The following is a 52,332-nucleotide window of genomic DNA, read 5'->3' on the forward strand; positions in this document are numbered from 1 at the left end:
CATCTGGACTCAATGAGAATGGCTGATGCGAATTGCCAAGGGGTCGATCTTGAATTTGATAAACGCGCCGGTAATCCTGGGTTCTCCAGATCGTATACACCCCCTCTTCACTACCAGCAATCAGAAATTTGCCATCGGGCGTCATTTGAGCATCCACCAAAGGTTCATTGACCCCCAGTTTGTGGGTGCGCTCTTTTTTTGAAACCGACCAAATTTCCAGGCTACGGTCCAAGACACGGATCAGTTGATCCCCTTGTGGGCTGAAACGGGCATAACCCGACAATCCTTGCCAATTGACATATTCGTTCGCCCAAGCTTGAGCTGTCTGCCCCCAAAGAAGACAGCAGAAAAGACAGCTTGCAAGTTTTTTTCTCATGGGGTACACAAGGAAAGCATTTCAGGTAAAAGTTCAGGTTTTAAGATTTTAATGCCTCCCCCTTTTAATTGCAATAATTTTTTTTGCTGTAAATTTTCCAAAACTATTTCAACAGCTTCAACACTGCTGCCTGTCAACTCAGCCAATTCACGCGGGCTACAGGCCGAAACAGTCTGGGGATCCCCCTGATAATCAGGGTGTGAAAAAGTATGATAAAGCATGCGCAGAATGCGCTGTCGGCTTTGAATGGCAATTTCTCGATGGTAGGTATCAAAATGGTGCCCCAAATAGGCTTTTAAAAAATTGACCAGGCGCGAACCCATCGCAGGATAAAATTTAATCAATTTTTCAAAGGCGGGTTTTCGCAATACCAAGAGCTGCACAGGTGTTTCTGTTGAAATTTGTGCCCGTTTAAACCCTTGGTCGACCAATTCAAGACTGCCAAAAATATCTCCTTTTCTCAAGGTTGCACACCGACGCGTACTGCCCGCAGAAGTAATCTGAATAAATCTCAAACTGCCCTGTCGCACGGTATAGATCACATCGCCAGGAACATTCGCTGAAAAAACCGTGCGGTTGGCCTCATAATGAGAAGTGTGCATCAATTGAAACAAACGGCTCACATCTTCATCAGGCAAAGCATTTAAAAGAGGTTCTGATGAAAGATACCAGACCTTACTCATATTTCATTTCCTCCAAAACGGGTAAATTGGAATGATTTTGTTCACTCCGCATTTCTTGAACCAAATAAATAAAAAGCAAAAACAAAGCCAGCCCCGTACAGATCCATAAAAACCTTGGAATTTCTTCCTGACTCACAGCTGAAACATGTGAAACTGGCATTTCTAAACGGGATTGAGGCTCTCTGATATCACATTTATTTTCCAAATCTGCTTGAAAAACTTCAAAATTGGAATACCGATTTTCGCGTTTGAAGGAAAGTGCGCGGTTCACCACAGAAGCCAAATCTTCTGGCACTTTCTCTTCAAGGCTTTGCGGTTGCGGAAGCTGTTCGGCATCTTTCCGACTGCGTAATTGGGCGTAGTCATAGGGAAAACGATGCGTTAAAAGCTCGTACATCAAGACTCCGACAGCGAAAAGATCCGTCTGCTCATCGGGGATATGGGATCCATCGAGCAATTCTGGCGCCATATAGCGCGTTGTTTTGGGTATTTTTTGTAAGGTTCCGGTCTCAACTTTGCTCCAAGGCACAAAGTCAAGGAGTGTCACTTTCCAGTCTTGCGACAACATGACATTTTCGGGCTTAATATCCCCATGCACATAGCCTTCCTGGTGAATATAATGCAAGACATCAGAAAGCTGTAAGGCAATATGGCGTACCTCTTCAGGCAAAAGCCCTTCCTGTTGTGGCATCGTTTTTAAATGCTCACGCAGATTATGCCCTTCTACCCATTCCATGATCACATAGCCATCATCATCTTCGATTAAGGTATCAATGACTTTAACCAAACCGTTGTGTTGCAGGTACTTCAATTCTTTTAAGGGGTCAAGGGTCATTTGTAAGGTCTGCAAACGGGTCTGATAATCAGTTGTAGGGGGCACCAAAAGTTTTTTTAAGGCCACAATTTGTCCCGTTTGAGTATCCTGTGCTTTAAAAATCAAACTATTGGGGGCTTTGTGAACCTCATTCCCAATCAGTTCATAGCGTGAACCAATCAGATCGGTGGTGCCTTTTTCAAGTGCTGAATAAAAGGCATGAATCGTTGAATAGCGCTGATCCTTATCAAACTTGATCGCGCGTGCAATCAGTTTATCCATATAGGTGGGCAAGCCCGGAATCATCTTACTCGGCGGTTCCCATAAGAGCTCATCATAGTGTGTCGGTTTATTTCCCGTTAAAAGTTCATAAAAAATGACACCCACCGAATAAACATCAACGCGCTGATCAACCTGGTGGGTTCCAATGGCATAATCGGGATCTGCATAGGGATTTTCTTCGGTTAATTTTTTCAGCGCAGTACTCTGCAGAGTATGCATGCCCTCTTTTTTTGCTGCATCAAAATTAAACACTTTCAAACGGTGTTCTGGGGTTACCAAGAGGTTATCTGGTGTCAGATTGCGGTGAATGATGCCTTTGGCATGTGCCGCCATCAGGGCTTGGCAAAGATCTTTGATCAACTGAATCGCTGTGGTCAGCGGAATCATGCCCGGATGGTCTTCAAGGTATTGGCGAAGACTGATCGCCCCTTCACACCATTCACTGACAATATAAACCCGATCTTCCCTGGGGACGATATTTTCAACCTGGACAATATTTTCATGCTGCAATTCTCTCGCCAGTTTCGCTCCCCGAATCAAGGCATGGCTGTCCTCATGGGAGGCCCCCTGCGGCAGAAAAACTTCTTTCAGCATGACAGGGCGGTCTTCGACCGTATCCATGGCCAAATAGCGCAGTTGACCTGGCGCGCGATCCACTTCGGAGAGGATCTGATATCTGAAAATACGCTGATAGAGCAATTCAGCTTTCAAAACCTGCAGTATGCGCTTGGTCAGCACAGCTTCAATCACCACAGGCCCTTCTTCAATCCAGGCTCTGAGCCGATTCCAGCTGACCTTCACAACCCGATCGGTGACCTGGGTTTGGGGCGTGTCCTCATGCACGACAATCGCCTGACGTAAAATCGGCAGACCGGATAACCAACGCAAAAGATAGTGTTCAAGGGTATCTGCGCTGCGTTCAATATCATAGGCCAGAGTCAGGGAGTGTTGTGGAGAATAACGCTGATAGATCAAATGGTAAGAGAGTAAAAACAAACCCGTGGGGCCCACCACCAGCATATAATAATCTTGATCCTGGGTCTGTAAGCCTAAAGAACGCATCGGAAAAGGAATGACCGCATATTGATCGCTCAATGCCAGCAAAAATCGAATCCCGGCAAAGTCCTGGATATCCGCTTTTTGAATCGTTCTTAATTCTGCCATGCTCTTACCGCCGGCTCAATTTATGAAGTTCCTGTAACTCTTTCATTTGGTCTCGAAGCACCACTGCCCGCTCAAAATCCAACATCTCTGCAGCAGCATGCATTTCTTTTTCGAGCGCTTGAATCAAATCTTCGAGATTTTCATGTTCAGGGGTAAGTTGTAATTTGGCACGATAGGGTTCAGATCTTTCTGCCGCCCGAAGTTTGTCAAGCAGGGGGTTGTGTAAGCCCTTGATAATGGCTTGGGGTTCAATCCCATGTTCGCGGTTATAGGCTTCCTGTTTGGCTCTGCGACGCTCGGTTTCACCCACTGCCAATTCCATGGCATCTGTATAGCGATTGCCATACAGAATCACTTTGCCACTCAAATGCCTCGCCGCCCGCCCGATGGTTTGAATTAGGGCCCGGTGACTGCGTAAAAAACCTTCCTTGTCGGCATCTAAAATGGCAACCAGGGAGACCTCAGGCAAATCCAAGCCCTCACGCAAAAGATTGACCCCAATCAAAACATCAAATTTACCTGCGCGCAAATCTGAAAGTATTTCAATCCTTTCAATCGCGTCGATATCTGAGTGCAGATATTTTACCTGTATCTTGAGTTCGGCCAAATAAGAGGTTAAATCTTCAGCCATGCGTTTGGTCAAGGTCGTTGCCAAAACACGTTCGCCACGGGCCACCGTGGTTTGAATTTCAGCAATCAGGTCATCCACTTGATTTTCAAGCGGACGCACTTCTATCTGAGGGTCGAGCAAACCAGTCGGTCTGACAATCTGTTCAACCACCTGGGTACTGTTTTGAATCTCAAAATCGGCAGGGGTTGCAGACACAAAAATCATTTTTCCCAATTTTTGCCAAAGTTCATCAAACTTCAGCGGCCGATTGTCAAGAGCACTGGGCAGTCGAAAACCGTGATCTACCAAGGTTTGTTTCCGGCTTCTGTCGCCTTCATACATGCCCCGCAATTGAGGAACCGTCACATGGGATTCATCGATCACTACCAAAAAATCCTTGGGAAAATAATCGATCAGCGTGGAAGGAGGAGTGCCTGCAGCCCGTCCTTCTAACTGGCGAGAATAGTTTTCAACCCCATTGCAATAGCCTACCTCCTGAAGCATTTCCAAATCATAGGCCGTACGTTGTTTCAGGCGTTGGGCTTCCAAGAGTTTATGCTCTGCTTCAAGCGCCTGAAGTTGTCCATCTAACTCAGTTTGAATATCCCGAACTGCGCGTTGTAATTCTTCAGGTGGCATCACAAAGTGCTTGGCAGGGTAAATTCTTACCCGCTTCAGATCTTTCAAGCGGCGACCCGATACAGGGTCGATTTCAGAAATTCGCTCAATTTCCTGATCAAAAAACTCAATTCTGAGGACATGCTCATCATAGGGCAGTCCAATTTCAACCATTTCTCCACGCACCCGAAAGCTGCCACGCGCCAATTCATAATCATTGCGCTGATATTGGATTTCAGTTAAGGCATAGAGCAATTTTTTAAAATCAATCATCTGCCCGGGTTGAAGGGGTATCGAGGCGCGTAAATACTCTTCGGGAGTACCCAAGCCATAGATACACGAGACGCTGGCGACAATGATGACATCCTTGCGATCTAAGAGAGAGCGGGTAGCAGAGTGGCGCAGTCTGTCGATCTCTTCATTGATAGAAGCTGTTTTTTCGACATAGGTATCACTTTGTGGGATATAGGCTTCGGGCCGATAATAGTCATAATAGCTGACAAAGTATTCAACCGCATTTTCAGGAAAAAACTCGCGCAATTCATTGCAGAGTTGGGCTGCCAAGGTCTTGTTGTGGGCAATCACCAAAGTAGGGACATCGTGTTTCGCAATGACATTGGCAACCGTAAAGGTTTTGCCTGAGCCCGTTACCCCAAGTAAAGTCTGGCAGCGTTGGTTTGATTCGAGCCCTGAAAGCAAAGACGCGATAGCTTGGGGCTGGTCCCCTGATGGCTGGTAATTGCTCCGAAGTTGGAACTCCACCCTTTATTTCTTAATTTCAGATTCGATCTCGCGGGTCGCACCGCGGAATTCTGACATCGCCCGCCCAATGGCTTTGCCCACTTCAGGTAATTTGCCAGGGCCAAAAACAATCAATGCCAAAACCAAAATCAGAAGAAGCTCAGGAACACCAATACCAAACATACAGATAACGCCTTTCTTGCAAGCATCGGAACCATTTTGAAATGATATACTCTATGATACACCTCTATCATAAGCACGAACAGGGGACAGTTACGCCAGGAAGGAATCTCTGGGGGACTTATTCTGAGGACGGCATCACCGGATCGTGCTGAGAAAATGAGCAAACGTGAAGCTGCTTCTCCCAGTCAAAATTTTTAGCAAAAGCCAGCTCGCAAGATTTTATATCAAGCTGAATAAAAGTGCTCTGCTAAAATGGTAAGCTTCATCCCTTTCTGTCTCTGGGCCAGCCTCCCATAAAACCAAGTTTTGTTTCAAGGCCCCTTTAAACGCTTGGTAGACCTCGGGTTGCTTTGATACTTTGTCGATCCATCTCTGCACATGCCATTCGCGCTCCAAATCGCTATGACTGAGCCAATAGGGAATCAAGCGTTCCAAGTCTTGATGGCAAGCTGAAAGCAGATCATTTTGTATCATCATCGGATCTTGGCCATTTTGGCGATTAAAGATTTTGAACGAACCTCATTGCGCAGATATCTAAGTATTTGTTCGGGACTGTCCAGGCCCACAAAACGGGTATTGGGCTCAAACCCATGCAGAAGATAGGTCAACTGCATGAAGTTTTGGCCTGAGAGCAAAATTTCAGCAGCCTTTTCAGCCTCTGGATAGTCCCATTTATCTGTAATTTTCAAAAGCATTGCCAAGCGGGTTTGTTCATCGGCATCCTGAATCAGAGCCTTCAGTTCTGCTGGGGAAGTGCCTGAAGGCAGCGCACTGTAGGCATCTTTGATCTTGGCCTGACTATCTGCTTTTACTTGAGCACGCCCATCTTCTTTCATGGCCTTATTTTCAAGCGCCAAAGCAATCAGAGCATCCGTTCGCTGGGTATTCTCCAAATTGTCCATTAAGAGTTCAAAATAGGCAGTATCCAAATTTTTATCCGGCTCAGCGGCAACCAACGCTTTAAAACGTTCAACGGATAACTTTTCAGAACAACTGTAGAGCTTCACCAGAGCTGCCAGCTCATCTTTATCCCGCAAGGCCTCAATCCGCTGAAAAAGACGTTCATCAGCCAATCCCGATTGGCTCAAGCCAATCAGCATATCCATATTGCGCGCAGCCAATTCAGGGCTGAGTCGAAAACTTCTGAATTTTTCCCTGAGTAGATCTTTTTGAGTCTCGGGTAAAGATTTGAGAATCGGATCTTCACTTAAATAATCAGTAATCTTATAATAGCGCCAATTATGAATCGCTTGATAGGACTCTTTTTTTGCTGAAGCTCCGGGTAGATGCTCAAAAACCGGGAAGCCCTGTGTTTGGTTTGAGCGCGGCAGCGATGCCGAATCCAGACGTTGCCTAAAGGTTTCCAAAGGCATGGTTTGCATTTCGCCCCAAGGATTCATAAAATAGGCTTTTTGATCGCTTGGGTCCAGAGCTGTTAGTAATATCTTGTGGGCACTTTCTCCCCAGCGCAAACCAACGGGCACCGGCTCGCCTTGTGAGAGTGCTGTTTGAATTTCATTAAAAAGTATTTCAGATTTTTCAAACCCTTGCCAACTGGGATCTGGATGGGCATGAACATACCGAAAAGCATAGCTACCGGCCCCAAACAAAGCCTCTGATAATCGCACTGCGCCCTTTTCATCGAGGCCAGAGTATTCAGACTTGCCGTCAGAATTGCGATCCTTTTGATTGTCATAGCTTTGATCGCCGTTTGCATATTCCATAAAAGCTGGTTGGATCAGACGGCTGGAAAGGCTTCTGCCACTGCGATCATCTATCAGGGTATCTGCTTCCCGTTCCATGCCCCTGTTTCCGTTCAAATGATCGCGCGCAACCTCTCCCGAGGGGCTTGCCAAATCAGCCAGCAGTTGGAGATACAACTCTGGATTTTTGAGCGACAAGAGTATTTGCACCGTCGTCGGAGCACAGGTACCTTTGGAATGCTGTTCAATTTTTTCAGGGAAAGCCAACTCCTGTAAGGCACTTCTTATCAGCGTCATGCGTTGTGAAGTCAACGATTCATGCAGGGGGGCTTCACGAAATTTATCAAGGGCCGCTAAGAGCTGAGGACTTAAGCGATGACTGGAAATCAAGCCCTGAAGTGAAAAGAGGATTGAATTGGTATAGTGGCCATCAACGCCTGTACCTGTAACGATCCCCTCCTTAACATCTGCCCCTCCTTCGGCCTGAACTTCAGCCAAAACCAAATCAGAAAGCTCAAACTTTTCCAAAAATCTGAGCACGTCGCTTTGAACGGTTTCAGGTAAATTCAAAAATTCTTCTTGCCCCAAACGCAAAGCCAGTTTGGTAAGCATTTGAGATTTTTGCTCTGAAAGTACAGGCGTTTTGCCTGCCCCCTTCAGTTCATCTCTGACTTCACGTTGAACACTGAGATACTGTTCATAGATCGCCTGGTCCCCTTTTTCAGGCGCACGCTTAGAGCCTACCAAGGCAGGCGGTTTCTCAATTCCCAGATCGGGATCAGGGGGGGGCTCAGGCGGCTTTTCTTGTTTTTTTTCTTCAAGGGGCTTGGCTTTCAAATTCTTTGGCTGATTTTTTAGCGGCTTTTTCGCTGTTTCTGCCAGCAGAGGGTGTTCAAATGGCAAGGGTTGAGACGGGAGCGTTCCTTTTTGACCTGATTCGAGGGTAAGGGTTTCTTTCAGCATGGCAGGAGAAAGAGCTTCGCTTGGCTTTTCAAGCGGGAATGCTGAGGGCAAAAAAGGAGGTTGACTGCTCAGAGCGCGGGGGTTCAAAGGTTGCATATTCACCTGAAATCTAATCAATATATTTCATTATATAAAGAGAGTATTCTGCGAGTACAGGGCAAAAACAAGAATTAAACGATCAGACTTTCCATTCAATTTAACTTAATTTTGAGGAAGGCTCACACCGCCCCAAGAAATACACGCAATCAGATCTTTGAGGATTTTTTAAAAAATCAAGAAATATTAACTTTTTGTATAAAATTCGCTTTCCTGTGGTATGAAAAATGAAGACTCCATTCATTAAGGAAAATGTATCCGATGCCCAATGTGAATCGAAACGTATTTAATGCCATTCAAAAAGCAGTTCAATCTGAATCTGCGATCAGTTCATCTGAATTCAAACAAATTCAGGTGGCCATGGCGAAAGACGGAATCGACTCACATGAAGCAGCCACCCTGGATGCGCTTCAACAGGGTAACAGCGTAGAGATCCACAGTTCATCCCAGTCACTCAAATTGAATCCAAATTCGGTTCAGTATCCGCTTTTTGAATCAGAAACTGAAAATTTTTCGCTGACAAAAGCAGAGCTTGTCAAATTGGCTGAGTCTTCAAATCAGGAAATTCAATCCTGGTATGATCAACACCCAGAAAATCGTGCGCAGATTCGAGAAGCATTTAATCAAGCCTTTGAAACCGCAACGCCAGAGGAACAGAACAAGCTTGAAAAATTGGGAACCCAATTGCAGCGCTTGCAAGATCGAAAAAATATAAGCTCTGCTGAGCGACACTATTCGCAACTCAGCCCCGAACAAATTAGCCAAGAAATGCTTGAAAAGATTGCTGGCCCACGGGATGCCCGTCAAAGGCCCATGGCACTCTCAAAATTGGCAGAAGACTTGAGGCTTTTAAGTTTTGCCTCAAAATCCAGTGGTGGACGTCAACTCGAAGAAAAGGTCTATTCTGCGCTCGCCAAAGCCCTGGAACACCGTGACCCCAATGGCACCCGTTCGATCCCAGCTGTTGAACTTGCAGAAGCCCTTTCTGAGCTGAAGGGGCCTGGATCAGCGCAAGTCAAAGCCCGCATGATCAAAATGGCCCAGGACACAGAAAACCTCAGCGTAGCTTTTAAGGCAAGTGAAAAAAAATGGGTGAAAGGGGGCATCAGTGAAATGCTGTTGAAGTCTGACCCGATCGGGATTGCCAATGAACTCGAATTTCAGGCAGATCGCAACCGCGGCAAAGACAGCCTTTTACTGAATCGCAGCCTGGATTCGATTGTAGAAAAAAATCCCGAAAACCCCGATCAGGCAGCCGATACCCTGGGTGAGATTTTGGGCAACGCAACCCGTGAGTATGCCGATGCCATTTTAGAAAGCCCACCCGATCAGAAAAAAATAGATAAACTCAGTCACCAGATGGGCTATTTGCTCAGAGCGACTGAAAAAACGATTGAAAAATTAGCCAAATCTGAAAAAGCCAAGGTGGATCAAGGGGCGTTTATCGCCAAAGTATTCAGCAAAGGGGTTTCAAAGCTTTCTGGTGTCAAAGGAATAGAAACCCTGCTCAACAAGGGCATCGATACCCAAGCCAAACGTGAAAAAAACCAGGTCGAAAACTGGCAAAAGGGCATTGTTTCAAGCTACCAGGTGCTCATGAACCAAATCTTCATGGCCCATGAGCCTGGGGGAGGATCTGCCACAGAAGACGTTGAAGAATTTCAACAAAGGCAAAACAATTTTGAAACCGCATTTCAAAAAGGCTATGATAATCACCTGCGCGAAGAAACACCCCTTGTTCCCCGTACGCATCGCTAAGTTGAATCATAGTGCACTCATTTGAGCTTTCACCGTCGACAGAGTGAATCGGTTACAATAGGGAGGATTTACTCACCGTTGAAGGAGTCTGCGATGACTTTGCCTGCCTATGATCTGACCCAAACCCCTGAACTTTGGTTTATTCGTACCCTTGAACTGGATCCAGCCTATGTCAATCAGCGCATTGCCTGGTTTTTCGCTGAAGATATGCCCCAAGGCGATATTACAGTTTTAAGCACCATTGATCCTGAGAGCCAGTCGGTTGCGCATGTTTTAGCAGCCCAGGATCTTGTTTTTGCAGGGTCCCAAGTCTTGCCGCATATTTTTTCGGAAGATGTTGAAGTCAAGCTCATGCAGGCCGATGGGGAAGCCGTAAAAGCAGGAACCGTTCTGGCTGAGCTGAAGGGCCCCTCTCAAGAACTGTTGATGCGTGAGCGCGTCATGTTGAACCTTTTGCAACGTTTATGTGGGATTGCAACATTAACCCGCAAACATGTATCGCTCGAAGCTCCCGTTGGCTTTAAAATTTTAGATACCCGCAAAACCACACCTGGTTTGCGCCTGTTTGAAAAATATGCAGTCGCTGTGGGAGGCGGGTATAATCATCGCCGGGATTTGAGTTCTGTGGCCATGCTCAAAGACAACCATCTGGTCGCTGCAGGTGGCGTTAAGGCAGCGCTTGAAAGCGTGATCGCCGCTGATCCTGAAGTCTATATTGAGTTGGAAGTCGATCGTCTGGATCAACTGCGTGAAGCCTTGGAAGTAGGGGGTATGCATGCCATTCTGCTCGATAATATGCCTCCAGAGATGATTTCGGAAGCTGTGGCTTTGGTCAGAAATCATCCCGAACACCGCGATTTATTTCTTGAAGCTTCTGGTGGAATCACCTATGCAACCTTGCCCGATTATCTCTGGACAGGTGTCAACGGGATTTCGATTGGCGCGTTGACGACCCAGGCCCAAAATGTGGATATAAAATTGGAGTTTATTGCATGAAAGATAGTGATTTTGTAAAACTGAGCTTTGGCAGATGCCTGAACCAGACGGATATCATCGGCAGATTTTATCAAATTTTTCTCGACAGCCATCCAGATATTCGTCCGATGTTCGCAAACACCAATTTTGAAGTTCAAAAGGGCTTACTTCGTCAAGGCATTAATCTGGCACTGATGTTTGCCGATGACAATCCGGTTGGAAAAAGTGGTTTGGCCCGGATTCGCGAGAGCCATGGCAAAAAGAATTTAAATATTCGCCCCGAACTCTACTCCTATTGGAAACGCAGTTTCATGCAGGCTATTTCAGAGTGCGATAACGAATACTCACCTGAAATTCGTGCCCATTGGGACAGAATTCTGCAAAAGGCCATTGATTATATTATTTCAGGATACGATGAACAGGCATAAATGACTGCCCAAAAATTAACTGTCAGCTTGGGGGCAGTTATTCTAATTCTAGGTTTGGCTTGGGGCTTGAATTTTCGCTTGCAGGAAGTATATGCCAGTCGAAAAGAGAAACAGCCCTCCCGTCCGCCGATCACAGTTGAAGTATCAGAAGTCAAAACTGAAGCCATTCAGGAAACCCGACAACTCAGTGGTTCTGCTCTGCCCTTCGCCCAATTTACCCTTTCATCCCGTGTTTCGGGTCGCTTGCTCTCTTTGCGCGGCCAGATGGGGGAAGTCATTCAGCGCGGCGCGATCCTGGGTCAGATTGAAGATACCCTTCTTCAGCAGGAAATTGAACAGCTCAAAGCTGCACGTCAGGTAGATATGGCAAGTATTCAGGAAATCCAGGTCGGCTTTGAACGGGCTGAAGGCGATTTAAACCGCGTGGTTGCGCTTTATCAGAAAAAGCTTGCTTCACAGGAGGAATTGGACAAAGCAAATTCTGAATTGGAGAGCAGCAGAGCCCGCCTGGTGACGGCACAGGCCCGTATTCAACAGAACCAAGCATCAATTCGACAGGCTCAAATCAAACGGGAAGAAGCCAAAATTCAGGCCTTGTGGAACGGAGGGGCCTCACAAGCTGTCGTCAGTCAGCGCTTTGTGGACCCAGGCACGACCTTGGCTTTGAATACCCCCTTGCTGAGTTTAATCGATCTTCATCTGATTCGGGCGCGGGCACCACTCACAGAAAAGGACTACGCCCGCATCCAATTGGGTCAAACTGCGCGCATCCAAACTGATGCTTTTCCAGGAGAGGTCTTCATCGGAAAAGTGGCCCGGCTGGCTCCCCTGCTGAGTGAAGAAAGCAGAACCGCAGAGCTTGAGCTTGAAATCCCAAATCCCAATTTTCGACTTAAACCCGGCATGTTTCTTAAAATTGAACTTCTGCTCGCCACCCATCCTTCAGCCCAGGTCATCCCCCTAAGCGCCCTGGTCAGAAAAGCGCAAGACTCCCTTGGAGTCTTTGTGCTCAACACACAAGGGCAGGTAGACTATTTCTCAGTTAAAACAGGAATTGTTCAAGCCAATCGCGTCGAAATCCTTGAACCAAAACTTAAAGGACGAGTGGTAACCCTGGGGCACCAGCTCTTAAAACCAGGGGCAAAAGTACGCTTGGCGAACCCGAATTTACGCCAAGGAAAAAACCAAAACAAAATGCCTGAAAACAAAGCCACGAAACACAAGGCGAAATAGCCCAGGTGAATTTTTCACGTTTTTTTATTCTCCGCCCTGTGTTTACAAGTATGTTTGTTTTGATCATTCTCTTGATCGGCAGCGTCGCGCTCAGTCGCCTGTCCATTGACCTGGTACCGGATGTGGCTTTACCAACCCTGACCATCACCACCCCCTATACGGGTGCTGGCCCAGAAGAAATTGAGGAATTGATCAGTCGACCGATTGAGGAAGCTGTCGCCTCTGCCCCCGGCGTAGAAGAAATTACCTCAGCCTCACGAGAAGGCAATAGCCAGGTACGCGTCACCTTTGCCTTTGGTTCAGATTTAAATGAAGCCTCCAATGAATTGCGCGAAAGAATTGATCGAATTATCAACCGCCTGCCTGCGGACGCAGATCGACCCAGACTGTTTAAATTTGATGTCGCCAGTTTTCCGATCGTAATTCTGGGGGTTGAGAGCGATTTAGATCCGATTCAAACACGGCTGCTGATAGATTCAGATATCAAAAACCGCTTGGAACGGGTTCCCGGTGTGGCCTCCATGGATGCCTTGGGAGGGCTTTCCCGTGAAATTCAGGTGGATCTTGATTTTGCAAAAATTTTGGCGCTTAAAATACCCTTTGATCAAATTCTCAAACAGATCGATGCTGCCAATCTGCAGTTACCTGCGGGTTCGGTTGAACAGGCCCATCAGGACATTCTGGTGCGCACATCAGGGCAGTTTAAAGATTTAAGTGAACTTGAAAATACAGTGGTGGCACTGCGTCAGGGAGTTCCGGTTCAATTGGGGCAAATTGCGAAAATCAGAGACACCAGCCAAAAAATGACCTCTCTGGTTCGGGTCAATGGCAAAGCGGGCATTCGCCTGGCGATTCGCAAACAAGCGGGTACCAATACGGTCGAAGTGGCTCGCAAGGTCATCGCAGAAGTCGAAAAAATCAACCAGGAACAGCAGCAAATCCAATTGCCCGTCTTGGTGGATACCTCAAGCTTTATTAAACGCTCGCTACAAAATGTCGCCACAGCCGTTTTACTGGGTGGACTGCTTTCGATTCTGATCCTGTTTATTTTTCTGCGCAATTTAAAAACCACTTTGGTGATCGCAACTGCGATTCCTGTTTCCATCATCGCGACCTTTATTTTGATGTATTTTGCAGGATTTACACTCAATACCATCAGTTTAGGGGCCTTGGCACTGGGTATCGGCATGTTGGTAGACAGTGCGATTGTGGTACTTGAAAATATCTACCGCAACCGCGAAGAAGGCCTCTCGGCTCAAGAAGCAGCCATTACCGGCTCCCGTCAGGTGGGGTCTGCGATTCTATCCAGCACTTTGACAACGGTTGCCGTTTTTTTACCCCTGATCTTTGTGAGAGGTGTTTCAGGGGTCACCTATCAACAATTGGCGATTATCGTCAGCTTCTCCCTGTTTTGCTCGCTGGTGATAGCCTTGACCTTGGTCCCCATGTTGACGGCCCTGGTGCTCCGCCGGGGCAAGACCCGGCAGAAAATTACAAGAAACGCAAGTCTGGATCAATTGGACAGGGCCTACCGTCATTTTTTGAGCAGCGCCTTAAACCAACGTTTCTGGATCCTGCCTGGCGTTTTTCTTTTGCTGCTTGCCACCCTGCCTTTGGCCCCGCTGATCCCTGTCGAATTTATGCCCCAGGCAGATGAAGGTGAAATTCGCGTCAATGGCGAAATGGAACCCGGCATTCGCTTGGCTGTGCTTGAAAAACAATTTCATAAAATTGAAGCGATCGTGCGCAAAGAAGTGCCTGAAGCAGTGCACGTACTCACCGAATTGGGAGCCACGGGCTTCGGGGGAGGGGACGCTTCCAACAAAGGTCAGCTGCGGATCTATCTGAAACCTCAAAATCAAAGAAAACGTTCTGGGCTGCTGATTGCTACCCAATTGCGTAAAAAGCTCTCAGGAATTGCAGGTGTGAAGTTAAGGGTTCAGCCCTCAAGCGCTTTTTTTGTCTTTCGCCTGATTAACAATACCTCTGATGCGCGTATTCAAGTTGAAGTCAAAGGTTTTGATCTTCAGAGCGCAGATCGTTTAAGCCGGGAGGTCGCAGATAAAATCGAAGCAGTGAAAGGCGCTGCAGATATTCGTATCAACCGAGACAGTGGCAGTCCTGAAGCGGGCTTAATCGTTGATCGTCAAAAAGCGGGTGCCTTGGGCGTGAATATCGACAGTTTGGGACGGGCCTTACAAACTGCCATATCAGGATCATTGGCCACCACCACCTACCGCGAAGCAGGCAAAGAATTCAGAATCAGGGTCAAAATTGCCGGCGCCGATCGCCACCCTGTTGAGGATTTGCTGCAACTGCCCGTCAGTACCACCCAAAGCAAATTGATTCCGCTTGCAAATTTCGTGAGCACTGAACGCACCAATGGCCCCGTCATGATTGAGCGCAAAGATCAAGAGCGGGTGATTACGGTTTCAGCAGAGGCTGATGGGCGACCGCTGGCAGAAGTTCAAGCGGATATTCAGTCTGCTCTGAAGGATCTCAATCTGCCCCGTGATTTTTCTGTCAGTCTGGCAGGCGATATCGAAGAACAACAGAAATCCTTCAGAGAACTGATGATCGGCTTGGTACTCTCCTTGCTTTTGGTCTATATGATTTTGGCGGCTCAGTATGAATCCTTTCTCGATCCGTTTGTGGTAATGTTTTCTGTGCCCCTGGCTGCCATTGGCGTGATCCTGACCCTCTTCCTGACAAAAACCAGTTTTAATCTCCAGACCTTTATTGGGGCGATTATGTTGGGGGGTATTGTGGTCAACAATGCCATTTTATTGGTGGATCAAATCAATCAACTGCGCAGAGAAGAGCACCTCCCCTTGCGGAAAGCCGTTGAAGAAGCTGGATTTCGACGTTTGCGTCCGATTTTAATGACCACCTTGACCACTGTCTTGGGGCTGCTGCCTCTGGCGATCGGCTTGGGAGAGGGTTCCGAAGCCCAAGCGCCTTTGGCCCGAACCGTGATCGGTGGCCTGAGCAGTTCCACCCTCCTTACCCTGATTATTGTGCCCCTGGTTTACTATAGCCTTGAGAAAACCCGTGAAAAAAAACCAGCTCCAGCCCACGCAGAGGAAATTCAGGATGCCTAAAATACGCTTGGCTTTGATGCTGCTGGGTTTGACTCTTCAAGGTGCCTCCGCCGGCCTTGCAGAGGAAATACCCAGCAAAACAACACATCAGGCTCCTGCGCATCAGCTCTTAACACTGAATATCCTTGAGGCTGGGCTTCTGGCATTGAAGAATAATCCTGCGCTCAAACTTGAATTGCTTCAAGTGGAAAACTCAACCTGGGGGGAGTCGCTTGCCACAGCACGTTTTGATCCCCGTATCAGTGCATCTGCAAACCTCAGTGGCGACAATACCCCCCGGATTCTTGGCAATTCCACTGAATTTATAGATATTCTATCCCGCAGCAGTGAAGTCAGAATGGGCCTTGAAAAAGAATTTGAAACAGGCAGCAAACTGGCGCTTGATGTACGCTCCAATTTCAGTGGCAGAACCTGGAGTGATCGCAGTGCCACTCAGAATCAAACGCGAATAGGGCTCAGCTTTACCCAGGCCCTTTTGCAGGGCCAAAATCCTGAGGTGAATCGCGCCAGCATTGAATTGGCCCGCGAAGACAAACGCTTAGCTGAATTCCGACTCCAAGGCCTGGCCTTGAGCATCGTGGCTGAGACTGAACAGGCTTTTTGGGACTACCTTCAATCTCTGCAATCGCTTGCCCTGGTTCAAGAATCTTTGGCCTTGATAGAACAGGAATTAAGTGAAACAGAAACCCGGATAGCCTTGGGCCGTCTGGCCCCTGTCGAAAAAATTACCCTCGAAGCCGAAGTTGCCCTCAGACAACAGGATTTAAACAATGCCGAGGCTGAAATTCAGCGCAATCGTTTGAACCTCTTGCGATTGATTCAACCGGATCCCCAGAACTGGGCAGTGACTCCCTTGCAAATCAGCTTGCCCCTCGAGCTGCCCGAAGAAAAGCTTGAAGCCTTTGAAAGCCATTTGGCACTTGCATTGAAACAGCGGCCTGAAATTCTACAGGCTCAAACAGAAATAAACCAACAGCGCCTCGAAATCGTACGCACACGGGATGGTCTATTGCCCAAACTGGATCTGTTTATCAGCTTGGGCAAAAGTGGTTATGCTGAAGCCTTTCTGGGTTCTTTGGGCAATCTGCCTGGCAGTGGCTTTGATTTAACCGGAGGCGCACAATTCTCCTATTCCTTGGGCAGTCGCGCCGAAAAGGCAAAGCTTGAACAGGCCCTTAACGATCAGAAAAGTCAGAGTGAAGCCTTGCATAATTTACAGGTCTTGGTTGAGTTTGACCTCAGAAAGGCCTGGCTGGAGTTGAATCTTGCAAGAACCCAGATTCAAACCGCAAAAAAAACAAAAGCAGCTCAATCAGCACGACTTGAAGCAGAAAAAGAAAGATACCATGCGGGCCGAGGTTTGGCTTTCGCTCTGGCCCAAGCCCAACGGGATCATTTTGCAGCCAAAATTGAAGAATTAAAAGCCCTGATCATCTATCACAAGCGTTTGAGCGCTTTTTTTCGCTATGAGGGCAGTTTGCTGCACAGGCGGGGTATTGTCGCCCTTCCGAGGGTGGAATCTTGAAGCGCAGACGCCAAGCTCAAGGACATCCGGCGAAGACAATTCATTCACTTCATGCGTTCAAAAATCAGCACAAAACACCAGATAAAACTCAAATTCTTTACATGAATTTAATTCCCGCGAGTTATCAGTGGTTTATAATAAGTAAAACTTAGTTGCATTTAAGGAGCCAGACGTGGGGAATATCTCGAATTCAGCCAAAACAATTCAAGCCCAAATTCTTTCAGCCAATACCGTTCTACCCAGCCAAACTGAGCAAGAACTTGAAAATACCAAAGCCCTGGCACGCCAGGATGGCAACCACAATCTCGTACTGCTGAACTCAGAAAATACAACTGCTCCCCAGGTTTATAACCTTAAAGTGACTGAAATGGACTTGGATCAGGTCCAACTGGGGCAAACTATCAAAACAGGCCAAATTCAGGGAACCCTGCAGTTCATGGACAATGGCAGCGATGATCCGATTTACAATGCGCTCAAAAGCGAGCAGAACCTCTACTCCTTAAGCGAAAAAGAAGCGGGTCAATTTGTACTGGCTTTGACTGTTTGGGGCTTTGGAGGAAGTGATGACGAAGATAAATTCAAATTGGACTATAGCCCAAGAGAGCTGAAAGCCTTTGTTTCAGAATTTCAAAAGGAAATAGGGGCTGAAGCAACAGGCGTTTGGAACGAAGAAAGTTTTGTCAAAGCCAAAGCCTTTGTACTTGAGCATTTTGACAAAGATGAGATGATGACCGATGCTCAGTTCAAAAATTTTATCGGCGATGTCCAAAATTACTTTCAGGGTAAAATTACCCGTGATCAGGCCAATGAAAACCTTGAAGCCTATCTCTACGACCAACGCAGCCAACCCTTACACGCGCCGTCAAAGCCAGATGAGATTGGTTTTCAATCGTTTCAATCGCAATTCAAGCCAGAAGAGCAAATGCTCATCGGCCTTTGCCTGAGCAATTATAGCAGGAATGAGATCCCCGTATTGCAAGCAATCTTAAAGGGAAACACACCTGCTGAGACAGCAAAAACACAGCTTTTAGACGCGTTTTATGATCCCGAAGAAATACCCGAAGTACTTGCGCCAGGTGCAGATCTCAGCAAAGAATTGGGCAAAGTCTTGGTCAAAGAACTTCAGGCAGATACCCTCGACATGCCTGCTGAAAAAGTCAGTGGAAAATTTGATCAAAACACCTATGATGCACTGCAAGCCAGTTTAAAAGAAGACTATGAATTGGATCTGTCTCCTGAAGGTTTGCGACAATTTACCCAAGCAGCACTCAAAGCCATACTTGCCAAAGCGCGCGGCGAGATCGATGAAGATCAATTGGACAGCCAGCTTGAAGCCTTGTCAAAAAAACGGTTTTAAGCTCAGAAAGGCTTGAATGGCTCTCAAACAGGCAGAGCCATTCAAAGCTTCGCTTTAGTAGTGGACTGCGCGGTAAAGTGGCAGGGGCATTTCTTCCCGGCGATTGCCGAGCGAACGATCGCCGTCTTTTTTCATCCGATCAAACCAAAGCACGCCCGCTTGATCGGTAATAATGCCCAAATCGGCTTCGTTCATCTCTTTTTGAATCAAGCCATCATCAATGATTTTTTTACCCTCTTCATAGACAGTCAAATAACCCAGTGGCCCAATGCTGATTTCACGGCTGGGGGCCTGGTCTAAATGATCGAGTTCAGCTTTTGAACTCACCCGACGGTAGACCACCTTATTCGGGTCGGTTGAAGCTTTGGGATCGGGAACATAGGCCTGCCGGTAATTTTCACCCAATTCATTCTGGCGAATGGTCATGAAAGAACCGTTGGGAGTGATATACTCTGTACTCTTATCGTTATAGCTGAACTGGTAACCTGGAACCCGGTTGTGGCGGAAATAGGGAATCGGCAGAATGAAATTTCTCACACCCACTTCCCAGCCCGTTTCACCCGGCAGATTATTGGAGTCTTTGCCAACGGAAATGCCGCCCAAGCCCACTTCCAATTCATATTTATCGGCAATGCCGATTCCGGCATAGAGCAGTTTATTGGTGCCTACACCAGCCGTTACATAAAAATCCTTGTTCTTAGACAAGGCCAGCTCCAGCTCAGCTTCTGCGGCCTGGTTCCAAAGCGAAACCTCGCCATAGCCTTCGAAATCGACTTTGCTGGAAAGATGTTTATTGAGATCGACACTGGCTCCGAGATTGTTAAAGGAGCCAATCGTGGCATGCACGCCCCCAACCACAGACATCTCATCTTGAAGCCCATGGTAAGGCGTCAAATACCAGCTGTTGGAAGCCGTTAGCCCTACGAAAAAGGGTGTGTCACGGCTAAAACCAATCCCCACACTGGCATTGGCTCCATCAAGAAGTTTATTGCCGGAATGAAAGGTATGGTTCAAGCCCAAGCCGAGCATGATATCGTTTTTACTATTTCCCTGCATTTTCAAAGGCGCAGAGGTGCCCGCACGAATGCTCGCCACGGTGTTCTTTTCTTCGCCAAAGGCATGGGAAAACATCACGCCCGCACTGGGTCGGGCCCCGTCTCCAAAGCCCGAACTGTAAAGCCCTACATAATTACGTTGGTCAGGAATTTCTTTCATGCCCTTAAGCAGCAACAATTTCAGCTTTTCAAGCCGAGCATTGAGTTCGAGGCTGTCCATATCCGGAGGAAGCTTGCGCAGTTTTTCCATCTGATCGCGCACACCTTTAACCGTCGATTCAAAGGTCTCAAGATAGCGCTGGGATAACTTGCGTTCATGTTTGACACTCAAATTTTCAAAGCGTTTTTCTGCCTGAGGGATGACTTCTGTTTCAAGCCGTTTCAATTCCTGCTCAAGCCCTTCAAGTACGGGTTTGGGATCAATTTTTTCGCCCTGAAAGGAGCGCTGTTGCAGACTGTTCAGCTGGCGGTGGGTTTGGGTCAGGCTCGAGCGGATATCGTTGAACACGGCAGTACGCTGCTCAAGTTCATCCTCTTTCAGGGTTTCGCCCATTTCGTCTTTCAGTTTATTCAAACTGGTTTTATCGAGAAGGTTATGGCTCTCACCCCAGTCATTGAGAAAGTCATCGCCAATTTCAAGGCGGCGAACTCCCTCTTTCTTGTCGTATTCGAGATCCACCTTGGTGCCAAAGACCCCATCCCACTCATCGACAATCGCGATTTCAGTGATGCTGCGTTCTTTTAAGGTTTGAAGATTGTCATGGGCATAGTTGAGCATATTGCGAAAGCCTTCAAGCTTTTCGCGATTTTCAAAGACATCGTCATCCAGCTCAATCGTGACTTTAATCCCCTGGGCTTCGAGGGATTGCTGCAATTGATTCAGCTCATTCAGATAGGCTTGTTTATCTTCACCCAAAACTTTGTTTAATTGTTTTCCAAAGCGCTGTTCATATTTATCAAGGGCTGTTTTGCGAACGGGTGCATTTTCAAGAGCAGAATCTGTCGCGCTGTGTTGTCCGATCACATTCTCCTGCCCTGTGAGGGGATCTGAAGCCACAAAAGATACAATCGGCGCTTCGCGAATCACATCGCCACCCAATTGGCCTGCGGGCAAGAGGGTATGGATTTCGTCTACGCCTAAAACCTGGTAGCCGCCATTTTCTGTTTCAAGAATGACAGCATCCTGATCCGGCGCATCGGCGACCTTTTTGGCAACGGTTTCGGCCTCGGCATGGGAGGCAAAGGTTCCATGCTCCCCTTTGACATAAAGCCCCTGGGGAGTGTCACCGGTCATGAGTTGAGCGACGCGCACGCGTGATTGAATATCTGGCATAACCCCATTATACCGTCTTAGGCTCAAAATCTTGTCAGGGCAGTAAGAAGTTTTTTGGGGGGGTGGTACCGCTTTTAGGCACCAAATTCAGAATCTTGCTTGAAAACCCCTTCATGAATGGGCTATATTAGGGCATCCCTGCAGGAGCCAAAGCAATGATCCGGATCGGATTCCTTTATGTGGATGATTTTTATCAGCCCCGCAGCCAACGCGTGGGCTCCTTGGGTCTGGCTTCGATTGCTGCTTGGTTAGAACAGGAAATTTCGGGCATTGAAACCCAAATTGGCCTCTGTGCTGGGGATATCATCGCCTTTGAACCTGATTTGGTAGGTATTTCGGCCTATACCGAAACCCTGCCAGCGGCCTTGGCAGAAGCACGTAAAATCAAAGCCTGGCGAGATCTTCCGATTGTGCTGGGCGGCCCCCATATTGCCACCAATGCCTATGATTTGCACCCTGAAATCGATATCGGGGTGGTTGGTGAGGGAGAAGAAGCAATGGAAAGCATTGTGCGCGCTTTTCAAGCCAATCAGCTTCACCCCGCGCATTTGAAAACAATTCCGGGACTGAGTTTTCATGAAAATGGGAAGATCGTCAATACCGGTCGCTGCCCACCGATTCAAAATCTCGATCGTCTGGCCCATCCCAACCGGGCCAAGATGTTTGCCCCTTTGGCTACCCATTTTCCAGATTTTAAACCGCTCTTTCATGTGCATACGGCACGGGGATGCCCCTACCGCTGCACTTTCTGCTCAGCGCCCTTGGTCAATCCCAGTTGGCGTTTTCACAGCCCGGAATGGGTGGTTGAGGAACTGGAGTCGATTGCAAAACATTATCCCGACTGCGACCAAATTACCCTCTCGGATGATCTCTTTACGCTCAAAAAAAGCCGTTTGGAAGCTTTGGTAAAAGCAATTCGAGCAGCAGGTTTACACAAGCGGTTTTTCTTTCTCTGTTCTTCGCGTTCGAATACGCTCAGCCCAGAGATCTGCCGACTTTTGGTAGATATGAATATGCTCTTGATCAGCTTTGGCATGGAATCGGGCTCAGATCGTCTGATCAAACAACTCAAAGGCGTGGGAACCAGTCATGCTGATTACCAACGGGTATTAGAACTTTGCCAGTGCCATGGTCTCTATGCCCATGGCAACCTGATTATCGGGGATCAACATGAGGAAGTCTCAGATTTGAAAGCAACCTGGGATTTACTTGCCCAAGGCCATGATTTATTTGCCACGGCCTATGTCACCCATATGACCCCCTTTCCCGGTACGCGGGTCTGGGAGCAGGCGCTTGAAGCCCAACGTTTTGATCCCCAAAGCCTGGATTATCGCCAACTGAATCTTGAATTTGACCCCCAAGATACCGTTTTGCTCAGCACCCACTATTCCCGCGAATTTTATACGGAGGCCCATCAAAAGTTCAAAAATCTTTCCGAGGGAATTTCTGCGCGTTTTACTGAAGAATCGGGATTATTAAAAGATTTACTCAGCCAGGAACGGTGGGTTTTGCCAGAAATGATAAGCGAATTGCTGGCTGAAGAAGGCTGGGAATTCACAGAACTTTTGAGCCCCTTTGAATCGGTTTTAAATCGCCAGGCCGGAATCCACCCGCTTGAGAGTAAATCCCTCTTATCACCCTCTGAATCCAAACCGCTTCTGCTCAATCATTATCTGGAAACCTTAAAAGACCCAGGCCAATTTCTTGCCGAATTGCCTGCCCGCCCGCTGATCAGCATTGACTATCATATGGGAAACTACTACCATTTATTGCTCTTATTATTGGGAAAATGGCAGGAGGGAGTCTGGGGGGGACGACAACGACTGTTTTTAAGACATTTTACCCTCAAAACGTTGGTTCAACTTTTTGAATCAAATGCTTATCAGCTCAAAAAAAGCAAGGCGATGAAATTCAGGCTCACGCTACCCGATGGCCCGATAAAACTCCTGCGGCAATATCTGCCCGTCCCTGAGCCAGAAACCTTTGCTTGGATCACCCTTTGGCAGCCCATAAAATAACCCCCTTCATTTGAAAGGGGGTTATTTTAATTTATACACGTTTATTTGGATTCAGTCGATTCGATCGAAGCTTGATTGGGCACGGCATCGTTCGAGTCTGGGCCTTCAAGTAGTTCGGATTCTGAAAGTCCTTCAACTACCCCATCTAAAACAACTTGTTCGGGTTTTTCAATAAATGCCATGAGCAAAAAGAGTGCAATCGCAACATCCACCGCAATATCCGCCACATTGAAAACCGGCCAGATATTTTTACCCATCCATTGGATATCGAAGAAATCAACCACAAATCCAAAGATCAGTCGGTCGAGCATATTCCCCAAGGCCCCCCCCAATAAAAAGCCAAGGGTGACATAGGGCAAAACACCCGAATGCTTGGGCTGATGCCAGGCATACCAACAAATACCAATTGAAACACTCAGTGAAACAAGCCCGAGAATAAAGGCATTGCCTTGAAATATCCCAAACAAGCTGCCTGTATTTTGAACATAAGTAAACGCCAAGACAGGCAGTACTGGCTTGCTGTGATACAAGGGCCAAGCGCGAAAAGGCGCTTTACTGGCCTGATCTACGATAAAGATCAAGATCGCCAAGCCAATAAACAGCCAACGTTTGGCTGCAAGAGTACGAAACACGCGGCAATTCTTCCTTTCAGGTTCAGTTTAGCAAGCAGTATACCAGACTTGTCAGGGCTCAGAGTGAGAGAGGCATTGAGGCCGGTGCATCCACCCAAAACTCAAGCGAAACGGTTTTCTTTTCCCAGGGTGCCAGCTTCAACTCCCATTTCAGAATGCCAGTTTCTTCCATTTTATCGGGTTTGGGCTGAATATCCACTAATTTCACCTTAATACGCTGATCCTTTGAGATCGGCAGATGGTCGTAGAGATTGACCTTTTGGGCTTCCTTGGTAAAATTACTGATTTCCATCTGATAGGCGCGTTTAGAGCGCCGGGTATCTCTTAAAACGCCTTCAATACTTTCTTCAGATTTGGTTTGCTTGCGACTGACCTTCAGATTGGAATCGACGCCAAAGGGGATCGTACCCTCTTCATTCTGAAGGATCAAGGCCAAACCCGTTTTGCCGCTGAAATCGTCATCGATATAGGTTCGGGCAGGGCCAGCCAGGAAGGGCAGGCCACTGGTATTTTTGAACTTGATCTTCAAAAATGCCTGTTCAGAAAGTCGGGGAAAAACATCGTATTCCTGTTCATAGTCAAAACTTCGGGTCAGAATGGCCACCCGGCGGGAATAGTTCGAGCTTTCAATACTCACCGGCTGGGGAATTTTATAAACCACAGAAACGCCTTTGTCCACAACTTCAGATTGCGCATAATCGGCCTTGCGTTCTTCTACGATGGCTCCCCCCAAGGCGATGGCATCTTCTAATTCAGATCGGGCTCCTTTAGGGGATCTTTCTTTGGCCAATGCAGGACTGGGGGCAGGAGGCTGGTAATAGGAAAGCTGCCAAGGGTAAAGTTGGGGAATACGCACATTCCAAAGTGCATTCGAAGTCGAAAGTGAAAGTTCTGAATTGACCCAATTTTCTTGGGTTGCTTGTTTCACATCCCCAAAATATGCCAATTTTAATTTCTTTTGCTCTCTGTCAAGACGCGCTTCATAAGCCGAACTCCAGCTCACCCCAGGCACCATATAACTCAGGTCCAAGTCCAGATCCCCTGCCTGATCTACAGAAAGATAGATTTTTCCCGACTGTTTTCTTTGCTGATTTTTGGTTTGCAGTGTACGCATCGCTTCCTGAAGCTCATTTTGCTCTTCATTGAGTTTTTGCAATGCTTGAGAAATTTTCCGTTCTGAGGCTAAAATTTCCTGATGGTGACGCAGTAAAAACCCATTCAAATCTTCCCAGTCTTTCAATTTAATCTGATAATACGCCAACTGTTTGCGAATTTTTTCATCTGAAATAGATTTAACAGTTGCTAAAAAATCACGGTGTTCCTTGTTTACTTTTTGCTGATCGCCGAGCAGATCGCGTTGATTTTGAATGGACTTGAGACGTGCCTGTATTTTTTGAATTTCAGGGTGAACAGCCTGCTTCTCTAAGGGGCGAATTTCAAGATCGTGAATAATCGCCTGGGCAGTTCCATGCCCCGTTACACTGACGGAGTCAAGAATGAGGTCAACGGGTAAATCCTGAATCTTAACAGTGAGCGCACCGGGTTTCAATTTTGAGAGGTGTAGGGTTCGCGTCACCATGGCTTGATTGTTATAGGTCACAACTTTGCGGGTTTGGCTGTTGGCAAAGAGATGGGTTTCTGCGAAAGCCGGGGCACTGAGGTTGAACAGAAGCAGGCAGGGAATCAGAACTTTTTTCATTTTGAGCCTCTTGGAGAATTGATGAAATTGCTGAAAGGTAAGATACCTTGAACCGTTTAAGTGTTCAATTAAAAAAAAGAGCACCTGAATAATTTTCAAGTGCTCTTACAAAAGAACTCAAAATTTAGTGAAAACTTTGAATCAAGGCGGGGGTTTGATCCGTCAAAGCTTTGACTTGTTCAGTTTGCATAATTTCAGGCATTAATTCCTGCTTTGCCTGAAGATAATTCTGCTTGTGATTTTGCCAGGTGACCAGTGCACCTTGGTATTCATGCAGCATTTGATCCAATTGTTCATCCGTTCGAGTTTTATTCTGAAGTTTATCAGCCGCTCTGAACTCTGGATCCGCATAATTCACAACAGCTCTCTCATATCTTGCCAAATCACGATTAATGACTTCAATATGAGGAATTTCCGGGTGAACCTCAGCCATTTTAGACTCTAAAACCTGATTAACTGCTTTTTCAATTTTTTCTTGGTTCTTTCCATAATTCCGACACTTCTCTGTTTTACTGGAAATATCAAAATCAGAATCATTGATCGTACTTAAAATATGGGCTGCTTCAGTGGCCGTCATACGTTGGCTGGGATCGGCATGAAAGAGTCCCTGAAAAAGTTGATCCAAAGGCGGGGCATAGGTACTGAAATCAACACTGAAGGTGGAGCCATCAACCCTTGTCATCAATTCCCCTTTTGTAAAACGCACTGCATTATCTGCTGTCATTCCTGGGGTTGCAGGATCATTCCGTCCCACAACAGTGGCATCAAAGGGGTGGGAACCCATCAGCATTTCATGCAACATAATCCCCAAGGACCAATTGTCTGAGGATTGTTTGGCAGTTTCACCTACCGTCGTGACTTCAGGGGCCAGATAGGGGCCAGAACCAACGGTATCTGTAAAACCCGTATTATCTGGAAGAGCTTCCCCCATATCTCCCAACAGCGCCTTTCCAGATTCAGAGAGAAAGAAATTCTGGGGTTTCACATCACGGTGAATCATTCCTTTTTCGTGGAAATCAGATAAAGCCTGCGCAGCACCCATCCCAAGTCGCACATTGATTTTAAAGGCATCCTCTTGAGACAAATGTCCATCAGTAAGAGATTTATTGATAAAGTTCAGATTATCCAACATTTCGCCCCCTGAGGCCAGTTCAATCATGGCGAAAACCTGATTACCCTGTTTAACCACGCCTCCAATTTTTAAGGAAGTATCACTTTCCGCGCGGATTTGAATCTGTAATTCATTGATCGCACGGGGATCGGCATCCAAGGGTTTGAGCGCAAATTGTTTAGACTCGGGTTCGGGTCCTTGAATCAAGAGAACGGCTCCACATTGCCCCCGGCCTAATTCTCTGAGCACATTGTACTCAACGCCATTGTGGTTGATCCCAGTAATTTGATAGGTATCGGGATTTTCGTGAACCGTGCCAAAGGCACCCTCCAAACCCTTGCCAATCGCGGCAAAGATTTCAGGCGGGTTATGCCCCATATGCTCCTCAAGTTTGGTCTTTAATTCTTGTGGTGTTACGCCCAAGCACTGAATGGATAAAGGGTGTAGATTTCCCAAAGTTTGAAAACTTTGGCGGGAAGCACGTTCCAAACCTTCAAGAGCACGCACAATCTGTCCTTTGGTTTCACCTGCAGGTTGACGCACCATACCAGCTTTAATTCCAGCAACCGTTCGGTTTATCCAAGCTTGTTTTTTTGTGGATAACTTTGCCATCTCTTTATCAGAATAGCCCATGCTTTTCTGAAGCGCCTGAGTCACAAATGTTTTAATTTCAGCATCAGATTTGCCCTTGAGCACTTGCGAAAGATCGCTGTTTGAACCCAGATGACGCATCAGCATTTTTGCTGATTCTTCGCTCTGATCCAAGGCCCTTGCAATTTTGGCATCGCGGCCAAAACCTGAGTCTGCAGCACGGAGATTCTCTAAGGAATCATGAAGATGGTTGGCCAAGGACAGTGAAACATCAAGGTTATTATTCACTGACATGATGGTCTTAGCCACATTCATATGCGCTTCTTTGACTTCTGGGGTCAACAAAAGGGCAAAGTTTGGAGCCGGGGGGGCAGGATGTTCTACCTGAACAGGAAGCGCTTCTACATGAGGCTGAACTTCACCCATTTGATTAGGACGAAGCTGTGATTGATCCATTTCTTGACTCATGGAGAGAATCGTCTCAGGCGGTGTGATTTCAATTTCCTTCTCAAGTTGCGCAGTCTCAGGCAATTTTGACAGAGAAGAATCCGTCTTGGTCGTTTCGGGGCTAAAAATTTGTGAAGAACTGCGGGTGATTTTCGCTGTTTCTTGTGTATCTAATTTTTCAATGCCTTCGTTTTTTTCGGTTTTGATCAGAGGCAAACTTTGAGAACGAACAAACTCTGGACGTCCACTCGTATTGATATTTGACATAGAAGCATTCCTACCTGAAGTTTTATGTTTACATTGATTACTTTACAGTCTATACTCAAAATAATCAAGTCTGAAATGAAATAAAACTCAGTTAATTATCTGAATTGTTATAATGCGAGAGACTGATAGTCGCAAAAGGTTAAGGTTATGGACTTAAAAGAACTACTGAACACACATGAAAAAGTTGCTCAAAGCAGAAGAAAAGTAGGAACTCAATATTGTGATCAGGGCTATCAGTTTCTAAGAGAAGCAGAGGCCACTGGTTTTCAGAACAAAGAACTGCTCAAACAAGCCTCAAACAGTTTTATTCAAGCCATTCGCCAGGAACGAGCGAATGCAGAAGCCTATATTGGATTGGGCTATTTGCTGCTCTTACTTTCTGATTTTAAGGCAGCTGAAACGCAATTTAAAACAGCCCTGCGCCTGGCCCCTCAAAACCAGGACGCGAAAAAGCTCTTGGATTTCACCTTTCAGAAACTGCTGGGTAAACCAAAATCCAAATCCGTCCCTTCGCATGAGGGTGAGCAATTGTTTTATCAATTGGCTGAAGAAATTCGCACTGCTGTCAAAAACTTACATGCTCAACCGATACTTTTGCCCACACATTTGCAAGCAGGAATCGAAGCGCTTCACCACCATCAGCGAAAATTACAGTCCATGCTGGCAGAATTCGAATCTGAGATTAAACATCTCGATCTTGATTTTCCGACTGACTCCCTCTTGAATTTACTTCAACCCTTGCGGGAAAGTTTACGGCTGCATCAAAAATTGATTCAAACCAGCGAAGACATGCGCAAACTCTTTGAGGGCTTAGAAAACTTGCAGACCCAGATTGCTTCAGCCCTGAGTGCGAAGCAAAACTTGACAAGCGCTGAAAAAATTCATCAATTTGAACACACCCATCTGGAAATGTATTTGGATGAATGTGATCGCCTTGCTGATCACTTGGATGCCCTGAGCGAAAATGGACACGATACCCAGGAACTTGAAAAAATATATCTACAAATCGTCCATCAACTTGAATTTTTGCAGGAATATCTTGATGAACAATTAGAAAAGTTCAAAGCTTGAAGCACATGCTCTTCACAAAGGGTCAAATCATCGCTTACTAACAAAAGGATATGCATTAATGTTGGTTTATTTTGTTTCAATCCGCACAGCTAAAATTTATGGCCCAACTGAACTCAATGAAATGATCAGCCCGGAAGAAGGTATCGCGCGAATCAGTTGCCCATGGCCCATCGATTATTTTTTCGACGAATGGGAAGGTTATGCGGTTGTCGTGCCTGAACGCGTTCAGGTCTGGGGAGCAGCCAAACCCTTAGTCACCAACGGCTTTCTTCAGGCCGAGTTTGCTTTTACCCCTGTGCCCATTCCCCCAGCAGAACGCAAACTTTTTCCATTACAAAACCAATCGCTAGCAGCTCAAACCGCTGAAGATGAAGAAAACGATTGATTGGATTTAGCCACGCTATACATAGTATTCAGTAGTGAAGCAGAAGATCCTGTTCTCGAAAGGCTTGAAAAGTCTGCTCCAGTTTTGAGTGCATCTCACTCATCAGAGCGATTTCCTGTTTGACTTGCCAGATTTGAATTTTGAGTTCAGAACGTTGGACTTCTGTTTTCGCTTCTTCGCGTTTCTTTTTAAGCTGAACCAAGTCATTTTTCAGCGCTTGCGTTTGTCTTTCATTGGCTTTGAGCTCTTCTTCAAAAAAATAAGTTCTTACCAAAGTGGTGGGAAAAACTTTGCGCACAGAGTGAGGCTGAGCAATCGCTTTTTCACTTGATTCAATCAGGGTCTGGGTGTGTTTGATTCGTCTGATAAGATAGTCTTTCTCAGCTGCTTTTAAACCCGGTTTTTGCTGTTCCAACTCCAACTGCGCCAAACTTGCTTTTTGTTTTAGCAAGAAAATTTTATTTTGGAGTTCATTTCTCAGTGCGATGATTGTTCGGTGTTGGCGTGTGGCTAAAATCAAGTATTTTCGATAAACTGCTGGCGCTTTCACTTTGAGTTCCTGTTCTGTCATCCAGGCTGAACCTGTCCAAAAACCTGGATACACATAGGTCACGGTTTCATGGCCCGAAATCTTTATCAGGGAACCAGCCGTTCCCAAAGAAGTTACGCCACGTTCCAAATCGTTGATATGGTATCTGGCAGATTGAATCCCCTGATTTGTCTGGGGACGTTTTTTCTGCATTTCACGCCGACCCTCCTGGTAGGTAATTTCCCACCAGGCATCGCCTATTCCATGGGGTCGATTGGGAACTAATTTTTCCACCCAGGCCGATTCAATATTGGGAGGACGTGATACTTTGGCATTCGCATTCAGGATAAAAACAAAGAAAAACAAGAAGAAATTCAAAAATATTTTCACCATTTTTTTCACCCTCTCTAAAAAGGGTAGCAAAGTCTTAGCTTTCGATTTTAATAAAATTTTCAATTTTTGTTTGATCTGAAACAAGTTTTAAGTTTATGTGACGATATATTAAATATAGGTTAAATCAGATTTAATATTTGGAGAATCTCATGATTCAGGCAATCTCACCCGCGCGTCCCACTTCCCCCACACTTCCGCTTCAACCCCTGTATGCATCCACACTGGGGCAAACTCAACCCCTCAAAACTCAGACAGACAGTCTCAAACTCAGCTCAAACAGAGTGACAGAACAGGAAGCACGCACTGCTTTAGAAGGGCTTGAAAAGCAGTATGGAAGTTTTCGCAAACCCGGCTTCTTCAGCAGTCCCAAAATTGATTTGAATGAAGCCCTTTCCAGAATCAAAGCTGGCAAAGATGTGGTTGCCACCCATAAAGTAAACGGCCACGAAGTACGTGATAAATTCGACAGTTTTGATAAACTCATGCTGCTTGACGATCTGCAAGGCCGCAAACAAGACCATGGGGTTGCAAAACCTGAACTCAGATTGCCCCTGCTTTTTCTTGAAGATAAAAAGCTTGAAGCCTTTAATAGCAACTCAGATCAAACAGAATACCTTTCTTTGTTTGGCGCCTACGACGATCTTCGCAGAGATTGGCGCATCGTAGTTGAAGGCAAAGAGGTCAAACCCAAAGACTTGGCGAGCTATGTCGTCAATAAAGGTTGGACAGCCAAAGCCGATCCCAACCTGTCTATGCTGAACCGTTTTCGTCAATTGCCTGAGGCTGGCTGGCAGGTCAATGGCCAGAATGTGGGTCGGGATATCGCTTATCTGGCGATGCTGACAGGAACCGGCCGGATTCAATTCTCAGGAATAGATCTGCAAACACAACAAGATTTTGATCTGCTCATGAATCTGGTTGCAAACGAAGCCAATGGCGCCATCGATGCGGATCTGCGCAGCCGATTGACAGCCCTCAAGCTCGACCAGTTCAATTCACCTGGCATCACGAATTACTTCGTTGCCTACCAACACCTTCGCAATGGCCAGGCGCTTTCTTACCAAGGCAATAACTTGGGAAATCTTGATGAGGTCTTTGTTTTCGATGCCCTGATGGGCAGTAAAAAACCAGCAACTCAAATTTCTGCTGACTTACAGAATGCCCTGCTGTATTTAGGCCAAGATTCAGGTTTAAGCGCGCGCAACCTGTATGATGCCTGGCAAAAGCTAAAATCAGGGGAAACAGTGGTCTATACCTTTGCTGGGGGGCCAACCGGAGAAGGCTTCAGACTTACTGCCAATTCCCATGATGGAATTTTGGCCTTAAAACAGGAAGTTGTGGCTCAACGGACCAAGGATCAATTTCGCCCGGATTTAAAAGAAGCAAAGGGAATCTTTTCTGATCGCCTGCCTTTATTTGATCAGCCATTGGCAGGCAATTTAGACAAAACCCGTCAGGCCGCAGAACGTGCCCGCCAGGATATTCCCCTGCAAGAAGCCCGCCGTGATCAAGCGCAAAGAGATTATGACAGCGTAAAACCGATTCGGGATCGTGCCTATGATGAAATGAAACGGGCTGAATCACAGAAACAGTCTGCTGAACGCTCTTACCAGCTCGATCAACGCAGCTACGATTGGGAAAAAGACAAGTACGACAGAATTCAACGCGATTATGACCGTTCGCAAAGAGATTACGAACGCTCGAATGCCTCTGCCCGTCGCTTAGATGATCTGGCACGTCAAGAAGATGGCTTGGTCACTTCAGACCCTAAAAATGCAGATGCCCACCGACAAAAAGCAGCAAGCTATCGCAGTCAGGCACAAAATGCCCGCAATAATGCCAACCACTCTTACAATGAAATGCAACGCTACCGCATGGATTTGGATCGTCAGCGTTGGGATCTGGATCGTGCAGAACGTCAACTGAACCAGTCCCGCCGGAATTATTGGGATGCCAAAAGCAATTTTGACAGCAAAAACAATGAATTCCAGCGCCAGGATAGCTTGATGCGGGATGCCAGCAGCCGAATCAACCAAGCGGAAAGCCAAATTGCCTTGGCCCAGCGCACGATTGCCGATGCCGATACGATTGAAAAACTGACCCAGGATGCCCAGGGAGCACTCAATTCTCTGAAAAAAATTCTGCCCGGTTTAAAAACCTACGCTGAATTTGCCCAAGTGCGCAACCAGCTTCAGTCTCAAGCGCAACTCTTGCGTCAGGTCTTTAGCAATTCAACCTATACCGGGGTACATGGCAAAGCGCTGCTCAACCAGTTCCAACCTTTGCTCACGCTGCTCAACAATATGGACAAGCCCGCTGCTCAAAAATAAATTTGTATTGCGTGTTTAATGATTTGACCGCCTTTTCAGGCGGTCTTTTTGTTGACATCAACAAAGGCAAGTCACTTCTGCAGAAAAAACCTGATATTTTTGACTGAACAGCCCAGCCATGCTAGATTTTGACGGGGCATGCCAGAAACTCTCCCCGGAAAGAAATTTGAAATGCCCAAAGATCCAGCGCAAGAACTTTTCGAGCGAGCCACGAAGCGCCCTCCAGCGGGTTGGCTTTCAGTGGAGTCTTTGCTCAAAGATTTTGTTATGGTTACCTATGCCTTGGAATACGAGCGGCTTGCAGCGCTGATTCACCCCAGTCTCGAACTTGAGCGTTTTGAAATTCAAGGCCAAGACAAAGGGCTGCTCAGCATTGTCAATTTCTGGGATTCGGGATTTCACTTTATGCGCTTATTGCCTAAACTGCGCTTTGAATTTGGCCAGACCAATTACCGAATCTATGTCAGGCACCGACAAAGTGGTGAACGTGGCGTTTGGTTCTGGGGAACCTGCTTGGGCTCAGAGGTCTATCGAATTCCCAAAGTTCTCTGGCAATTGCCCTGGCACAAAGCACGTTACCATATAGATCTGGAAGGGAATGAAAACGCTCCCCATTACCAGATTAGAATTCTTTCCGACTGGGGCGCAGCCAAACTGAAGTTCTTGGGAACAGCGAAAAAAATGCCGCTGCTGCCAGGCTTTGAAAATCTCGCCACTCAAAAACTGCTCTTAACTCACCCGATTACGGGTTATTTCACTCGCCCCAATGGCAGCTTGGGAAGCTATACGATTTGGCACCCAGAGGCAGATCTCAAGCTTGGAGAAGCGAAGAGCCTCTCTTTTCAAGCCCTTGAGCAAGCCCAACTGCTCTCAACAGAGGAACAGCAAAACCCGCATTCGATTCTGTTTCAAAATCAAATTCTTTATCAGATTCAATTGCCGCCGCATTCGATTTAAATTGGATTTGTTCAGATTTTGAACCCGCTCTGCTAAGATAAAAAAAGAATCAATGATCTGGAAGCTTGAAGATGACGCACCCCCCTTTTATGGCCCCCGTCTGGCTCAAAACAGGACACTTACAGACTGCCTATTCTGGGATTTTTTGGCAACCCCGGCCTTTGCCTGCGGATACTGTTCACGATATCGTGGTAGCAGAAGCCGTTAAACTCAGATGTCTTTTAAACCGCGCAAACCCCACTCCCAAAACAAAACTCTGCATTCTCGTGCATGGACTTGAAAGCAGCGCAGAAGCTTCCTATATGGTTTCAGCTGCCCGAAAAGGGCTCAAAAGAGGCTGGGATATACTGCGTGTCAACCTGAGAGGGTGTGGCGGCACAACCCATTTAAGTTCAACAGCCTATCATGCGGGATTATCACAGGACGTGTGGAAAGTTGCAGTTTTCGCCTATCAAAGCTTGGGATATTCAGAAATCGTTCTGGCAGGATTTTCATTGGGAGGCCACCAGGTTTTAAAATTGGCCTCAGAGCTTGAGCATCCTCCCGAATGGTTAAAAGGAATCTGCGCCATCAGTCCCCCCTTGGATTTAGCCGAGACCTCTCGCAATCTGATGCGCCTGGAAAACAGAGGCTACGAACGTTATTTCTTTCAACAAATGCTCAAAACCTTTCGTTGGAGGCGCAGACTCTGGCCTGAATCGACCCCAGAAATCGCATGGAGTCGGTTAAAAAACCTCAAGGATATCGACAACCATCTCACAGCCCCTGCATTTGGTTTTCTGAATGGGGAGGATTATTATCGCAAAATGTCAGTCGGCCCACACCTTAATAAAATCAAGATTGCGACTCAAATTGTCATGGCCCAGGATGATCCGATTATCCCCTTCACCTGCCACGCCAAAGCCATGAAATTGCACGCCCAAATTAAATGGCTGATCAGCCCAGGGGGTGGGCATGTGGGCTTTATCAACCGTGAATTTCCTGAATTTCCTGAGGATATTTACTGGGCAGAAAACAGACTCTTTGATTTTGCTGAGGCTTTGGCAGATTCAATTTGAAATTGACCTTTGCTAAAAAATCGGGTATCTATGTGAAGACAGGATCAGAAAGTAGGCAGAAAGATCATGAAGAACCCTCAAAAACTCGCCTTGATCACCGGAGCTGGCAGAGGTATAGGCAAAGCCATTGCCAAAACTTTGGCAACAGATGGATTTCATGTGGTATTGCTCAGCCGTACAGAAACTGAACTCAAACAGGTTTGCAGCGAAATTGAAGCCCAGGGGGGAAGGGCCTCTTATCAGGTGTTTGATCTGCTGCAAAAAGCCAATTACCCAAACCTGCTTGAGAAAATCAGGCAGCAAACGGGAACACCCGATGTCTTGGTTCACAACGCGGCCCCCAGTCACCGCCCCGTCAAACTGACACGTATGAGCCAGGAAGAATGGGAAAACACCCTGATGGTGGATCTGGAAGCCTATGCGCTCTTGGCCAAGGCCCTCTTGGAGCCCATGATAGAGTCTGGCTGGGGACGCCTGATTGCGATTGGCTCAGTTTCGGGCGTGGTCGGCGCAGGCTCCTATCCCGCCTATTGTGCAGCCAAAGCTGGCTTGGATGGGCTAACCAAAAACCTCGCGATTGATTATTCCCGCTATGGGATTACGGTGAATCTGATCAGTCCTGGCTTTATAGAAACTGAACGCTTTCAAAAAGCGGCACCAGCTGAATTGCTTGAGAAATTCAGACAAGCCACAGCCTCAAAACGCCTCGGAAAACCTGAAGATATCGCCCATGCTGTCAGCTTTCTGGCCTCTGACAAAGCCAGTTATATCACCGGAACCAATCTGATGGTCTGTGGAGGTCTCAACCTTGGAAATTTGTGGTAAATGATCGGATTGTGACCTATCCTCTCTCGCTGTGGGCTTGGCTTGAAGTAAAATAGGAAGACAACCCCCTACGAGGAAATCCATGGATCAGATCACCCCTTTAAAAGAATGGCAATCAAACCCCGAATATCCCTTTGTCGTGGCAGGCCCCTGCAGCGCTGAAACTGAAGAACAGGTTTTAACTGCCGCCCGCGAATTGGCTCAAAACCGCAAAATCAGTGCTTTTCGTGCCGGAATCTGGAAACCCCGCACCCGCCCCAACGCCTTTGAAGGCGTGGGCTTACAGGGTCTGCCCTGGCTGAAAAAAGTCAAAGAAGAAACGGGTCTGCCCGTCAGCACCGAAGTGGCAAACGCCAAGCATACCGAACTCGCGCTCTTGGCCGGGGTTGATATTCTCTGGGTGGGGGCGCGCACCACTGCCAACCCTTTTTCAGTTCAGGAAATTGCCGATGTACTCAAAGGCGTGGATATTCCAGTGATGGTAAAAAATCCTGTCAATGCAGATTTGGCCCTCTGGATAGGCGCACTTGAGCGTCTTTCCAATGCGGGCATCAAAAAACTGGTGGCCATTCACCGTGGCTTCTCCAGCCATGAAAAATCTGTTTGGCGCAATCCTCCCATGTGGCGTCTGCCGATTGAACTCAAACGGCTTTACCCCCAATTGCCCATGATTTGCGATCCCAGCCATATTACCGGCAAACGTGATTTGATCTACCGGGTCAGTCAAAAAGCGCTCGATCTCGGCATGGACGGCCTGATGGTTGAAACCCATCCTGATCCTGAAAACGCCTGGAGTGACGCGGATCAACAGGTGACCCCTGCACGCCTGGCCGAAATTCTGACGGAACTGGATTTGCGCATTGCCGAATTGCACAATCCCGGTTTTGAACAGGACTTGGAGCAACTTCGCGCCCAAATTGATCGCATCGACAATGAAATGCTCGATGTTTTACACCACCGTATGCAAGTCGTTCACCAAATCGGCGATCTTAAAATTCGCAATGGTGTGACAGCCTTTCAAATTGGCCGCATGAATGAAATTATGCAGAAACGTACGAGTGCCGGTGAAAAATTAGGCTTGCGCTCCCCTTATATTGAAGAACTCTTTCGCACCATCCACGAAGAATCGATCAAAACCCAGACCGATATGATGCGTGAACACCACGGCTTGGATTGATGCATCTCGGACTGATTGGATTTGGCCGCCTGGGCCGGTTGCTGACTCGCTATCTGGCCCAGGATTTCCATGTCCATGTCTATGATCTAAATCTGAATCCTGCGGAAGTAAGCGCGCTCGGAGCAACTCCCAGCACGCTTGAAGAAGCCTGTGCCCAGCCCATTGTTCTGCCTTTGGTGCCGATGTCGGCCTTTGAAAGTCTGATGCAACAAATAGCAGGATTGCTGAAACCAGACAGCTTGATTGTGGATGCCTGTTCAGTCAAAACCCTGCCCGTAGAATGGATGTTAAAACATCTACCGGACTCAGTCTCGATTCTGGGAAGCCACCCCATGTTTGGCCCTGACAGTGCCGCTGAAACACTGTTTGGTGCAAAATTGGTACTTTGCCCTGTCAGAGTAGAACCCAAGCGCTATCAGGAAATTAAGCTTTATCTCGAAAAACATGGCATCAAACTGATTGAAACCACACCCGAAGAACATGACAAGCAAATCAGCAAGTCTCTGTTTCTTGCCCATTTTTTAGGCCGTACCCTCTTGGAATTTGGTGCCCACCCGCTTGAAATAGACACCAAAGGCTACCGTCGATTGATGAAAATCCTGCTCACGGTTGAGAATGATTCACTCCAGCTCTTTGAAGACATGTACCATTTTAATCCCTATGCTGCTGAAACCCGCCAGAAATTTATTCAGGCCATGGATCAGGTCGTAGAACGGCTTGACACATGAAAATTGCATTTCAAGGCGTGCGGGGCGCAAATTCTGAGGTGGGTATCCGCCAACATTTCGGTCAGAAAGTTGAGCCTGTGGGCTATGCCTACAGTGAAGAAGTTTTTGAAGCTGTATTGAATGGGGAGTGTGCCCTGGGGTATGTGCCTGTTGAAAACAGCATTGCTGGCAATGTGGCCATCAATATGGATCTGCTCTATCGCCAACCTGTTTCAATCATTGCTGAAGATTATGTGCCCATCCGACACTGTCTTCTGGCCATGCCGGGCGTAAAGCAGGAAGAAATTCGCGAAGTGGTTTCACATCCTGTCGCCTTGGCCCAATGCCGCCCCTTTATTCAGCATCACCAACTCAAAGACACCCCCGATTTTGACACCGCAGGGGCTGCCATGCACGTTTCACAGCGCCAGGAACGCCAGGTCGCAGCGATTGCGCCTGAACTCTGCGCAGAAATCTACGGGCTTGAAATTCTCAACCGTTCGATTCAGCAAGTCAAACTGAATATTACCCGCTTCGTGGTTTTTGCCCCGCCTTCACAGGTCTCGCATGATTTGAAGCAGGAGAAAACCAGTCTGGCCTTTACGGCACGCCACCAACCCGGTTCCCTGGTCACCTGCCTTGAGCAGTTTTCCCGACATGGTCTGAACCTGACCCGACTGGAATCTCGGCCGATTCCCGAAAACCCTTTCGCCTATATTTTTTTCGTCGATTTTCTCGGCGCCCCTGATCAGGAAGCTGTGCGAGACTGTTTGGCAGCCATGAGTCTAAGTGCACAATTTATAAAAATTCTGGGAGCCTATCCTCAAGCGGCCTCTCCCCCTGGGCTTTAGCCATGCCCCAAGGTGATCTGCTTTTTTTCAGCCGCGACGCGCTTGGCGAAATTCGTGTCTTTGATGATGGTGAAAAGCGCATGCTCTCGTTTGGAGCTGAAGATGAACAAAGTGTCTGTTTAAAAGCGGATCCCGCCTATTTGGTTTTTGAGTATACCCAAGCCATGCTTTTGGGGCTGCTCTTTGACGAACCCCGAAAAATTCTCTGCCTGGGCTTGGGTTCTGGCAGCCTGATCAGGGCCCTGCAAAAGCATTTGAAGGGGATAAAAATTACAGCCGTAGAGCTGCGACAGATCGTCATCGACAGTGCCCAGAATTTTTTTTACCTGCCCCAGAGCAAACGATTGCAAATTCACTGTGCTGCAGCTGAAGATTTTCTCGAAGAGGATACGAACCGCTATGATCTGATCTTCAGTGACCTTTACCTCGCCCAGGGAGTCGCAGAAGTTCAACAGGAAAGAGCCTATCTGGAAGCCTGCAATGCCCGTCTCAAACAGGGGGGAGTGCTGGTACTGAATTTTTGGGGCGATGCACAATTGCGGGAATCGCTTCGGGAGCACAGCCAGGCCATTTTTCAAAGTGTCAGCTGGTGTTCTACCCGCGAGGGCAATGGGGTTGTTTTCGCTGCACAGTCGGGTCTGGATTTTCAATCCCCCCACTTACGTGCATCGGCACGTGAATGGTCTCGCAAACTGGGCTATCCACTTCACAATTACTTGCAAAGACTTGAAAGCATTAAATAGCCCCTTTCAATCCGGTTAGACTTGCGGGGAGTTCAGGTTCTGAATGCGTTTTCCACCCCAAATAAAAGGTAAAATTTTCGCTTAAAACTCTATTTTCCAACCGGGCAAGGATTTTTGCAAGCGTGACGTCAAGCGAACTGCTTGATTTTGGGGGAAAGGTAAAAATAAATAGCCATTCATATATTCTTTGGCCTGTAGCATCGGCAGATTATAAACAGGGCGCCCCAAGAATTGGCCTTCCTTTTTTTCAAGCGATTCTTCAAGATAAAATTCGGGGGGGTGTCTGAGCAGCCCCGAAACGCAACAGGCAGCAATGGCTGTTCCCATCAGAGAAAAATGAGAATTCGCTTGCGCAGCAAGATCTTCAAAATTTAGAACACGCTGATGCAAGGCCCTCAACTCTTGAATACAGGACTCAAGTCGCAAAACAGGTTCACGGATGAGTTCAGAAGCGCGGGTTTTCTCTGATTTACGACAGAGCAGGGTAATCTCTTTGGGTAAAAAATGTTCTAAATGAAGTACTTCAAAGCCCAGTTTTTCAAGCAAAAGTTTTAAACTGTGGGCCGTATAGTGAAAGAGATGATCGTAGATCACCAGATCAAAAAGGGTATGGGTATAATCTGGAACCTGTATCAACAAGAGACTTTCAGAAGTCATGAGCGGCTTCAGTGCTTCAAGTACAGGCTCAGGAGCGACCAGATGTTCAAGCACATGAATTAAGCTGATCAGATCATAGTGTTCAGGAATTGAAGCCAAGGAACCATGAAAAAACTGCTCAGCGGGAATATGCCGCTCTCGCAGAGCAGAGGGGCGATTCAAAGGCTCAAAGCCAAACACTTGCCAGTGAGGCCTGAGGGCTTGAAGTTCCGCACTGAAAAATCCATGGTTGCAGCCAATATCCAAACTTTTGCCTGAATCAGGAAGAAGCCCTGACTGTTTAAGATAATGCAAAAGCAGTCGGGAACGGGGTTGTGGGCCTTCAAAATCTGGAGAGAACAAAGGTTGTTCCTGGCCTGAGAGTTCTTCATCCAGATCATAGTCCTGATAAAAATCATCGGGTATGCTCAGCTCAGACCAAACCAAACCACAGGCCCCACATTGCAATAGATTTTTCTCGGCCTGAAGCGGTCGACAGTCTGAACGCACCAAAGACTGAAAAGGCAAGTCAAAAATTTCGAGGTCTGTATGGACACAAACAGGGCAGGATCTATTTAACATTTAACGCTTTTCCTCAATCGCTGAACAGCTTCAATCAAACTGAGAGGCTGCCATTCGGGCAAAAATTTCTGTAGTTTATGGGTCGCTAAACTGGTATTCAGAGGGCGATGAAATTTCTCGGCTAAATCGCTTAAGTGAATGGCTTCAATCAGCGTTTCTGAAAATTCAAAGACCTGCGCAATCGTCTTGCCCAGCGCATAGCGACTGATTGTCTCTCCTCCCCCGATATTCCAGAGTCCCCGCTGCTGCTTCGCCAAAAGCAGGGTGAGGGCAGAAATAAAATCTTCCCGCAGAATCGGATTAAAAAACTGATCCTGGGCCAGGCGCAACGTTTTTCCCTGCCGCAAAGCCGTGACCATTTCAGTCAAAAGCGTATGGGAACTGGGGTCTAAATCAAAAACTTTGGTCAGCCGAAGCATCAGATATTGCCCAGGATACCGGCGCTCCATCACATTCTCCAGTTCAGCCTTATCGCGCCCGTAGACATTCAGGGGAGAGAGGGGAGACGTCTCTGAAAAGGGCGCGTTTTGACCATTAAAGACATAATCTGAACTGAAGAGAACGGGAATCACCCCCGCCTTGATCAAGCGTTCAGACAAGGCTAAAGGCCCTTGAAAATTGATCTGATGGGAGATTTCAGGCTGCACTTCACACTTTGAAATGACAGGATAGGCCGCACAAATCAATCCAAAGCGATAGGATTCAAGCGGCAAGGCATCGAGCCCATCAGGATTTAAGAGATTTAAATACCCAGGCTGATCGGGCTGCTGGTGTTGAGTGCCCATCACGCTTTCGCCCTGAGACTGAAAATGGGAAAGCAGTGCCTTGCCCAAATAGCCTTGCGCACCAAGGATCAAAAACGACATGAATTTTACACTTTCTGGGTATACTGTTGACGATCTGCATCATACCGGCAAGACTCTATTCTACCAAATTGTGAATCCAGCCAAACCTTTCGAGAATTATCATTAGATTTTACTTCCACAGCAATTTTCCTGGCCCTTGAAAAACAAGTATTTTTTTCGAGGCAGGCTTTTCTTTGAGCACAGCCAGAACGGCTGGCCTTTGTGCCAGGGGCACAAACTCAAGATCCAAAAGTACACAATCGATCTGGGGCAAACTCAGGTGATTGAGCAGGGCTTGCCGAAAAGCCTGAAAGATAAAGGGCTGATTGCGTGCTACGCCGATATGGTCGATAACGCTGCCTGCATTTGTTCCGCTTAAAAAAATAAAATCACCCCGCATGCCCGCTAAGACAGCGGCCAGCCCGCCGATTTGTGTTTCAATCGCAACAGCCACCTCCACCTTGCGCGAACGCCCCGCTTGTACAATCAGATGGGCCAAACGTTTGTCAGGCAGTAAACGATCCTTTTGAAACTTGTATAATTCTTCCTTGAGATAATCTGCAAGGTTCTCTGAAGGCTCACCGGCTTCATTTTCCGACTCTGACTCTTGATCCAGATAGTCTTCAGCTTCCTCAGGAGCATCCATTTCGGGGGCCTCAAGTTCAGCCTCTTCTTCGGCTTCAGCACCCTCCTCAGTTTCTTCAAGTTCCTCGCTCTCATTGCTCGCTTCACTCTCTTCGGTAGCTTTGACTTCAGTGCTTTCTGCTACCTCTTCAGGCGCTGCATCCAAATGCTCAGGGTCTATCAAGGGGGCCTCCTGATCATTCAAAACCGGAGAGTCAGAAAGGGCCTGCTCGATATGGGCCTGCATTTCATCTTCAGCCATATGCACCCCACCCCCTGGCTTCGCCAGTTCAGTGGGCGAAAACTTGCGCTCAGCAGGAGCTGAAGTTTCGGGTTTACTTGGGGCCGCTGTGCGTTGTAGGGGAGCGCTGGGGCGAACGGGAGCCGCTTGAGAGAGATTACGAAAATTGATCGATCCAGTCATAGACACCTTTCTGATCATGGCAGCGCAAATCGAGATTGACAAAGCCCAGGAGTCCTGTTAAACAAACAGTAGCCTGGAAATAAATTCCTGTCGAAATCATAACAGAGAGCTCAGTTGCGAACAACCAACCCCCGAAAATGATGCTAAACAACCTTCAAGATCTTAAAGCCGCTCAAAACCGTTTGGTTCAACGGGATGACCAACGTCAAACGGCAGCACGCAATCAATTCGAACAAGCCCGCGCCCTCTTGCAGGAATACAACCGCAGTCTTGAAAAACAGATTCTGCGTGAAGTGATGCTGATGTTGATTGGCTGTATTCGTCTCTCGCGTAGTTTTCCAGACCCCTATCTCCTGCTCGCCTATATCTACCTCTCCTTGCGCCTGCCCCATCTCTCACTGAAATATTTAAAAGTCGCAGAACATCTGCAAAAAGAACATCCCCAAATCGCTAAACTCAAACAGGCACTTCAAACGAATTTTCAGGCCCCCCTGGTGCGTAAAAACCAGCCGGGATTTCAAATTCAGAATCTGGGGGAGCAGGATTTTGATGCCCTCTACGAAGAAGTATTGGATCAGGTCAAAACAGAAATGCGTTCTGCCATGGAATTTCCGCTCCCGATGGGGCCCACCTGCGACCGAAGCCTGCTGGCCCAACTTCACCGATCGGGCAACGCCCTTTCAGAAAACCTGGTTCTGCTTCAATCTCAAATTGAAGTTCTGGATCAGGAAATCGACTGTACTGAGTTGCGCCGTCGCATTCAACCGCTTGAGAGCAGAGTGCGTCTGATCGCACAAGTCTGCGAACAATCCGAGCAGTTTATCAGCTTGGAAGACATGATGCGACAAAGTATTCAGCATATTGAAATGGATTTAGAAAAAACAAATGATCAACATCTGGAAATCTGGTTGGATCAATGCGATGGTTTTGCCGACCAATTGGATCATTTCAGCCAAAAGGGCTGGGAAATTGCCCCCTTGGAGTTGACCTATCAAAATCTGCTTGAATTGTTAACCGCGCTTCAGGAAAAACTCGACAGCGTTTAAGGCCAGGAAATTTTGCAGCGCAAAGCACTGTATAATGACTTACGCTTCAGATTGAAAACGATGGATTAAACATGCTTCCAGATCTCTATACGATGGTGATGACCCCTGTCCTCAGGGCTTTTTTGTCTTGGCTGGGTTCAAGCACAGGGGTTTGGATTCGTTTTGAAAAAATCAAAGGTGAATTCTTCAATTACCGCGTCTGCCTGGAAGAAGTCGATCTCAAGATTTCAAATATTCTACACATCGCAGCACAAAAATGCACGCTTGAATTTTCAATCTTAGATTTTTCTTTCAACCAAGTGGTCGTGTCCAATCTCCTTTTGGAAGGGGCCCGAATAGAATATACCCATGTTTCGAATCAGGACCTCCTCCCCCGTTCACTGCCCCCTTTTTTGATTCATCAGCTCACCCTCAAACAGAGTGAAGTGATCTTTAAAGAATCGGATCCCAACAAACCCCTGGCCTTCAAACTTGCGCTTGATGATTACCATTGCGATTCCCTGCACAGCAAATGGCTGCTTTTCAATGCCATATTTAATTCACGTCTTGCGGGTCAATTGGATGGCACCCCAATCACCCTGAAATATTCCGAAGCGGGTGATAAACGCATTTCACATTGGGCCCTGCGTGGCTTGCCGATCAAGAAACTGACACCTTTTGTAGATGGCAAATTGGATTTATTGCAGGACAGCAGCATGGATCTGCTGGTGACCAACGAATGGCTCCCTGATCAGGATGAAATCGGTATGAATGTTCAGGTTTGGGTCCACGATCTTGTCAATTTTAAACAACCCAAATTTTTGCCTGCCCCCACCAAAGCATTGGCCGATGCCATGGGTATTTTAATCAACCGCCAGGTCAAAACCATTCCCCTGGCCTTTCAGTTCAGCGTACGCAAGGACGATTTTATGGAAATTTCCCGGATTGATGCCTCCGGCATGGTGATTGCCTTTGCAGAAGCCCTGAGCAAAGCCATTCTCGATAAAAGCTTACAAAACTTTGACCAAATTCTGGATATGGGCTTTCTGGGTTTGGACACCCTCTTGGATATCAAAAATATTTTTGATAAATATTAGCCCCAATCCAAGATTTTAGCATTTAGAAACAGGCGCGCTCAGGCCAAAAGTCGGCCTCCCCATTTTCGAATAGAAGCTCAAATTACCTGAAGATCTCAGTAAACTACGGCAAAAAAGGAATTTGATGCGATTATACTCACTTTCTCAAGCGGTGCCGTATAGAAGGCAGGGCCTGCCAATGCCCGCTTGGATCACGCTCAAACCAAGCTCACAAATAATAAGCTCGGCTCAAGCAAATGACAAATCGAACGAAAACCTCTAAAATAGAGCCTGTAAAATCTCAATTTTGTGAGAAAAGAGTAGATGACGCTTATTGACTGGAATGAAGACAGGGTTCTGGCCTTGGCACCAGACGCGGCTTCAGTATCTGCAGGAAAAAAACTGACGCAACCCATGCGTTGGCCTTTGTTGGGCCAAAATGAAGACCAATTGTGGGGAGAATGTCAGGGCAGTGGCTCAAAGCCTTACCGCGTAATGGTAGATATGGGGGGGCCTGCGTATAAATGTTCATGCCCCAGCCGCAAATTTCCCTGCAAACACAGTCTGGCATTGATCCTCTTGGCACTGCAAACACCCTCTGTAATCACTGAACAGGACGTGCCCGACTGGATGCAGGACTGGCTCAACCAGAGAAGCAGTCGCAATGAAGCCCAGGCCCGAAAAAAAGACGAGCCACCCAGCGAAAAATCTTTGCAAAAGCGCGAGAAAACAGCCCTTCAACGCAGACAACGTGCAGAAGAAGGCTTGAACTTTCTCGAAACCTGGCTTCTGGATCAATTGCGAAGGGGCTTGGCCAGTCTGCGCCATGAACCCTATCGTTATTTTGATCAAATCGCAGCTCGGCTGGTGGATGCACAAATGCCAGGGCTGGCGCGCCGTGTCGCCAAACTGGCAGAGTTTCCTGCCAGCTCACCGGATTGGGGCGAGAATTTACTCACTGAAATGGGCTTGCTTTTTCTTCTGATTCGGGGAATGCGTCAAGAAAACCTGCCCCCTGCATTGCAGGCTGAACTGGAAACCCAAATCGGGTGGATGCAGAACCAGGAAGAATTACAAAGCCTGCCTGGAAGACACGATCATTGGCAGGTGGGGGGAGTCAGTTATTTTCAAGAGGGGGCCATGAAAGCGCGTCGACTTTGGCTTTTCGGCGAAAACACCGGCCAGTCAGGCTATCTGCTGGATTTTGCGCATGGCACCCAACCCTTTAAAACAGCCTATTTCCCTACTCAGACTTTGATAGGAGAAACAGTGCCCTTTCCAGGCCTCCCCCCCCATCGCCTTTTAGTTAAAGCTGGAGCAGAAGTCAAAATGCAGTCTGCACTGCCCAAAGTAAATTTTCAGAGTTTAAAAGAACTCCAAATCGCCCGCCAATTACAATTTCAAGCACAGCCCTGGAAACCCCTTGGCGCTGGTTGGCTGGCTTCAGCACGCCTGCGTCCCGACGGCGAGGACTGGCTCTTGGAAGATTCACAGGGACATTTTCTGCCTCTAGCAAAGGCCTTTCGCGGAGGCTGGGAGGCCTTGGCCCTGGGGGGAGGAGCGTTTTTTCCCTGCTGCGTAGAGTGGGAAGGTCAGGAGCTTCGTCCCCTGATGTACTCAACACCCGATGAAAGCGCGAGTTTTCCCTTTGAAAGGACACGCACCTCATGAGTGTTTGGGAAAAAGGCCTCAAACAGGCCTTGCTGGGAACAACAAAGACTGAGCCCCTGGAAGTGCCACATGGGAAGCTCGGCGAATTTCTCGAAACGTTTCAGGGCAAGAATGAAGAAAAACTGCTGCTAGGGATGAGCTTGGCCGGACTGGCCACACGCAACCAAATTCAGATTGAAACGGGTTTGCCTGCTTTAGAAATTGCGCCTGAGGATCCACGCCCGCTCTGCACAAAAAAACAAATTGAAGCATTTTCAAGAATTCACAATGATCCCTGGTTGCGCCCCCTGCTTCCCCTTTGGCTGAAACAAATCTCGGTTTCAGGTCTGCGTTTACCAACTAAAACATTGATTGAAGTTCTCAACCTGGGCATGCAAAACCCAGACCTGCGTCAGCAAATTTATTCGGTAATCAGCTCCAAAGGATTTTGGCTGGCCGCTCAAAATCCGGCCTGGAAATATGTCTGGAATCCTGCTCTGGCAGCCACAGAAATTTGGCCTGAAGCCAGTTCAAGACAGCGCATCGAAGTTCTGAAGTTTCATGAAGCGCCTCTTTGTAAAGAGCGCTTTGCGCTGCTGAAAAAGTCCTGGCCAACAGAAAAAAGCAGCGATCGCGCAGCACAGCTCGAGGCACTTCATCTCTTCCCAAATCAGGCATTAGAAAGCTGGCTGGAAACAGCCCTCGATGATCGCAGCCTGGAAGTTCGTCGCAGCGCACAAAAGCGTTTAGCCCAATGCAAGGGCTCTGCCTATCGCCACCGCATGACAGAACGCGCAAAAGCCTTTATCAGCTTGAAAAAAGCTGATGAAATCAGCATCCAACTTCCTCGGGCAGAAGATTTGAGACAGGACTGGGAACGTGATGGCTTAATACTACCCGAAAAAGTAACTCCCCATGCCCGCGCCCAAATTTTAGCAGATTTGCTCTCTGTCTGTCCCCCACAGACCTGGAGCCAAAACTGGCAGATAGAACTGCATGAAGTCTACTCTCTGTTTGCTCAAGCTGCCTGGCAGGATCTCACCCTGCCTGCCTTTTGGAAAGGCCTGCTGGCCAGCCAGGATCAGGCGGCGATAGAAGCGCTGCTTTTTCCAATCGAAAGGGCAGAGACCTTCTTAGAAACAGCCCCGCTTGCCGAATTGCTCAGTAGTTTGCCAATTGCGCGTCGTGAGTTCTGGCTCGAGTTGGCATTCAAAGATTTGCAAGGAACTTTGCGCAAACGGCTCAGACAGGAAGCCCTCTGGTCTTTCGAATGGGGAGCCCACCTAAGCGAGATGATCTTGGAATCGCTTTTGCAAGTTTTTCTTGAAAGTGGCCCCCTGCAAGAAAATTTAACAAGTCAACTGGCCCCCCTGCTTTTGCGCTGGGGACATTTCCCCAGTTTACAGGCCTTCTGGCCCAAATTCTCCCCACTCCAACTCTCGCTTCAAGAGCGGGAAGGGGCAATCTATCTGCGCGGTTTTCTCAATCTACTCAAATTCCGTATTGAAACGCTGGAGGCCTAAACCCATGACCCTACTTCTCAGACAACACGCCGAACAAGAATACGCCCACGAACTCGAGGCCCTGAAGACTCTGGACACAGGGAAACGCCCCCCGGGTTGGCTACTTTCTCCCGCCTCCGTTTTAACCTATCTGCAAGGGGGAAAACTCTCAGATGGCACAGAAATTCAAGCCAAATATATTGGCCCCAGACGCCTGCTTGAAGTGGCGATTGCCACCCTGGTGACGGATCGCGCTCTGCTTTTAATCGGAGTTCCCGGCACCGGAAAGACCTGGCTTTCAGAGCACCTCAGTGCGGCAATCTGTGGTCATTCAGGTCTGGTGGTACAGGGAACCTCAGGTACGGGAGAAGAAGCCATTCGCTATGGTTGGAACTATGCCCGTCTGCTGGCAGAAGGCCCCAGTGCCGAGGCCCTGGTTCCCAGCCCCTTGATGCGCGCCATGCGTGAAGGCAGAATTGCGCGGGTCGAAGAACTGACCCGCATCCCTTCAGATGTTCAGGATGCGCTGATCACCCAACTTTCAGAAAAAACCTTGCCGATTCCTGAACTCGACAGCGAAGTACAGGCGCTCAAAGGTTTTAATGTGATCGCCACTGCCAACGATCGCGATCGGGGAGTAAATGAGCTTTCCAGTGCCTTGAGACGTCGCTTCAATACGGTGATTTTGCCTGTACCTGAAAATCTTGAGGCAGAAGTGCAAATTGTTCAGACCCGTGTTGAAAAATTGGGACGCAGTCTTGAAATTCCTGCTGAGAAGCCTGCTCTCGAAGAAATTAGAAAAGTGGTCACTATTTTCAGAGAACTGCGCCAAGGACTGACCGAAGACCGCAAAACCCAGCTCAAATCCCCCTCTGGCACCCTCAGTACTGCTGAAGCCATTTCTGTACTCAATCAGGGGCTTTCTATGGCCGCCTATTTCGGCAATGGCCGTTTGCATGCCGAAGATCTTGCCGCCAGTCTGCTCGGAGCGGTCCTCAAAGACCCTATTCAAGACAGCATTGCCTGGAAAGAATACCTTGAAACGGTGGTGAAAGAACGCGAAAACTGGAAAGACCTCTATTCAGCGCTTCGGGAAATCAGCTGATGAGCGTACATTGTTTCGGGATTCGCCACCATGGCCCAGGATCTGCACGCAGCCTGCGAAAGGCCCTGGCTCACCTGCAACCCGATTTGCTTTTAATTGAAGGCCCTCCTGAAGCAGATGGTCTGATAGATTTGACGGCTCGCGGCATGGTGCCTCCTGTGGCCCTTTTACTCTATGATCCAGCTCATCCCGCTCAAGCTGTCTATTATCCTTTTGCGCGCTTTTCGCCAGAATGGCAGGCACTGCAATATGCGCATGAACAGCAAATACCTGCCCGATTCTGTGATTTGCCTCAGGCCCACTATTGGCAGGAAGGCCCCCCATTTTCGCAGGGGATGGATCCCATTTCACTGATCGCCCAAGCGGCAGGTTATCCCGATGGGGAAAGCTGGTGGGAAGAAACGGTCGAGCAACGTCAAGAACCCGGAGAAATTTTTGAAGCCCTGGCAGAATTAATCCAAGCCTTGCGCGCCGAAATACCAGATCAGGAAAACCCCCTCGAAGCCCGTCGTGAAGCCCAGATGCGTCAGAGCATTCGCAAAGCAGAAAAAGAGGGTTTCACGCGAATAGCAGTGGTTTGTGGGGCCTGGCATGTACCTGCGCTGCTTCAGCGAGGCCCGGCAAAATCCGACCAGGCCTTGCTCAAGGGCTTACCCAAGCACAAGCTGATGGCCACCTGGATACCTTGGACCCACAGCCGACTCTGTTGGCAATCGGGCTATGGCGCAGGAATTGAATCACCGGGTTGGTATGATCATCTCTGGTCTGAACCCGATCAGTGGACCATTCGCTGGTTGGTCAAGGTTGCCCAAGTCTTGCGTCGCAAAGGACAGGACGTCTCAAGCGCCCATTTGATTGAAGCCACCCGCCTGGCAGAAACCCTGGCCAGCCTGAGAGACAAACCCCTGCCAGGGCTTGAAGAATTGAATGAAGCCATTCAAGCGGTGATGACCCAAGGGAGAGAGACCCCGCTGCTCTTGATCCACAATGAATTGGTGGTCGATCAGCGCTTGGGTCAAGTGCCTCCAGAAACGCCCATGCTGCCCCTTGAGCAGGATTTACTGCAGATGCAAAAAAAACTACGTCTCAAACCTGAAGCGGAGCAGCGTCTGCTCGAATTGGATCTGCGCAAACCCCAAGATCAGGAGAAAAGTCGCCTGTTATATGCCTTGAATCTACTCAATCTGCCTTGGGGCCATAAACACAGTGTCCAGCAGAAAGGCAGTACTTTTCATGAAAACTGGACTTTGCAATGGCAACCGGAATTCCAACTTGCTCTGATTGAAGCAGCCCCGTGGGGCAATACGGTCTTTGTCGCTGCAGAAGCCTTCACAATCGCAGAGGCCAGTAAAGCGCAAACCTTGCCAGAACTCACACTTAGATTGGCCGATACGCTCTTGGCAGAATTGCCTAGCGCACTTTCTGCCCTGCTAAGTGCCATTCAGGCCCAAACCACAGCCTGCACAGATCTCAACCCCCTGCTCTCAGCTTTTCCTGAACTGGCGAAAACCTTGCGTTATGGCAATGTGCGTCAAACAGATTGGGGCTTGCTCTTTCCTTTGGTGGAGGGAATTTTAATCAAAATCTGTGCGGGTCTGCCGGCCTTTGCACAGGGGCAAGCAGAAGAAAGCCAACGCGAAATGATCAATCAGATCAGCGCAGTCGATCGGGCCCTTCAAGGTTTAGAACCTTCAGACTGGCAAAATCTCTGGAGAGAGAGCCTTGAAAAACTAAGTTCTCAACCCGAACTTCTGGGGGGGTATGTACACAAGCTTTGTTTTGAGAGTGGGCATTTCAGCCTTGAACGTCTTGAAGAAAGTCTTTCACAAACCCTCTCTCTGGGTAAGGATCCTGCCCAAGCCAGTCTTTGGCTGGAAGGATTTCTACAGGGTTCAGGATTGCTCTTGCTGCATCACCCCAGCCTGCTTCAGACTTTGGATGGTTGGATTTTGACGCTTCAAGAAGCACAATTTATTCAGTTCTTACCTCTGCTGCGACGCAGCTTTAGCCAGTTTCAGCGTTCAGAAAGAGAACAGCTTGCTCGGCAGATAAAAAGTCAAACAGGCGGCCTTCCGATTCAGAACAAACAGTATGAGCCCAGCGAGATAGAGGCCTTTTTTCCAATCTACCGCCAATTGCTGGGCATGGAGATTCCGGTATGAGTTCCCTGCATCAAATCCGATTAGAGCGCTGGCGACTGCTTCTGGGTGCAGCGGCAGAGGATCTTTGCCACTTGAAACCCGAGCAACGCAGACTCGATCTGGCCCTTGCCGAAGTCTATGAAGCCGCTGAAGAAACGACGCGCAGTGGCGGCCTCGGTGCCAGTGCTCCCCGTGTGGCCCGTTGGTTGGGAGATATTCGCAGCTATTTTCCCGCTTCAGTGGTGCGTATTCTACAAGAAGATGCTTTAAAACGCCTGAACCTTCAGGCCATGCTCTTGGAACCTGAAATGCTCCAGGCGGTCGAACCGGATGTCAATCTCGTCGCAGATTTGCTCAGTCTCAACCAGGTCATGCCGGATGCTACCAAAGCGATTGCACGTCAAGTCGTCAGCCAGGTGGTGCGCCAACTGGAACAAAAACTGCGCAACCCCATGCAACAGGCTGTAAGTGGCAGTCTCAACCGCAGCGTGCGCAAGCTTCGCCCCAAATCTGCGGAGATCAATTGGGACGCTACCTTGCGGGCAAATCTCAAACATTATCAGCCCAGCCTTCGCACTGTCATTCCTGAAAAACTAATCGGACACGGTCGCAGACAGCGCTCGCTACGAGATATCGTGCTCTGCATTGATCAAAGCGGCTCAATGGGAACATCCGTCGTCTATTCAGCGATTTTTGGGGCTGTACTTGCAAGCCTCAAAGCAGTGAGAACCCAACTCGTGGTTTTTGATACCGCAGTCGTCGATCTCAGTTCGTATCTTGAAGATCCTGTAGATGTGCTCTTTGGCGTACAATTAGGCGGTGGCACAGATATTCACAAAGCACTCAGTTACTGTCAAACCCTGGTCTCACGCCCCCAAGAAACCGTTTTGATTCTGATCAGCGATCTGTATGAGGGGGGCAACCGTGAGGAAATGCTGAAACGCACAGCTGCCTTGGTCAGCTCAGGGGTTCAGATGATTGCCCTGCTGGCTTTGAATGACGAGGGGGCCCCCGCCTTCGATGCGCGCAATGCCGAAGCCTTGTCCCAAATGGGCATTCCCTGTTTTGCCTGCACGCCGGATCTCTTTCCTGATTTGATGGCGCAGGCCCTCGAAAAGAAAGATCTGCGTCTTTGGGCCGCACAAAACGGCCTGACCCTGCGTGGAGGGCATGAGACGTGAGCGGATTTCAAGCCACTGCCGGGCAGAAGATTTGAAAAGAATTTCCAGTGATTGGGTTTGATTTAAGGACTCGCTGAGTGATACCTCTCAGAAGGATTAAACTCCTCTTCGATCAATTCAAACAGACCATGATCAAAAGGGTTTCCCTGAGCCGGAGCTATTCGAAGCAAACGTTCCCTTCGGCCTTTATTTGCAAGGTTGCGGGCCCTGAAATGGCAATAGGGATTGTTTCCAGGACGTCCTAAAAGCGCGTGTGCAGTAAAATTACACCCCCCCTTGCAGACTTCTGCAAAAGGGCAGGTGGCGCAAAATCCCCAAAGGGGGGAAGGATTTCGGCGAAAGGCCAGAGCAGCTGCTTTTTCCCAAATATCACGCAAAGAGTGATTGCGCAGATTGCCTCCCACATAGGGCAGAGAAGGCAAAGACGGACAGCCTTTCACGTCGCCATTGGATTCAATTCCGAGTACAAATTTTCCTGCCTGACAGCCCTGAAAAAAATCCTGCCCACCTGGCAGGGGAGAGCGCAAAAGGGCTTCTTCGGGCCCAAAATAGCCCAAATTATTTCCGGGCATGATCAGCAGGTTCTCAGTCAAACCCCGTTGTTTCAGGGCTGCTACACGGGGCATAAAATCAAGCAGATCCCAGGGCTGAAAAAGCATTTCAGGTTGATCTGCTGCCCGTCCCAGCGCAGCTGTAATCTGAATCTGCCAACTTCGTACCCCCTGCATTTTCAATAGAGTATAGAGGCCTTC

Annotated in this window: 41 protein-coding genes; 25 read left to right on the forward strand and 16 right to left on the reverse strand. The window is 47.8% G+C overall.

Going from position 1 to position 52,332, the window contains the following annotated elements:
- From COW20_03730 to COW20_03760, 7 genes are all read right to left on the reverse strand, one after another.
- Positions 1-376 (reverse strand): hypothetical protein (locus COW20_03730; protein ID PIW50056.1); only part of this gene is annotated, 376 nt, incomplete at its 3' end.
- A complete protein-coding gene (locus COW20_03735) occupies positions 373-1,059 on the reverse strand; it encodes a hypothetical protein (GenBank protein PIW50057.1) in 687 nt (228 codons plus the stop codon). The genes COW20_03730 and COW20_03735, both read right to left, overlap by 4 nt.
- Positions 1,052-3,319 (reverse strand): hypothetical protein, encoded by a 2,268-nt coding sequence (locus tag COW20_03740; GenBank protein PIW50058.1) that lies wholly within the window; start codon positions 3,317-3,319, stop codon positions 1,052-1,054. The genes COW20_03735 and COW20_03740 overlap by 8 nt, the downstream gene beginning before the upstream one ends.
- 4 nt (positions 3,320-3,323) lie before the next feature.
- Positions 3,324-5,309, reverse strand: a complete 1,986-nt coding sequence (locus COW20_03745; GenBank protein PIW50059.1) for an excinuclease ABC subunit B — start codon at positions 5,307-5,309, stop codon at positions 3,324-3,326.
- Between the two features lie 3 nt (positions 5,310-5,312).
- Positions 5,313-5,471 (reverse strand): twin-arginine translocase TatA/TatE family subunit, encoded by a 159-nt coding sequence (locus COW20_03750; protein PIW50060.1) that lies wholly within the window; start codon positions 5,469-5,471, stop codon positions 5,313-5,315.
- Between the two features lie 219 nt (positions 5,472-5,690).
- On the reverse strand, positions 5,691-5,945 hold the full coding sequence (locus COW20_03755) for a hypothetical protein (protein PIW50061.1): 255 nt from the start codon (positions 5,943-5,945) through the stop codon (positions 5,691-5,693).
- The gene (locus tag COW20_03760; GenBank protein PIW50062.1) at positions 5,945-8,233 is read right to left on the reverse strand and encodes a hypothetical protein; all 2,289 of its coding nucleotides are present in this window, start codon (positions 8,231-8,233) and stop codon (positions 5,945-5,947) included. The genes COW20_03755 and COW20_03760 overlap by 1 nt, the downstream gene beginning before the upstream one ends.
- A gap of 261 nt (positions 8,234-8,494) precedes the next feature.
- Here COW20_03760 and COW20_03765 point away from each other — a divergent pair, with 261 nt between their 5' ends.
- From COW20_03765 to COW20_03795, 7 genes are all read left to right on the forward strand, one after another.
- Positions 8,495-9,991 (forward strand): hypothetical protein, encoded by a 1,497-nt coding sequence (locus COW20_03765; protein ID PIW50063.1) that lies wholly within the window; start codon positions 8,495-8,497, stop codon positions 9,989-9,991.
- Positions 9,992-10,084: 93 nt separating this feature from the next.
- The gene (gene nadC / locus COW20_03770) at positions 10,085-10,987 is read left to right on the forward strand and encodes a nicotinate-nucleotide diphosphorylase (carboxylating) (protein ID PIW50064.1); all 903 of its coding nucleotides are present in this window, start codon (positions 10,085-10,087) and stop codon (positions 10,985-10,987) included.
- On the forward strand, positions 10,984-11,394 hold the full coding sequence (locus COW20_03775; GenBank protein ID PIW50065.1) for a globin: 411 nt from the start codon (positions 10,984-10,986) through the stop codon (positions 11,392-11,394). The genes nadC and COW20_03775 overlap by 4 nt, the downstream gene beginning before the upstream one ends.
- The gene (locus tag COW20_03780; GenBank protein ID PIW50066.1) at positions 11,395-12,627 is read left to right on the forward strand and encodes a hypothetical protein; all 1,233 of its coding nucleotides are present in this window, start codon (positions 11,395-11,397) and stop codon (positions 12,625-12,627) included.
- A 5-nt stretch (positions 12,628-12,632) separates the two neighbouring features.
- A complete protein-coding gene (locus tag COW20_03785; protein ID PIW50067.1) occupies positions 12,633-15,728 on the forward strand; it encodes an acriflavin resistance protein in 3,096 nt (1,031 codons plus the stop codon).
- Positions 15,721-17,253 (forward strand): hypothetical protein, encoded by a 1,533-nt coding sequence (locus COW20_03790; protein ID PIW50068.1) that lies wholly within the window; start codon positions 15,721-15,723, stop codon positions 17,251-17,253. Before COW20_03785 ends, COW20_03790 begins: the two co-directional genes overlap by 8 nt.
- 172 nt (positions 17,254-17,425) lie before the next feature.
- Positions 17,426-18,610, forward strand: a complete 1,185-nt coding sequence (locus tag COW20_03795; GenBank protein ID PIW50069.1) for a hypothetical protein — start codon at positions 17,426-17,428, stop codon at positions 18,608-18,610.
- A gap of 54 nt (positions 18,611-18,664) precedes the next feature.
- On the opposite strand, the gene COW20_03800 is transcribed toward COW20_03795, so the two are convergent.
- Positions 18,665-20,998, reverse strand: a complete 2,334-nt coding sequence (locus tag COW20_03800) for a hypothetical protein (protein PIW50070.1) — start codon at positions 20,996-20,998, stop codon at positions 18,665-18,667.
- 155 nt (positions 20,999-21,153) lie between these two features.
- Here COW20_03800 and COW20_03805 point away from each other — a divergent pair, with 155 nt between their 5' ends.
- The gene (locus COW20_03805; GenBank protein PIW50071.1) at positions 21,154-23,016 is read left to right on the forward strand and encodes a hypothetical protein; all 1,863 of its coding nucleotides are present in this window, start codon (positions 21,154-21,156) and stop codon (positions 23,014-23,016) included.
- Positions 23,017-23,057: 41 nt separating this feature from the next.
- Here the strand turns inward: COW20_03805 and lspA are convergent, their stop codons facing one another.
- From lspA to COW20_03820, 3 genes are all read right to left on the reverse strand, one after another.
- The gene (lspA, locus tag COW20_03810) at positions 23,058-23,648 is read right to left on the reverse strand and encodes a signal peptidase II (protein ID PIW50072.1); all 591 of its coding nucleotides are present in this window, start codon (positions 23,646-23,648) and stop codon (positions 23,058-23,060) included.
- A gap of 58 nt (positions 23,649-23,706) precedes the next feature.
- Positions 23,707-25,347, reverse strand: coding sequence for a hypothetical protein (locus COW20_03815; GenBank protein ID PIW50073.1), 1,641 nt, complete (start codon positions 25,345-25,347; stop codon positions 23,707-23,709).
- Positions 25,348-25,471: 124 nt separating this feature from the next.
- A complete protein-coding gene (locus COW20_03820) occupies positions 25,472-27,763 on the reverse strand; it encodes a hypothetical protein (GenBank protein ID PIW50074.1) in 2,292 nt (763 codons plus the stop codon).
- Positions 27,764-27,910: 147 nt separating this feature from the next.
- On the opposite strand from COW20_03820, the gene COW20_03825 reads away from it, so the two are divergent.
- Together COW20_03825 and COW20_03830 are read left to right on the forward strand one after the other, a co-directional pair.
- On the forward strand, positions 27,911-28,834 hold the full coding sequence (locus tag COW20_03825) for a hypothetical protein (protein ID PIW50075.1): 924 nt from the start codon (positions 27,911-27,913) through the stop codon (positions 28,832-28,834).
- Positions 28,835-28,892: 58 nt separating this feature from the next.
- A complete protein-coding gene (locus COW20_03830) occupies positions 28,893-29,219 on the forward strand; it encodes a hypothetical protein (protein PIW50076.1) in 327 nt (108 codons plus the stop codon).
- A 28-nt stretch (positions 29,220-29,247) separates the two neighbouring features.
- Here the strand turns inward: COW20_03830 and COW20_03835 are convergent, their stop codons facing one another.
- On the reverse strand, positions 29,248-30,225 hold the full coding sequence (locus COW20_03835; GenBank protein ID PIW50077.1) for a hypothetical protein: 978 nt from the start codon (positions 30,223-30,225) through the stop codon (positions 29,248-29,250).
- Positions 30,226-30,290: 65 nt separating this feature from the next.
- Here COW20_03835 and COW20_03840 point away from each other — a divergent pair, with 65 nt between their 5' ends.
- The 8 genes from COW20_03840 to COW20_03875 all read left to right on the forward strand — a co-directional run bounded on the left by COW20_03840 (position 30,291) and on the right by COW20_03875 (position 38,789).
- Complete coding sequence (locus COW20_03840; GenBank protein PIW50078.1) at positions 30,291-32,471, forward strand: hypothetical protein; 2,181 nt, start codon at positions 30,291-30,293, stop codon at positions 32,469-32,471.
- Between the two features lie 138 nt (positions 32,472-32,609).
- The gene (locus COW20_03845) at positions 32,610-33,428 is read left to right on the forward strand and encodes a hypothetical protein (GenBank protein PIW50079.1); all 819 of its coding nucleotides are present in this window, start codon (positions 32,610-32,612) and stop codon (positions 33,426-33,428) included.
- 71 nt (positions 33,429-33,499) lie between these two features.
- Positions 33,500-34,486, forward strand: coding sequence for a hypothetical protein (locus tag COW20_03850; protein PIW50080.1), 987 nt, complete (start codon positions 33,500-33,502; stop codon positions 34,484-34,486).
- 66 nt (positions 34,487-34,552) lie between these two features.
- A complete protein-coding gene (locus COW20_03855) occupies positions 34,553-35,311 on the forward strand; it encodes a 3-oxoacyl-ACP reductase (protein PIW50081.1) in 759 nt (252 codons plus the stop codon).
- Positions 35,312-35,393: 82 nt separating this feature from the next.
- Positions 35,394-36,488: a 3-deoxy-7-phosphoheptulonate synthase gene (locus COW20_03860; GenBank protein PIW50082.1), complete on the forward strand. Its 1,095-nt coding sequence runs from the start codon at positions 35,394-35,396 to the stop codon at positions 36,486-36,488.
- Positions 36,488-37,216 carry a prephenate dehydrogenase/arogenate dehydrogenase family protein gene (locus COW20_03865; GenBank protein ID PIW50083.1) on the forward strand — a complete coding sequence of 243 codons (729 nt, stop codon included), beginning with the start codon at positions 36,488-36,490 and terminating at the stop codon, positions 37,214-37,216. Before COW20_03860 ends, COW20_03865 begins: the two co-directional genes overlap by 1 nt.
- Complete coding sequence (locus COW20_03870) at positions 37,213-38,046, forward strand: prephenate dehydratase (GenBank protein PIW50084.1); 834 nt, start codon at positions 37,213-37,215, stop codon at positions 38,044-38,046. Before COW20_03865 ends, COW20_03870 begins: the two co-directional genes overlap by 4 nt.
- Before the next feature lie 2 nt (positions 38,047-38,048).
- Positions 38,049-38,789, forward strand: coding sequence for a hypothetical protein (locus tag COW20_03875; GenBank protein PIW50085.1), 741 nt, complete (start codon positions 38,049-38,051; stop codon positions 38,787-38,789).
- Between the two features lie 81 nt (positions 38,790-38,870).
- Here the strand turns inward: COW20_03875 and COW20_03880 are convergent, their stop codons facing one another.
- From COW20_03880 to COW20_03890, 3 genes are all read right to left on the reverse strand, one after another.
- A complete protein-coding gene (locus COW20_03880) occupies positions 38,871-40,007 on the reverse strand; it encodes a hypothetical protein (protein PIW50086.1) in 1,137 nt (378 codons plus the stop codon).
- Complete coding sequence (locus tag COW20_03885; GenBank protein PIW50087.1) at positions 40,001-40,873, reverse strand: hypothetical protein; 873 nt, start codon at positions 40,871-40,873, stop codon at positions 40,001-40,003. Before COW20_03885 ends, COW20_03880 begins: the two co-directional genes overlap by 7 nt.
- A gap of 109 nt (positions 40,874-40,982) precedes the next feature.
- A complete protein-coding gene (locus COW20_03890; GenBank protein ID PIW50088.1) occupies positions 40,983-41,900 on the reverse strand; it encodes a hypothetical protein in 918 nt (305 codons plus the stop codon).
- A 137-nt stretch (positions 41,901-42,037) separates the two neighbouring features.
- Between COW20_03890 and COW20_03895 the strand changes: the two genes are divergently transcribed.
- The 7 genes from COW20_03895 to COW20_03925 all read left to right on the forward strand — a co-directional run bounded on the left by COW20_03895 (position 42,038) and on the right by COW20_03925 (position 51,580).
- Positions 42,038-42,946, forward strand: coding sequence for a hypothetical protein (locus COW20_03895; protein ID PIW50089.1), 909 nt, complete (start codon positions 42,038-42,040; stop codon positions 42,944-42,946).
- Positions 42,947-43,017: 71 nt separating this feature from the next.
- The gene (locus COW20_03900; GenBank protein ID PIW50090.1) at positions 43,018-44,022 is read left to right on the forward strand and encodes a hypothetical protein; all 1,005 of its coding nucleotides are present in this window, start codon (positions 43,018-43,020) and stop codon (positions 44,020-44,022) included.
- Positions 44,023-44,325: 303 nt separating this feature from the next.
- Complete coding sequence (locus COW20_03905; protein ID PIW50091.1) at positions 44,326-45,672, forward strand: hypothetical protein; 1,347 nt, start codon at positions 44,326-44,328, stop codon at positions 45,670-45,672.
- The gene (locus COW20_03910) at positions 45,669-47,174 is read left to right on the forward strand and encodes a hypothetical protein (protein PIW50092.1); all 1,506 of its coding nucleotides are present in this window, start codon (positions 45,669-45,671) and stop codon (positions 47,172-47,174) included. The genes COW20_03905 and COW20_03910 overlap by 4 nt, the downstream gene beginning before the upstream one ends.
- Positions 47,175-47,178: 4 nt before the next feature.
- On the forward strand, positions 47,179-48,258 hold the full coding sequence (locus COW20_03915; protein PIW50093.1) for an ATPase: 1,080 nt from the start codon (positions 47,179-47,181) through the stop codon (positions 48,256-48,258).
- A complete protein-coding gene (locus COW20_03920; protein PIW50094.1) occupies positions 48,258-50,420 on the forward strand; it encodes a hypothetical protein in 2,163 nt (720 codons plus the stop codon). Before COW20_03915 ends, COW20_03920 begins: the two co-directional genes overlap by 1 nt.
- On the forward strand, positions 50,417-51,580 hold the full coding sequence (locus COW20_03925; GenBank protein ID PIW50095.1) for a hypothetical protein: 1,164 nt from the start codon (positions 50,417-50,419) through the stop codon (positions 51,578-51,580). The genes COW20_03920 and COW20_03925 overlap by 4 nt, the downstream gene beginning before the upstream one ends.
- 62 nt (positions 51,581-51,642) lie before the next feature.
- Here the strand turns inward: COW20_03925 and COW20_03930 are convergent.
- Positions 51,643-52,332, reverse strand: a 690-nt coding sequence (locus COW20_03930) for a heme biosynthesis protein (protein ID PIW50096.1), incomplete at its 5' end; no start/stop codon positions are given.

It is taken from the genome of bacterium (Candidatus Blackallbacteria) CG13_big_fil_rev_8_21_14_2_50_49_14, from assembly GCA_002783405.1.
In the GTDB taxonomy this organism is placed as follows: Bacteria; Cyanobacteriota; Sericytochromatia; order UBA7694; family UBA7694.

What these genes read in the sequence shown, in the direction of transcription:
- COW20_03915 (PIW50093.1), top strand. Translation starts at nt 47,179, where the DNA reads ATGACCCTACTTCTCAGACAACACGCCGAACAAGAATACGCCCACGAA.
- COW20_03885 (PIW50087.1), bottom strand. Translation starts at nt 40,873, where the DNA reads ATGTCGTTTTTGATCCTTGGTGCGCAAGGCTATTTGGGCAAGGCACTG.
- COW20_03740 (PIW50058.1), bottom strand. Translation starts at nt 3,319, where the DNA reads ATGGCAGAATTAAGAACGATTCAAAAAGCGGATATCCAGGACTTTGCC.
- COW20_03920 (PIW50094.1), top strand. Translation starts at nt 48,258, where the DNA reads ATGAGCGTACATTGTTTCGGGATTCGCCACCATGGCCCAGGATCTGCA.
- COW20_03805 (PIW50071.1), top strand. Translation starts at nt 21,154, where the DNA reads ATGATCCGGATCGGATTCCTTTATGTGGATGATTTTTATCAGCCCCGC.
- COW20_03925 (PIW50095.1), top strand. Translation starts at nt 50,417, where the DNA reads ATGAGTTCCCTGCATCAAATCCGATTAGAGCGCTGGCGACTGCTTCTG.
- COW20_03855 (PIW50081.1), top strand. Translation starts at nt 34,553, where the DNA reads ATGAAGAACCCTCAAAAACTCGCCTTGATCACCGGAGCTGGCAGAGGT.
- COW20_03860 (PIW50082.1), top strand. Translation starts at nt 35,394, where the DNA reads ATGGATCAGATCACCCCTTTAAAAGAATGGCAATCAAACCCCGAATAT.
- COW20_03870 (PIW50084.1), top strand. Translation starts at nt 37,213, where the DNA reads ATGAAAATTGCATTTCAAGGCGTGCGGGGCGCAAATTCTGAGGTGGGT.
- COW20_03755 (PIW50061.1), bottom strand. Translation starts at nt 5,945, where the DNA reads ATGATACAAAATGATCTGCTTTCAGCTTGCCATCAAGACTTGGAACGC.
- COW20_03900 (PIW50090.1), top strand. Translation starts at nt 43,018, where the DNA reads ATGCTTCCAGATCTCTATACGATGGTGATGACCCCTGTCCTCAGGGCT.
- COW20_03800 (PIW50070.1), bottom strand. Translation starts at nt 20,998, where the DNA reads ATGCCAGATATTCAATCACGCGTGCGCGTCGCTCAACTCATGACCGGT.
- COW20_03830 (PIW50076.1), top strand. Translation starts at nt 28,893, where the DNA reads ATGTTGGTTTATTTTGTTTCAATCCGCACAGCTAAAATTTATGGCCCA.
- nadC (PIW50064.1), top strand. Translation starts at nt 10,085, where the DNA reads ATGACTTTGCCTGCCTATGATCTGACCCAAACCCCTGAACTTTGGTTT.
- COW20_03750 (PIW50060.1), bottom strand. Translation starts at nt 5,471, where the DNA reads ATGTTTGGTATTGGTGTTCCTGAGCTTCTTCTGATTTTGGTTTTGGCA.
- COW20_03760 (PIW50062.1), bottom strand. Translation starts at nt 8,233, where the DNA reads ATGCAACCTTTGAACCCCCGCGCTCTGAGCAGTCAACCTCCTTTTTTG.
- COW20_03910 (PIW50092.1), top strand. Translation starts at nt 45,669, where the DNA reads ATGAGTGTTTGGGAAAAAGGCCTCAAACAGGCCTTGCTGGGAACAACA.
- COW20_03865 (PIW50083.1), top strand. Translation starts at nt 36,488, where the DNA reads ATGCATCTCGGACTGATTGGATTTGGCCGCCTGGGCCGGTTGCTGACT.
- COW20_03845 (PIW50079.1), top strand. Translation starts at nt 32,610, where the DNA reads ATGCCAGAAACTCTCCCCGGAAAGAAATTTGAAATGCCCAAAGATCCA.
- COW20_03735 (PIW50057.1), bottom strand. Translation starts at nt 1,059, where the DNA reads ATGAGTAAGGTCTGGTATCTTTCATCAGAACCTCTTTTAAATGCTTTG.
- COW20_03780 (PIW50066.1), top strand. Translation starts at nt 11,395, where the DNA reads ATGACTGCCCAAAAATTAACTGTCAGCTTGGGGGCAGTTATTCTAATT.
- COW20_03880 (PIW50086.1), bottom strand. Translation starts at nt 40,007, where the DNA reads ATGTTAAATAGATCCTGCCCTGTTTGTGTCCATACAGACCTCGAAATT.
- COW20_03895 (PIW50089.1), top strand. Translation starts at nt 42,038, where the DNA reads ATGATGCTAAACAACCTTCAAGATCTTAAAGCCGCTCAAAACCGTTTG.
- COW20_03815 (PIW50073.1), bottom strand. Translation starts at nt 25,347, where the DNA reads ATGAAAAAAGTTCTGATTCCCTGCCTGCTTCTGTTCAACCTCAGTGCC.
- COW20_03890 (PIW50088.1), bottom strand. Translation starts at nt 41,900, where the DNA reads ATGACTGGATCGATCAATTTTCGTAATCTCTCTCAAGCGGCTCCCGTT.
- COW20_03765 (PIW50063.1), top strand. Translation starts at nt 8,495, where the DNA reads ATGCCCAATGTGAATCGAAACGTATTTAATGCCATTCAAAAAGCAGTT.
- COW20_03775 (PIW50065.1), top strand. Translation starts at nt 10,984, where the DNA reads ATGAAAGATAGTGATTTTGTAAAACTGAGCTTTGGCAGATGCCTGAAC.
- COW20_03820 (PIW50074.1), bottom strand. Translation starts at nt 27,763, where the DNA reads ATGTCAAATATCAATACGAGTGGACGTCCAGAGTTTGTTCGTTCTCAA.
- COW20_03790 (PIW50068.1), top strand. Translation starts at nt 15,721, where the DNA reads ATGCCTAAAATACGCTTGGCTTTGATGCTGCTGGGTTTGACTCTTCAA.
- COW20_03850 (PIW50080.1), top strand. Translation starts at nt 33,500, where the DNA reads ATGACGCACCCCCCTTTTATGGCCCCCGTCTGGCTCAAAACAGGACAC.
- COW20_03825 (PIW50075.1), top strand. Translation starts at nt 27,911, where the DNA reads ATGGACTTAAAAGAACTACTGAACACACATGAAAAAGTTGCTCAAAGC.
- COW20_03875 (PIW50085.1), top strand. Translation starts at nt 38,049, where the DNA reads ATGCCCCAAGGTGATCTGCTTTTTTTCAGCCGCGACGCGCTTGGCGAA.
- COW20_03905 (PIW50091.1), top strand. Translation starts at nt 44,326, where the DNA reads ATGACGCTTATTGACTGGAATGAAGACAGGGTTCTGGCCTTGGCACCA.
- COW20_03840 (PIW50078.1), top strand. Translation starts at nt 30,291, where the DNA reads ATGATTCAGGCAATCTCACCCGCGCGTCCCACTTCCCCCACACTTCCG.